The sequence below is a fragment of the Fulvivirga sp. genome, from assembly GCF_040220315.1.
Taxonomy (GTDB): Bacteria; Bacteroidota; Bacteroidia; order Cytophagales; family Cyclobacteriaceae; genus Fulvivirga.
On sequence record NZ_JAVJUY010000244.1, the window covers coordinates 1 to 40,992 of the forward strand.

33 protein-coding genes are annotated in these 40,992 nt (G+C 37.7%); 19 read left to right on the forward strand and 14 right to left on the reverse strand.

What is annotated here, in order from left to right; all coding sequences use genetic code 11:
* Both RLO81_RS11680 and rocD read right to left on the reverse strand, forming a co-directional pair.
* Window positions 1–541, reverse strand: a 541-nt coding sequence (locus tag RLO81_RS11680) for a hypothetical protein (protein WP_350111685.1), incomplete at its 3' end; no start/stop codon positions are given.
* A 3-nt stretch (window positions 542–544) separates the two neighbouring features.
* Window positions 545–1,828 carry an ornithine--oxo-acid transaminase gene (gene rocD, locus RLO81_RS11685; RefSeq protein WP_350111687.1) on the reverse strand — a complete coding sequence of 428 codons (1,284 nt, stop codon included), beginning with the start codon at window positions 1,826–1,828 and terminating at the stop codon, window positions 545–547.
* A gap of 265 nt (window positions 1,829–2,093) precedes the next feature.
* On the opposite strand from rocD, the gene rpmB reads away from it, so the two are divergent.
* The 5 genes from rpmB (at window position 2,094) to RLO81_RS11710 (ending at window position 4,670) form a co-directional block, all read left to right on the forward strand.
* Window positions 2,094–2,333, forward strand: a complete 240-nt coding sequence (gene rpmB, locus RLO81_RS11690) for a 50S ribosomal protein L28 (protein ID WP_205722418.1) — start codon at window positions 2,094–2,096, stop codon at window positions 2,331–2,333.
* Between the two features lie 20 nt (window positions 2,334–2,353).
* Window positions 2,354–2,536 carry a 50S ribosomal protein L33 gene (gene rpmG, locus RLO81_RS11695; protein WP_350111689.1) on the forward strand — a complete coding sequence of 61 codons (183 nt, stop codon included), beginning with the start codon at window positions 2,354–2,356 and terminating at the stop codon, window positions 2,534–2,536.
* A 2-nt stretch (window positions 2,537–2,538) separates the two neighbouring features.
* A complete protein-coding gene (locus tag RLO81_RS11700) occupies window positions 2,539–2,694 on the forward strand; it encodes a DUF4295 domain-containing protein (RefSeq protein ID WP_350111691.1) in 156 nt (51 codons plus the stop codon).
* A gap of 84 nt (window positions 2,695–2,778) precedes the next feature.
* Window positions 2,779–3,735 carry a signal recognition particle-docking protein FtsY gene (gene ftsY, locus RLO81_RS11705; protein ID WP_350111693.1) on the forward strand — a complete coding sequence of 319 codons (957 nt, stop codon included), beginning with the start codon at window positions 2,779–2,781 and terminating at the stop codon, window positions 3,733–3,735.
* Between the two features lie 68 nt (window positions 3,736–3,803).
* Window positions 3,804–4,670: a hypothetical protein gene (locus RLO81_RS11710; protein ID WP_350111695.1), complete on the forward strand. Its 867-nt coding sequence runs from the start codon at window positions 3,804–3,806 to the stop codon at window positions 4,668–4,670.
* A 175-nt stretch (window positions 4,671–4,845) separates the two neighbouring features.
* Here the strand turns inward: RLO81_RS11710 and RLO81_RS11715 are convergent, their stop codons facing one another.
* Together RLO81_RS11715 and RLO81_RS11720 are read right to left on the reverse strand one after the other, a co-directional pair.
* Window positions 4,846–5,580, reverse strand: a complete 735-nt coding sequence (locus RLO81_RS11715) for a DUF6048 family protein (protein ID WP_350111697.1) — start codon at window positions 5,578–5,580, stop codon at window positions 4,846–4,848.
* Complete coding sequence (locus tag RLO81_RS11720) at window positions 5,555–6,016, reverse strand: DUF6452 family protein (RefSeq protein ID WP_350111699.1); 462 nt, start codon at window positions 6,014–6,016, stop codon at window positions 5,555–5,557. Before RLO81_RS11720 ends, RLO81_RS11715 begins: the two co-directional genes overlap by 26 nt.
* Before the next feature lie 84 nt (window positions 6,017–6,100).
* Between RLO81_RS11720 and rimO the strand changes: the two genes are divergently transcribed.
* From rimO to RLO81_RS11735, 3 genes are read left to right on the forward strand one after another with little or no spacing between them, the layout of a single operon-like run.
* The gene (rimO, locus tag RLO81_RS11725; RefSeq protein ID WP_350111701.1) at window positions 6,101–7,408 is read left to right on the forward strand and encodes a 30S ribosomal protein S12 methylthiotransferase RimO; all 1,308 of its coding nucleotides are present in this window, start codon (window positions 6,101–6,103) and stop codon (window positions 7,406–7,408) included.
* A 15-nt stretch (window positions 7,409–7,423) separates the two neighbouring features.
* Entirely contained in the window at window positions 7,424–8,989 is a 1,566-nt protein-coding gene (gene bshC, locus RLO81_RS11730) for a bacillithiol biosynthesis cysteine-adding enzyme BshC (protein WP_350111703.1), read from the forward strand.
* Window positions 8,979–9,536 carry a 5-formyltetrahydrofolate cyclo-ligase gene (locus RLO81_RS11735; protein ID WP_350111705.1) on the forward strand — a complete coding sequence of 186 codons (558 nt, stop codon included), beginning with the start codon at window positions 8,979–8,981 and terminating at the stop codon, window positions 9,534–9,536. The genes bshC and RLO81_RS11735 overlap by 11 nt, the downstream gene beginning before the upstream one ends.
* On the opposite strand, the gene RLO81_RS11740 is transcribed toward RLO81_RS11735, so the two are convergent.
* From RLO81_RS11740 to RLO81_RS11775, 8 genes are read right to left on the reverse strand one after another with little or no spacing between them, the layout of a single operon-like run.
* Window positions 9,505–11,766 carry a hypothetical protein gene (locus tag RLO81_RS11740; protein WP_350111707.1) on the reverse strand — a complete coding sequence of 754 codons (2,262 nt, stop codon included), beginning with the start codon at window positions 11,764–11,766 and terminating at the stop codon, window positions 9,505–9,507. The two genes, RLO81_RS11735 and RLO81_RS11740, sit on opposite strands and share 32 nt — an antisense overlap.
* A 1-nt stretch (window position 11,767) precedes the next feature.
* Window positions 11,768–12,862: a DUF4249 domain-containing protein gene (locus tag RLO81_RS11745; protein WP_350111709.1), complete on the reverse strand. Its 1,095-nt coding sequence runs from the start codon at window positions 12,860–12,862 to the stop codon at window positions 11,768–11,770.
* A 2-nt stretch (window positions 12,863–12,864) separates the two neighbouring features.
* Entirely contained in the window at window positions 12,865–13,929 is a 1,065-nt protein-coding gene (locus RLO81_RS11750) for a DUF4249 domain-containing protein (protein WP_350111711.1), read from the reverse strand.
* Window positions 13,926–15,002 (reverse strand): DUF4249 domain-containing protein, encoded by a 1,077-nt coding sequence (locus RLO81_RS11755; RefSeq protein WP_350111713.1) that lies wholly within the window; start codon window positions 15,000–15,002, stop codon window positions 13,926–13,928. Before RLO81_RS11755 ends, RLO81_RS11750 begins: the two co-directional genes overlap by 4 nt.
* The gene (locus RLO81_RS11760) at window positions 15,002–17,686 is read right to left on the reverse strand and encodes a TonB-dependent receptor (protein WP_350111715.1); all 2,685 of its coding nucleotides are present in this window, start codon (window positions 17,684–17,686) and stop codon (window positions 15,002–15,004) included. Before RLO81_RS11760 ends, RLO81_RS11755 begins: the two co-directional genes overlap by 1 nt.
* Before the next feature lie 60 nt (window positions 17,687–17,746).
* On the reverse strand, window positions 17,747–18,433 hold the full coding sequence (gene mnmC2, locus RLO81_RS11765) for a tRNA (5-methylaminomethyl-2-thiouridine)(34)-methyltransferase MnmC2 (RefSeq protein ID WP_350111717.1): 687 nt from the start codon (window positions 18,431–18,433) through the stop codon (window positions 17,747–17,749).
* Window positions 18,430–18,906, reverse strand: a complete 477-nt coding sequence (gene ispF / locus RLO81_RS11770; protein ID WP_350111719.1) for a 2-C-methyl-D-erythritol 2,4-cyclodiphosphate synthase — start codon at window positions 18,904–18,906, stop codon at window positions 18,430–18,432. Before ispF ends, mnmC2 begins: the two co-directional genes overlap by 4 nt.
* Window positions 18,907–18,910: 4 nt before the next feature.
* Entirely contained in the window at window positions 18,911–20,146 is a 1,236-nt protein-coding gene (locus tag RLO81_RS11775; protein ID WP_350111721.1) for a M16 family metallopeptidase, read from the reverse strand.
* Window positions 20,147–20,225: 79 nt separating this feature from the next.
* Here RLO81_RS11775 and RLO81_RS11780 point away from each other — a divergent pair, with 79 nt between their 5' ends.
* From RLO81_RS11780 to ytxJ, 3 genes are read left to right on the forward strand one after another with little or no spacing between them, the layout of a single operon-like run.
* Complete coding sequence (locus tag RLO81_RS11780; protein WP_350111723.1) at window positions 20,226–22,205, forward strand: alpha-ketoacid dehydrogenase subunit alpha/beta; 1,980 nt, start codon at window positions 20,226–20,228, stop codon at window positions 22,203–22,205.
* Between the two features lie 52 nt (window positions 22,206–22,257).
* Entirely contained in the window at window positions 22,258–24,765 is a 2,508-nt protein-coding gene (locus tag RLO81_RS11785) for a hypothetical protein (RefSeq protein ID WP_350111725.1), read from the forward strand.
* Between the two features lie 3 nt (window positions 24,766–24,768).
* On the forward strand, window positions 24,769–25,104 hold the full coding sequence (gene ytxJ / locus RLO81_RS11790; protein WP_350111727.1) for a bacillithiol system redox-active protein YtxJ: 336 nt from the start codon (window positions 24,769–24,771) through the stop codon (window positions 25,102–25,104).
* On the opposite strand, the gene RLO81_RS11795 is transcribed toward ytxJ, so the two are convergent.
* A complete protein-coding gene (locus tag RLO81_RS11795; RefSeq protein WP_350111729.1) occupies window positions 25,101–25,496 on the reverse strand; it encodes an OsmC family protein in 396 nt (131 codons plus the stop codon). The genes ytxJ and RLO81_RS11795 overlap by 4 nt on opposite strands.
* 83 nt (window positions 25,497–25,579) lie before the next feature.
* Here RLO81_RS11795 and RLO81_RS11800 point away from each other — a divergent pair, with 83 nt between their 5' ends.
* The 4 genes from RLO81_RS11800 (at window position 25,580) to RLO81_RS11815 (ending at window position 34,279) form a co-directional block, all read left to right on the forward strand.
* The gene (locus tag RLO81_RS11800; RefSeq protein WP_350111731.1) at window positions 25,580–26,308 is read left to right on the forward strand and encodes a hypothetical protein; all 729 of its coding nucleotides are present in this window, start codon (window positions 25,580–25,582) and stop codon (window positions 26,306–26,308) included.
* A 58-nt stretch (window positions 26,309–26,366) separates the two neighbouring features.
* A complete protein-coding gene (gene lipA, locus RLO81_RS11805) occupies window positions 26,367–27,257 on the forward strand; it encodes a lipoyl synthase (RefSeq protein WP_350111733.1) in 891 nt (296 codons plus the stop codon).
* A gap of 113 nt (window positions 27,258–27,370) precedes the next feature.
* On the forward strand, window positions 27,371–30,259 hold the full coding sequence (gene gcvP, locus RLO81_RS11810) for an aminomethyl-transferring glycine dehydrogenase (protein ID WP_350111735.1): 2,889 nt from the start codon (window positions 27,371–27,373) through the stop codon (window positions 30,257–30,259).
* Between the two features lie 246 nt (window positions 30,260–30,505).
* A complete protein-coding gene (locus RLO81_RS11815) occupies window positions 30,506–34,279 on the forward strand; it encodes a S8 family serine peptidase (protein WP_350111737.1) in 3,774 nt (1,257 codons plus the stop codon).
* 73 nt (window positions 34,280–34,352) lie between these two features.
* On the opposite strand, the gene RLO81_RS11820 is transcribed toward RLO81_RS11815, so the two are convergent.
* Window positions 34,353–35,342 (reverse strand): M28 family peptidase, encoded by a 990-nt coding sequence (locus RLO81_RS11820; protein WP_350111739.1) that lies wholly within the window; start codon window positions 35,340–35,342, stop codon window positions 34,353–34,355.
* 143 nt (window positions 35,343–35,485) lie between these two features.
* Here RLO81_RS11820 and rimP point away from each other — a divergent pair, with 143 nt between their 5' ends.
* The 4 genes from rimP (at window position 35,486) to RLO81_RS11840 (ending at window position 40,967) form a co-directional block, all read left to right on the forward strand.
* Window positions 35,486–35,956: a ribosome maturation factor RimP gene (rimP, locus tag RLO81_RS11825; RefSeq protein WP_350111741.1), complete on the forward strand. Its 471-nt coding sequence runs from the start codon at window positions 35,486–35,488 to the stop codon at window positions 35,954–35,956.
* Between the two features lie 17 nt (window positions 35,957–35,973).
* Window positions 35,974–37,215: a transcription termination factor NusA gene (nusA, locus tag RLO81_RS11830; RefSeq protein WP_350111743.1), complete on the forward strand. Its 1,242-nt coding sequence runs from the start codon at window positions 35,974–35,976 to the stop codon at window positions 37,213–37,215.
* Between the two features lie 39 nt (window positions 37,216–37,254).
* Window positions 37,255–39,951 (forward strand): translation initiation factor IF-2, encoded by a 2,697-nt coding sequence (gene infB / locus RLO81_RS11835; RefSeq protein WP_350111744.1) that lies wholly within the window; start codon window positions 37,255–37,257, stop codon window positions 39,949–39,951.
* A gap of 269 nt (window positions 39,952–40,220) precedes the next feature.
* Window positions 40,221–40,967, forward strand: a complete 747-nt coding sequence (locus RLO81_RS11840; protein WP_350111746.1) for a hypothetical protein — start codon at window positions 40,221–40,223, stop codon at window positions 40,965–40,967.
* Window positions 40,968–40,992: the final 25 nt, after the last annotated feature.

Consider the following 40,992-nt stretch of genomic DNA (forward strand, 5'->3'; position numbering starts at 1 on the left):
GTAATAAATTTAAAGGAATGTTACGTGGGTTATAGCCTTTTGGAAATCGTGTAATACAAAATTTTAATCCACATACTGTAACAAAAATACCAACGACAGAAGGCAGTATCAGAATAATGGGATTAATATCGGTATACAAAATACTTGAAATACATCCCGCTAAAATCATTAAAATAATGGCCACTCGTGTGATATAGGCCTTTGGTTGTGTTCCAAATTTAAAGGAAGCTGAAGTATTCGTCCCCAGATGCATGTGAATCACTCTAACAAATGAGTTATAGAAGTTAGATTGTTCAATTACCTCACCTTTTTCATTATAATTCTTACTGGAGATGTAAATAGGTTTTTGATCTATTATATTTAGTGTGCATGAAAACTCACCGGGGCTACAAAAACCACCAGGGTTGTTCAGCCATACATTACTAATATCTTTATAGGGATACTCATACTTTGCTCCATCAAAGCTGATAATCAAACTGGTGTCTCGCAAAAAAATAGTCCTCAAGTGATCTTTCGGACTATTTTTAAAGGTGTATTCCATATATTATTTTGAGAAATTTCTAATAGTTTTTTCAATGATATCACAGCACTCATGAAGTTGTTCCTCAGTCATAACCAAAGGAGGAGCAAATCTAATAATGTTACCATGAGTTGGCTTAGCAAGCAAGCCATTTTCTTTTAGCGCTACGCAAATATCCCATGCCGTAGAACTATTAGGAGAATCATTAATAACAATGGCATTTAATAAGCCTTTGCCTCTCACAAGCTTAATCAAATCATTGGACTGGACGAATTTCTCCATCCGTTCACGGAAAATAGTGCCAAGCTTACGTGCATTTTGAATTAGGTTTTCATCGTAAATCACCTCTAAGGCCGCTATTGCCACTTTTGCACCTAGCGGATTACCACCAAATGTACTGCCATGTTGCCCTGGTTTAATAACTTCCATAATGTGATTATCTGCTAATACAGCAGAAACAGGGAAAACACCACCTGAAATGGCTTTACCTAAAACCAACATGTCTGGCTTGGTATAAGTAGATTGTTGCTCACATTTATGTTCACAAGTACAATCACCACATACTCTTAGCAAACCACCAGTACGTGCGATACCCGTTTGTATTTCATCAGCAATGAATAATACACCAGCCTCTTTGCAGATTTTAGCTGCTTCAGAAACAAAATTTTCATCTGGAACGAATACACCTGCTTCACCCTGAATAGGTTCTACCAAAAATCCGGCAACATTCTCTTCTTTAACAGCTTTTGCAAGTGCATCTAAGTCGTTATATGGTATTTTAATAAACCCGGGAGTGTAAGGACCAAAGTTTTTACGTGCACCCTCATCATTTGAAAAAGAGATGATGGTGGTTGTTCTACCATGGAAATTTCCATCACACACAATTATTTTGGCCTGATTTTCTTGAATTCCTTTTTTCTCATACGCCCACTTTCTACAAATCTTGAGGGCAGTTTCAACAGCCTCAGCACCAGTATTCATTGGTAGTACTTTATCGAACCCAAAATACTCTGTTAGGTATTTTTCAAAAGGGCCTAATACATTATTATAAAATGCTCTTGAAGTTAACGTAAGGGTTTCGGCCTGCTCTTTTAATGCGCCAACAATTTTAGGATGACAATGGCCTTGATTTACTGCACTATAGGACGATAAAAAATCATAATATTTTTTGCCTTCCACATCCCAGACATAAACTCCATCCCCTTTGGCCAATACAACCGGTAGCGGGTGATAGTTGTGCGCACCGTGCTTATCTTCCAGGTTTATTAATTCTTGAGACGATAGTTTTTCTTTTATGATAGCTTCCATACTTGTAAAGGATTAATAATTATACATAACTACATCATCGCGGAGAGCAGCCATCCTTTCCTCATTTATTGATTTTGGAGAGAAATCATCCTATACTCCAAATCTAACGAAATAGAAGTAAATCAATGAATGAAATAGTAAGGATGTTATTGAAATTGTATATTCACAATTTTATTTGTGAGACCCTTTTGGTAATTAAATTTGTTTTTTCGATATTTGCAGACCCAAAATTATAAGAGGATTTAGTTATTAAATTTAGATAAAGATGTCACGAGTTTGTCAGATAACAGGGAAAAGACCTCAGGTAGGTAATAACGTTTCTCACGCAAACAATAAAACGAAGAGAAAATTCTACCCTAATCTTCAGAAAAAGAGATTTTATATCCCTGAGGAGGATGCTTGGGTAACGTTGAAAGTGTCAACTTCTGCGATAAGAACAATTAACAAAAATGGCATCACTGCTGTGTTAAAAAAAGCTAGAGCTAACGGTAATACATTAGTATAACCGATTAAAAATATAGTATTATGGCAAAGAAAGGTAACAGAGTTCAGGTAATATTAGAGTGCACAGAGCATAAAAATAGTGGTATGCACGGTACTTCAAGATATATTACTACAAAAAACAGAAAGAACACCACTGATAGATTGGAGCTTAAGAAGTACAATCCAATCTTAAAGAAAATGACTGTTCACAAAGAAATTAAATAATCATGGCTAAGAAAGTAGTAGCATCACTCCAAAAAAAGGAAGGTAAAAATTTCGCAAAAGTGATCAAAGCAGTAAGGTCTGAAAAGACTGGTGCTTACACTTTTAGAGAAGAGATTGTAACGCTTGACCAAGTTCAAGATACGTTGAAAAAAAACTAAGATATTGAGAAATATCGAAAGGTTAGAAAGTCCCAATTGGGACTTTTTTGCTTTATTTATGGTTGATATTTTAATATAAAACTCATGGCGCTATTCGGAGGTCTGTTTTCAAAGGAAAAGAAGGAATCTTTAGACAAAGGTCTTGAGAAAACAAAAGAAAGCTTTTTCACAAAATTAGGTAAGGCAGTTGCCGGTAAGTCTAAAGTTGACGAGGATGTTTTAGATGAATTGGAAGAAGTGCTTATTACCTCTGATGTGGGAGTTGACACCACAATTAAAATTATCCAGCGTATAGAAGAGCGTGTGGCCAAGGATAAATATTTAGGCGTTGAAGAACTCGATAAAATATTAAAAGAAGAGATCGCAGGCCTGCTATCAGAAAATAATGTCCAAGATTTAAAAGACTTTACACTGCCAGATGTAAAGAAGCCTTATGTGATAATGGTAGTGGGAGTAAATGGCGTAGGCAAAACAACCACCATTGGAAAACTATCAGCACAATACAAGAATGCAGGTTACAATGTTGTACTTGGTGCTGCGGATACGTTTAGAGCTGCCGCAGTAGATCAAATTAAACTCTGGGGTGAGCGCGTTGGAGTACCTGTAATTGCCAAAGGCATGAATACAGATCCTTCGGCTGTCGCATTCGAAGCGGTGGAGTATGGTGTAAAGAACAACTCAGATGTAGTAATCATTGATACCGCTGGTAGACTTCACAATAAAGTGAATTTGATGAACGAGCTGACCAAAATTAAGAGAGTGATGCAAAAATTTGTTCCAGAAGCTCCACACGATGTTATGCTGGTATTAGATGGTAGCACAGGGCAGAATGCCATGCTTCAGGCGCGTGAATTCACGAAAGCCACTGAAGTTACTTCTATGGCAATTACCAAATTGGATGGAACGGCCAAGGGAGGCGTTGTCATTGGTATTTCAGAAGAATTTAAAATTCCCGTTAAATATATTGGTGTGGGTGAGAAAGTAGATGATCTACAGGTATTTAACAAAGCCGAGTTTGTAGATTCTTTGTTTAAGAAGTAACCTTAACTTAACATAGTCTTCGATTCATTCTTTCACATTTTAGTATTTTTGCGCCTCGCTAGTTGGAAATGAAAGCAAGAATATTATTTGGATTAAATTTTCTGATCGTAATTTTTGTGATCTTATCGGCAATTTCATTTTATCAGTTTAAAGAAATTGAAAGAGCTAGAATTTATGATGAGAGCATAGAATCATTACAATTGGAACTGATACGGCTCTTTTCAATGGATAATTACTTTTTTGAGTTTGAAGAGGCCAATGAAATGTTTTATAAGTCTGGCAAAAGCTCAGTTTTGGACGCTCGCAATAAACTAATCCACACCATTAATGAGAAATTCAATCTTATTGGGGAGGAGCAATTTATTAGTGCAAACCTGTTAAGAGGTATTCACGAGGAGTTCCAAAACTATAACAAGCAACACGAGCTGCTCATTGGGTTAATTCTGGAAAGGGGTTTTAAGGACGAAGGTATTATAGGTGATATGAGGAAACATGCCCATCAGATAGAAACAGAGACTACTATCCCTATGAAGCATTACCTAATGCTTAGAAGGCACGAAAAAGACTTTTTGTTAAGGTTGGACGACAGGTATGTACGCCTTTTTAATGAAAAAATGGATGAGTTAAAAAAGGAGCCGGCTCATCAGCGTTACCTTAAATTATTAGACTCTTATCAGCAGGAATTTAACACTATTGCACACAATACGCAGATGATTGGCGACTTTGGTAGTTCAGGTAAAAAATTTGAATTCAGACAAAGTCAATTAACCCTTGAAAAGAACTTTCAAGATTTAAACACATTATCTGAAAATAAAACATTGGCAATGGTTCAAAATGGGCAATATGTATTTTTATTTGGTGTGGCCATAACACTCCTCTTTGTATTAATGCTTATTGTGTTTACCTACAAAAGCTCAAAAGCAGCATTTAATTAATACCTCAGCTATTTTAAAATACCCAGTTTTAGGTATTTACTTTGAAAAAAAACTTTAAGAATTTCGTTTAAATTAAAACGTAGGAAATTTCATTTTGATTGTACTCTTGTCACGGAATGCAATAAAATTGAAGGTTTAGGTTTTATGTAGGTGGAAGGACTAGCCAAAACGTTGGTTAGTCTTTTCTTTTAGGCGCAGGGGTGTATTCTCTAAATGGAATTTTAAAGATTAACCAATACTCAAATCCCCAAAGAGATTCTTCTGTTGCTCGCCCATAGCCTGGAATCCAAAGTGGAGCCAATTCATTGTTCGAGTAATTATCATTCACGCTAAATTTAAATCTGGCTGTATAGCCAGACCAAATAAATTTATAAAGCTTCACTTTTAAACCAGTAGTAAGTTCATACCAACTGCTTCTTAATGCTGGGTTTTGTAAGCTCTCAGTGCCATTGCCCCAAAAGTCGCTGGTATAATCATAGATAAGCCTATCTTCATAGTTGGCTTGAGCGTATCTTATACCAAAAAATAGTGCGCTCTGGTCGGGGTCTCGATGCAAGAAATTTATATCAGCACCTACTTTGAAAAAATTGCCTTTATTCTGGTAAATAGAAGCATCATTTGGCCCGTTCCATTGTCGTTCAAAAATTCCGTATTCAAGGTTTAAAAAATAGCGGTAGAAATCTACATCAGCTGAAATTTTCCATTGTCTTACATCGGCCTGTGTAAGAGCACTTAACCCCTTATCAACTACACCTTGTCCTAGGCTTACTAAGTCCAAGCCAACACGTATTCCCGTAGGTATAAACTTGTTAACAGTACTAGAATCAGTAGCAATGGAATCTACCTGTGCGCTTGCTTTTAATGAGCACACAATTAATAGAAAGCTAATTGTATACTCTAATATTCTCATTTACAGTTGTTGGGTTAAGAAAATTGGTTTCCATACTGGCATTAAAAACTCTTACTGAATCAAAGTCGCTTCTTACAACTTCTATTCCATTATAGATTACTTCAGTACCACAATCTTCAGAAATAAGCCGTGCAGTTTTTTTATAGTTTACTGTAAGGGTATCCGTTCCAAACTCAGTATCGAAATAAATGGTAATCTGATTGTCAGCCGGATCTATTGGGAAAACTACAAATTCAATGTCAATAGTATCTTCAAGAAGTATTTCATCAATACCTTCTACTTGAAGTAGATTAATTCGTAATGGTAGCTCAGACCCATCTAGCACATTATAAAAGCCTATTCGCAGACTTGTTCCACCTTGAAGGATGCAATCAGGTTCATCACAGCTGAAAAATAGAGCAATAAAAAATAATATACTGAGGAAAGTGTTTTTCATTATTAGGCTGCAAATATAACCGAACCCTATTCAATCAAGAAGCAATTTAAATTTTCTTAATTTTGCCATCTAAAAACCAAGGATTTGAAAACAAAAACGAGACGTAGGGATAAGGTTAATATAGTAACGCTGGGCTGCTCTAAAAATTTAGTTGATTCGGAAGTAATGCTTACTCAGCTGCGTGGCAACAAGATTGACACCACACATGAGGCCGAAAATGATGATGCTAATATTGTAATTGTAAACACTTGTGGGTTTATAGACAATGCCAAACAAGAGTCAATTGATACAATTTTACGATATGCAGATGCCAAAAGTGAAGGCCTGGTAGAAAAGTTGTATGTAACAGGGTGTTTGTCTCAACGATACAAAGACGATCTGGAAAAGGAAATTCCGCAAGTAGATGCTTTTTTTGGAACACGGGATTTACCATTGTTGCTTAAACGTTTTAAGGCAGATTATAAAAAAGAGTTAGTTGGTGAAAGAGTCTTAACCTCAGCTGGGCATTACGCGTACCTAAAAATTGCAGAGGGTTGTGATCGGCCTTGCTCATTTTGTGCCATACCATTAATGCGAGGCAATCATATTTCTAAACCTATTGAGGAGTTAGTATTGGAGGCTAAAAATTTGGCCAAAAATGGCACCAAAGAATTGCTCTTAATTGCTCAGGACTCCACGTATTACGGGTTAGATATTTATAAGAAAAGAAACCTGGCAGAGTTACTTCAGAACCTCGCAGATGTTGAAGGTATAGATTGGGTGCGATTGCATTATGCCTTTCCTACTGGCTTTCCACTCGATATTTTAGATGTAATGGCTGATCATCCAAACATCTGTAACTATTTAGATATGCCCTTGCAGCATGGTTCTACCAACATATTGAAAGCCATGAGACGCGGTACAACGCGTGAAAAACAAGAAGAATTAATTGCCACCATTAGGGAAAAAGTACCCGGAATAGCCCTGAGAACTACATTGATTGCCGGTTATCCAGGAGAAACGGAAAAGGACTTTCAAGAAATGTTTGATTTTGTTGAACGATCTAGATTCGAAAGATTAGGAATTTTTACCTATTCGCACGAAGAAAATACCCATGCATATAATTTTAAGGATGATGTTCCTGATAAAGTGAAACAAGAGCGTGCCAATGCCGTAATGGAGTTACAGGAAAAAATTTCTTATGATATCAATCAGGAGAAGATTGATAAGACTTTTAAAGTGCTGATAGATAGAGCTGAAGGTGGAAGTTTTATTGGAAGAACGGAGTTTGATTCTCCTGAAGTAGACAATGAAGTGATCATTGATGGAGCAAGTCATGTGAGGTTAGGAGATTTCTGTAATGTAAAAATCAATGATGCCACTGAGTTCGATTTATACGGAGAGGTGGTTTAGGGTAAATTGGCTTAAATGAAATTAGCAACTATAGAACTTAGTGAAACAAATCGATTTTCAGACTTATTTTTAGACTATATAAATGGATCTGAAAAGATAAGAGAGTTCTATAATCGTTACCCGAATATTTCATTCTTTAAGAAACAGATTGAGGAGAAGAAATTTAGTGCCGAAAATAGAAAAATACTTTGTAGTGTTTTAGCCGACCAATATAAAAATAGTACTCCTAAAGAAGCAGTAAACACCTCGCTTCAAAAACTAGCATCTGAAAAAACTTTCACTATTACTACGGGCCATCAATTAAACATTTTTACGGGCCCATTATATTTCATTTATAAAATAGCATCTGTCATTAAAACATGTCAGTTGCTAAAGGCTGAATATCCCGAATACGACTTTGTGCCGGTTTATTGGATGGCTTCTGAGGATCATGATTACGATGAGATAAAATACTTCTGGCTAAATAATAAAAAACACGTTTGGGAAACTACCCAAGCTGGCGCAGTAGGTGAGTTTGAAATAGTTGAGCTGAAGAAATTAAGTGATTCTGTACCAGGTATTCCTAAGTTTTTTAAGGAGGCGTACTCAAAAGGTAAGACACTAGCCGAAGCCGTTCGTTTATATGTCCACGAATTGTTTGGCGATGAAGGATTAGTAGTTGTGGATGGTAATTCGAGCCAGTTAAAATCATTATTTTCTAACGTCGCAAAGGATGATTTGATTAATCATACTGTAGGGAAATTAGTGGCTGAGACATCAGCAAAAATTGATGAATTAGGCTATAAGACTCAAATTTATGCACGAGACATTAATCTGTTTTATCTGGATAAAGGCGTAAGAGAACGCATCGAGAAAGATGACCAAGGTAATTATCATGTTCTAAATACCGAGTTGAGTTTTTCAAAAGGTGAAATACTCAAAGTTTTGGATAAAGCTCCTGAAAAGTTTAGCCCGAACGTTGTTCTTAGACCTTTATATCAGGAAGTAGTATTACCTAATCTGGCTTACATTGGAGGGCCTGCTGAGGTGGTTTATTGGTTTCAATTGAAGGATATGTTTGAACACTATCGGGTACCTTTACCTATTCTAATGCCTAGAAATTTTGCTGCCATACTACCCAAACATATCAATGATAAAATAGCCAAAACGGGATTAAATTATTCTGAATTGTTTAAACCTAAACATGAACTACATAAACAAATAACGCTATCGAACACTTCTGAGAAGGTATTGCTAAATGGGCAAAAAGACGAATTGATTAGTTTGTTTAACAAGATAAAACAACAGGCAGCATCTATTGATCAAACCTTGGTAGATCATGTTGATGCACAAAGCACAATCACTAAGGCCAAGTTGGATACAATCGAAAAGAAGTTTATCAGAGCTGAGAAGCGCAAACAAGCAGAGAAAATAGGACAGGTAGATTCAGTTTTAGAAGTGCTTTTTCCAAATGGTTCACTACAAGAACGAAGAGATAATTTCTTGAACTTTTACCTTTTAAATCCGCAGTTGATTAAGCAATTAATTTCTGAATTCGACCCGTTCGAATTTAAGTTTTACATACTTTCAAATGGCGAGTAAGCAGGTTTTACGAGAAGTATATCTTGCCAAGCGATTAACACTTACAAATAAGGAGTATGACCTGAGGAACAACCTAGTTGTTGGCGCTGCGTCAGTATTAATCGATAAAATCAAACCAGAAACCGTACACATTTTTGTACCAATCAAAAGTAAACGGGAAATTGATTTAACCGGATTAGTAGAAAAGTATGCGGCAAAGAAATTTGCTGTTCCTAAGACTGAAAAAAATGGTGAATTGAAGCACTTTATTTTTAATTCAGAAACAAAAATGCTTCAAAATAAATGGGGAATAATGGAGCCTCATAATGGCCAAGAGGTTGACCCTACGCAGGTTGATCTCGTTTTCGTTCCTTTAATTATTGCCGATAAATTGGGGCATAGAATTGGATATGGCAAAGGTTACTACGACAGGTTTTTGGCTCAAACTAGTGCCATAAAAATAGGTGTTTCACTTCAGCCACTGCTTGATAAAATTGATTATATGCAAATAACGGATGTTAAACTGGATGGGGTGATTACTCCTTACGAGCAGATGAAAGGTTTTTAGGTTTGAAAACTGTCTTTATTTCTTTCATAGCAAAACCAAGTTGGCCATTCTCATCTATATACTTGATTAAAATAGTATAATTTCCGGGTCTGTCAGAAGTCTGAAATGGTATTATAACATTTCCATCAGGAAAAGATAGGTTGCTTTCCCAAAGTAATGTAGATCTCATATCCGGTAGGTTATTTCCCTTCGCCAATTTTTCTGCTGGTTGAGTTATTGGTTTTGTTACACCAGTAGCTTCAAAGTAATTGCCACTTTGTGTAATATCATTTGTTCTGGCGGACTCTTTTAAGTTAATAACTACTAAGCCGCCATCGCCAAAAGGACCCAGGTTTACCAACTTTTGTTGTCTGTTAAATATTTGAATACGCAGAATATCCTCTGGATCAATGGCTAAAATCTCATCGATGTCTTTGGTTGGCCTATTGTCGATAAACACAAACGGAGCTTCTTTGTACACCTTTAATTGATCTTCAGAAAACATTCTCAGCGTATATTCTCCCTTTCTTTTACGAAGCATCAGGCCATTTAATACTTCTTTAATCACATCAGTCATCGTTGGGAATACTTTATACTTTGTCATGTCATAATCAGAATCAGGATCCCGAATTAATTCATTAATGTTAAATTCAAGGCTTTTTTCAACAGCAATTTCTTCAGGTTGATAAAAGTTGTAAATACTTTGAATCTCATTATTTTGAATGATGTTTTTAAGTTCGGAATCATGAGCTACTGTCCAAGGCACTTCATCAGTTAAACGAAGTAATATCGAAGGGACCTTTTCATCTAATTCTATAAGAGGCTCATCAAACTTATGATCTTCTGAAAAAGCATAAAACGGAATTTTTTGTTTGCCGTAAAATTCAACCAGTAATGGGAACTCAAAATAACCAGTGCTGTCTAAATCTGCCTGATAAACTACGTTCACTCCTGGAATAAACAGATAAAGTTGAGATGAATCCGGCAGGGGTTTTGAGTCTTTTAAGACACCTCGCAAGTATAAGTATTCTTCTGGAGTTCTTTGGGTCTTAGTCGTTGGATTGTTATCAATTGATTTTGACATACTAATTGCATAGTTATCAAGTGATTGTTTCAATTCATTATTGCTTGATAGCAAATTCAGTGGTAGATTTTTTAAGTAAAATATATTTTCCTCACTTGCAGTTAGCCATTCAGAGGGTAAGATTTCAGCATTCAGATACTTGATATTTTTATTCGCTTTAAATGATATATCATGGCTCGTTGAGGTAGGTAAAATGCTATCAATAGGAAGTGGCGTCATATTCACATTTATATTATTGTAAATAGATCTGTTTGCAACAGAGGTTTCATTATAAAAAACATGAAATGATAAATGGTCCTCAGGCATCGAGTTTTTATCAATTTTGATGGCCAACCCTTTTCTTTTGTATTCAGCTTTGGATTCATAAACCATATTTTTTTGAGAATAACCTCGTACAGTTAAACTGTCATTATGATAAATGTTACCCGTGCTTTGTATTATTAAGAGATAATAATCTTGCCGATCATCTATTCTCAGAGAGATACCTTCATCGATTACTTTGGGGATGGTACTTGCGATGTTTTTAACTGAGTCACATGTATGTTTTACCAGATATGTCCGGCCACTTTCTGGCTTAAAGAAGAAGCTGCCGAAACCGGACATTTTTAATAATTCTAGTTCTGCTACTACCTTTTCACGATCATCAATAATGCTTGCCAAAGGTTGCTCGCAATTATGGGTGTAGGAATAAGCCAACCTCGTAGGGATATTATCGATTAGCTGCCCACCTTCAGGATAAAATTTAATATAATTCTGTTTATCTACTTCATTGAATGTAAAGTTCTCTTTTGTATCATAAATAGGGATTCTTCTTCTGCTTAGTTGGTCTTCGCTAAAGCCTAAAATATGGTTTGTGTAAACGATTAACTCATAATAGCCTGTTGCCAGGCTGCTTGACAGTAATATTTTGGATTCGCCCTTGCCATTTTTAGCGAAGTTCTTTTGCAGTTCTACTACATCATTGAATTTATTTTTAAGAAGTATATAAACTAACTCTTTAGATTGAGTAGGCTTATTTTCATAATCTAATAGCTGATAGCTGATTTCTATCTCCTGATTATTGAAATAAAATGGCTTATCCACATCAAAAGTAATTTTTGATGCAGGGTTTTGAGCTACTGCAATGTTGGTTAGTACGAACAATAATATGGTTAGAAGTTTTTTCATATTACCAGAATGGTGGTCTTTGATTGGTAGAATTCGGAAGTTTTGTACAGTCATCTTGAATAATGTCACCTGTTGAAACATTTATTGGGAACAACGCTGAAGTTATAAATCCAGAGACTTTTTTAACTGAAGAAGCACTAAAATAACCAAGCACAATTTCATTAGGATCATCTATTGATTGAATATTGGATTTAATTCTACCCGTTGGTTGATCGAATAAAGATCCTTGATTTTGTTGTTGTTCTACTTGTGACCAAAATTCATGCGCACCTTTCGATAAGGACAATTGCTCAACCTCAATATAATATTTGAACCCAAAGCGTCCTTTTTCGTCTCTAATGAAACCAATATTAAAATTTTGTATTTGTCCTGAAATAAATTCGGGCTTGGATACTATAACTTTCTGAGAGAATTCATCAACCCAACATCTGCAACAAGTACAAGGTGCCACTTGCATTAGTGTTTCGGTTAATGCGTCATAAATGTATCCGCTACAAGCCGGGGGATCTGGGATGGTCTGCAGCTCCACTTTTATTGTTTTTTGTTCTGGGAATGTCAGTATTTCGTAAGTAGCGGAGTATCTCCACCTATAAAATGGACTCGCAGATACATCGCCTGTGGTTAATAATACATTGATGCCATCATAATCTGTAACTACATTTTCTTTACTTACTTCATTTTTCACTTCATAACTAAAAGCTAATGTATCTATTCCCGCATTGGCTGAAAGAGTTTCTGGCAAAGATCGATACGATTTACCATTAGAAAGAGTAATATTCAAAACATAAGAAGTACCTACTTGGCCTTTAAACGAGGTTGGTGTAGTATATAATCCTGCTGACGATTCGTTTAATTGAATAATTGAACCATTTCCAGCCAATATAAACACATCTGCTCCTGATGCAGGGTTACTTCGACTATTATCAAAATATCCTGTAGAGTAAAACAATTTAACACTATATGGCCCTTCTTCATCTGTTATTAGGGCATCTACAACTAAATTCCCCGCTTCAGATTCAACATCAACATTAACAGGGTCTATGCAGCTAAAAAGCATAAATAATAGTAAGGACGATATTTGAAGAGAATTTTTCATATTTACCAGAATGATGGCCTAACGTTGGTTGAGTTTTTATACAATCGACAATCTTCTTTAATGGAATCTAATTGTATTGATCTTACAGGCAAATCCTTAGGAAGTATAAATCGATCCTTTTTCGTTATAGAAACCACCCCAAAATGACCAAAAATAGGCTCGTTTTCGTCACTTAGGGCGTACATATTCACCGGCATTTTCCCTGAGGGCTGATCGAATAATGATCCTTGATTCTGTTGCCTTTCTACTAAATCCCAAAATGTATGACCGCTTTTTGTTAGTGCCAGTTGTTCTACTTCAATATAATATTTAAATGTAAATCTGCTGTTTTCATTAACAATGAAATCAATGATGTCAGTTAAATCATCAGTTACTAATTCTGGATCAGACACAACTACCTTAGAAGATGATTCGGTCGTCCAGCAAAAACAGCAAGTGCATACAATGCCAGCAGCACAGGGTGGTGGGTTTATTGTACCTGGTGGCCTTTCTCTCAACTCAGGGAATGTTCTAAACTCATAAATGCTGTTGTAACGCCATCTGTAAAACCCATCTGTATCATTAAGTGGATTTGTTTTAATACGTATTTCAAAGCCTGTTAAATCTAAAGGAACATTGTTTTTATTAACCTTTGTTTTTACTTTGTATTCAGCTATTAATGAATCGATGCCAACATTAACGGGCATTCTTTCGGGATTAGATTTATAAACCGATCCATCATTTAATTCGATAGTTAGAATATAGCTCCTACCAACTTCACCTTGAAATCCGCTATGTGTATAATATGCCCCTGGCCTTCTTTCCTCCAGTTCTATCGCACTTCCCAAATCGTCTTCTATAGTAATTTTGGCTCCGGGCACTGGGTCGGGTACTTCTTCTAAATAATTAAAATAACCTAAAGACCTGTACAGCAGTATCTCATATGGCCCTTCCTGATCAGTAATTTGACCATTTACTACAAGGCTGCCTGATTTTGATTCTACATCTACATTAATTTTATCAATACAGCTGAATTGTAATACGACTGTTACATATAGAATAAAGTAATATGTCTTTAATTTTATCATTCCCAAAATGGTGGTTTAATATTAGTCGCACCATCAAATCCAAGACAAGTTCCAATGAGCGTGGGTAATACAGAAATTCTCTCTGGTACGTCTGCAGCAGTAAGATAACCACTTGTGGATGTGATAGACGCTACGCTAAAATAGCCCAGCACATTACCTTGTTCAGAACCTACTTCATTAATATTTGATGGTATTTTACCAACTTGTTGGGCAAATAATGAACCTTGCTCTTTTTGTGTTTTTATTGCCCTCCAAAATTCATATTCTTCTTGACTTATAGCTATCTGGTCAATGGCATAATGATATTTCTTCTCAAACCTACCTTCGCTATTTTCAATAAAGGCTATTGGTACATTTTTAATTTGGCCATCTCTAAAAGAAGGATCTGAAAGAATAAGGTTCTCGGATTCTGTAACCCAGCATATACAACAAGTACAGATACCCGTCCCTTCGTCAATACCTGTTTCAGGGTTTATATCAATACCACTGCAAGTAGGCGGAACAGGGGTCACAAGTTCGGGTTTGGATTCTATCTGATAAGTACCTGTAAATTGCCACCTGTAATATTTATTGTCATCCAATATTTTGGTATCTAATAAAAGTTCTACACCACCTTTACTAACCTCAACATTATTTTTACTCAAGGTTGTTCTAAAGGTATAATCTTTACGCACCGTTTCTATATCAGCATTATTAGTGAGTCTGTTTACGTCACTTTCATACCTTTTGCCGTCTTCTAATTCTATTGTTAACTTATATTCTAACCCATCAATCGCTTTAAAATCTGCTGGTGGTATATATGTACCAGGCTCGAATTCTCTAAATATCAATTCATTAGAACCCACGCTCAATACCACATGAGCGTTTCTCATTTTACTTAATGTTGTATTAGAAACATATTCAGAATATGGAACTGATTTAGAGATTATTACCCTGCTCGACTCTTCTTTATCAGTAATAAGCGCATCGATTACTATATTTCCGTCAGCATTTGAATCAGTTTCAAAATCAATAGGATCTATACACGCAGTAACTAGAATGAAACTAAGAGATATGGTTGTTAAACTTCTCATCAAAACTTAAAGTTGTAGGTGATAGATGGAAAGATTGACCCTAAAACAGAAAGCTTATAAGCGGTTGGCCTGCCACTTTCACTTTCCTGAAAGAAAACTGAATAGGCGTTTCTTCTTGAATAGACATTGTACAAAGTAAACGACCAGCTTCCTTCCCATTTTTTATCTTTCTTATGGTTAGTTCTAATTAGAAGGGACACATCCAACCTATGATAAGTAGGAATTCTGTACTGATTTCTCTCTGTATAATTCGCTACCAAAACACCGTCAATTTCAAAGCGCTCTACCGGTGCGGTTATTGGTCTGCCCGAGGCTAAGTTGAAATTAAATGATAACACATGTCTTCTGGAGATATCATAGTTTGCATTAATTTTTATATTATGCGGCTGGTCATAGTTCGCAGGGAAGAACTCGTTATTATTCACTTGCAAGCTCTCAAACTGCGAGAAAGTCCTTCTTCTCGAAGAAGTGTAGGTGTAATTAAATTCTCCAGACAATCGGCCATCTTTTTGAATAGAAAATTCAAGTCCCCTTATATCGGCTTCACTATTTACTAATTCGGTTTCAATGTTCTGTTTTAATGCTAACTGTGCTCCATCTTTGTATTCCGGAACATTGTCAATCTGCTTGTAGAACACTTCTACTGATGCAGTTAATTTCTTTACTGGCATTCTTTTGAAATAACCAATAGAATATTGATTACCAATTTGTGGTTTGATATATTCTGAACTAGGCACCCACGAATCAATAGGAGTAATGGCTGTTGTATTAGACAGTAAATGGATATACTGATATGACCTGCTAAATCCTGCTTTAATAAAGTTGTTGGCATCTAGACTATATTTAGCTGATAAGCGTGGTTCTAAACCGGAGTAGCTAGCTGCTACTTCGCCATTATCATAGTTCACGGTGTCAATTATTTCAAAATCATCCCTTGGTAGTTCTGGGTTGTACTTAAACAATTGATGGTCACCAAATAGTCGATAGAAAGAATACCTTAAGCCTGGTGTAATAATGAGGTTATTTCCGACCTGCATCTCGTCACTAATAAAAACTCCGGCTTCCAGAGATCTATCATTGTTCAACTCAATATTCCGCACATTGGATGAGCTTGATAGTGGCTTAAGGTCGCCTCTAGCAAAGTCATAACCTTTCACATCAACACCGGCTGTCAAAAGATGCTTTTCGAATGCATAATTTATATAAGACTTGAACTGAAAATTATCGATGCTGTATTTCCATGAAAATGACTCATCCACATCTTCATCCCGTACCTCGTAATTGTAGTTACCCACAGAAAAGTTGTTGAATAGCGAAAGTTTTTGGTTGACATAGCTTTCATGAGTGATAGAGGCACTATGATTTTGCCAATAGTAGGCCGTATCATTGGAAAACTTAAACTTGTCATTACTTAAATAGTAGCTGGCAGCGATTTTGTTTTTCTTATTAATATACGCAGTCACTTTTCCAGTTACATCGTAAAAGAAAGCCTCGCTGTTTCTTACATCATCATTCTTAACTTGTTTAAGAAGCCAATCGGAATAGGACGTTCTGCCTGCGAAAAGAAAGCTTACCTTGTCTTTAGCAATAGGTCCCTCAACCATTAAACGGCTGGTTACTATACCCAATCCGCCAGATCCATGATATTCATTTCTATCACCGTCTTTCTGTCGCACATCTAATACCGATGAGATTCTTCCACCATATTGTGCAGGAATTGCACCTCTGTAAAAGGTTACTTCTTTAAGTGCGTCAGGGTGGAAAGCTGAGAAAAACCCAAAAAGGTGGTTGGGGTTAAAGATGATGCCTTCATCTAATAATATTAAGTTTTGATCTACACTACCGCCTCGCACATTGAATCCTGCACTGCCCTCTCCAACACTGTTTACACCTGGCAATAATTGAATGCTTTTAATTACATCAATTTCCCCTAAAAATGCTGGGATGGTTTGCAATTCTGCTGCCGTGATTCTGGTTCGGCCGACAACATTACTTTCAAAATTTTCTTTTTCAGCGTTGTCTTTCACTACAATTTCATCAAGTGTGATGGGCTTTTCTTCCATAATCACATCATACTTACCCGATTCATAAAGAGAAAAAGCGATATTTTTATCTTGGTAATTTAGTCCGGCATAAGTGATGATATGTTTACCAACAGGCAGGGTTAAAGAGTAACTTCCGTCTGCCCCAGTTGCGGTTCCTTTTTGCACTTCGTTGGCGTAAATTGTTATTCCAACGAGGGGCTCGTTAAATTTTTCGTCTTTAATGATGCCTCTTATTCGAACATTACTTCCCCAATTGGCATTTACCGAGTCACCAATGGTATATCTGATTAAATCACCATCAATGTTATCCAGAATTTCTTGTCGGATGATATCGGCTGTTGGATCCTTAATTAAAGCAATCCCGTAATCATATATGTATTCGATATTTATTGATCTTCCTGCCAGAATGCTTTGAAGGGCAGTAGCAATTGGCTGATCCTTGTAACTGGTAGATACTGTAATTTGAGCTGTCCATTCAGGCAGAAAGAAGAATTTTACATACTCTTTCTCCTCAATTTCATTTAAGAATTCTGTAAGTGAAACACCTATTTTGTGTTCTGGAACTCGAAAATCTACATTCTGACCTTTGGCTGTGCTTACAAAAAACAATAAAGCGATGCCTGTAATGATTCCTCGCATAGAAATCAAATGTAGCCCTTTATTGTATTATACTGAATCACGTAAATTAAGGGATATTGCCTACTTTATGGCTAAGACCATTTCTTTCTTACCTGGTGGGCCTGGCAAAGTATTTACTTCTAAGCCTAGCGTTTTAAGGTTTCTTTTTAGCTGACCCTGAGCACAATAGGTGACAAATACGCTTCCCTGGGATAAAGATTTAACAACTTTCTCAATTTGGGGTATCTCCCATAATTGTGGTTGTTTGCTCGGAGCAAAAGCATCATAATAAATGATATCATAACTATGACTACTAACGTCTAGTATTTCAATTTGGCTATGGATTTTCTTTAACTGAAATTTATCATGAATTGAAACAAAAGTATCCCACTCAGCCTCGTGTAAATGTGTGAAATAGCTACTTAAGCTCCCTTCAGCAATTAATTGTGAATAATTTAATGATTCATATTGAGTTTTATTCAACGGATAAGCCTCAATTGATTCATACTCAATGTCAATATTCTGGCTGATGGCGTAGTCTAATGTAAGTAAGGCATTTAAACCTGTTCCAAACCCTAATTCAAAGATTCTAACCTTACCTCTATTTTGATTGTTGGTATGCCAAAACCTTAAGCCATTTTCAATAAAAACATGCCTGGATTCTTGAAGAGCCCCATGAAATGAGTGGTATGTCTCATTTAATTCTTTGTTGTATAAAGAATGAGAGCCATCTTCCGTGGTAATTATTTTTAGATGATCATTACTCATTTAGTAATCAGTACAGTTGCAAAAGCAGCTACACCTTCTTCCTTACCAACAAAACCAAGTTTTTCGGTAGTGGTAGCTTTTATGGATATATCTTCCTCATCGATACCCATAACTTGAGCCAGGCATTTTTTCATCTCTGGTATGTAAGGATTTATTTTGGGTCTTTGCAAGCAGATGGTAGAATCAATGTTGCCAATTTTCCAGCCCTCATTTCCAATTAATTTCATAACATCCTTTAAAAGTATTTTACTATCAATGCCTTTAAATGCCGGGTCTGTATCAGAAAAATGGTAACCGATATCGCGCATATTGGCAGCGCCTAACAACGCATCACAGATTACATGGATTAAAACATCGGCATCTGAATGGCCTACAGCTCCTTTACTATGTTCAACTTTAATTCCACCAAGCCAAAAATCTTTGCCATCCACTAATTGATGAACATCATAACCTAAACCCGTTCTAATTTTCATTTGCCTAATTTGATTTATAATGTAGCACAGAGCAGTTTTTTTCTATCAGAAGTTCATTCACCATTTTCATGATATCTGATTCTTCAACAGCTCGAATCCTATTTATTTCTTCATTGCAGTGGTTAACATCACCTGAAAGTGCTGAATAAGCCAACGTCATGGCTCTGTTCAATACCTCCACCTCACCAAAAGCCAATGTAGATTCAGCTTGATTTCTTACTTTGTCAAGTTCTTGTTTCTCTAACCCTGAATTTTGCAGTAAATTAATTACATTCCAAATTTCTTTCTCGCCTTGCTCAGTGGATACTCCAGACGAAAGTTTTCCGCTTATAACCAATAAACCAGGATCTAACGAACCCATAACATAAGCATTGATGCTTTTAAATATTTCAGAATCCCTTACCAATGCATTGTACAACCTGCTCGATTTTTCCCTGCCTAAAATGTCGCTTACCAAATCAGCTGTATGATAACCTTCAGCAAATCGTGCGGGCATATGAAAGGCCATTGTAAGCATATCAGCTGGCACATTTGCAGTAATTACCAATTCTCGTTTTTGGTTTTGCAAAGGCTCGCTCTTATAATTTCTTTCAATTGGTTGGCCTGAAGGAATATCACTAAACCATTTTTCTGATAGTTTTTTAACCTGGCTCACAGTAACATTACCTGCTACCACTAATACTGCATTGTTTGGGGTATAATATTTATTATAAAAAGCCTTTACATCATCCTGAGTTGCATTTTCGATATGACTAATCTCCTTGCCAATAGTTGCCCACCTGTAGGAATGTTTTTGATAAGCCAATGGCCTCATTTTTAACCATAAATCGCCATAAGGCTGGTTCAGATACCGCTGCTTGAACTCTTCAATTACTACATTTTTTTGCACCTCCAGCACTTTATCACTAAAAGGTAAGCCGAGCATTCGGTCAGATTCCAGCCAAAAAGCACATTCAATATTTTGATGTGGCACTGTGATGTAATAGTTGGTAATGTCGGGGCTAGTAAATGCATTATTGTCACCGCCAACCTTTTGAAGCTCGCTATCAAAATTTTCTACATTAATCGAACCTCCAAACATAAGGTGTTCAAATAAGTGTGCAAAGCCCGTTTTTGTTGGATCTTCATCCCGGGAGCCTACTTTATATAGTAAATTGAGAACGGCTATCTGAACACTTGGATCTTCATGTACAATTACCTGCAGCCCGTTATTAAGCCAAAATTCTTTGAAATGGATCATATTAGATGTCCAAAAATAAATATAACCCTTCACTTTGAGGGCAATACCAATGCCTTAATTTTGCGGCAAAATTTTAGTTATGAATTTCGATAGGAAGAAATACTCAAACAAATTGCTACTTGATCTTTATGAAGGCTTATTAAGGCCTAGGATGATCGAGGAGAAGATGCTTATTCTTTTAAGACAAGGGAAAATAAGCAAATGGTTTTCAGGCATAGGGCAAGAAGCAATATCTGTAGGTGCAACCAAAGCATTAACAGATGAAGAATATATACTTCCAATGCATCGAAACCTCGGTGTATTTACATCCAGAAATGTTCCATACGATAGATTATTCGCTCAATTTCAAGGTAAAATCCATGGATTTACTAAAGGGAGAGATCGTTCTTTTCACTTCGGCACGAATGACTATAATATCGTTGGCATGATCTCGCATTTGGGACCGCAGTTGGCTGTAGCCGATGGCATTGCTTTAGCTAATCAATTAGGCAAAGAGTCTAAGGCCACATTGGTATTTACTGGAGACGGTGGTGCCAGTGAGGGAGACTTTCACGAAGCACTGAACGTTGCAGCTGTGTGGAATTTGCCAGTAATCTTTGTGGTGGAGAATAATGGTTATGGGCTTTCAACACCCAGTTCAGAGCAATTCAAATTCAAAAATTTCATAGATAAGGGACCAGGTTATGGCATTGAAGCGGTTAAAATTGATGGCAACAATGTGCTGGAAGTATATGACACTATTGACAAGTTGTCGAAAAAATTAAGAAAAAATGGTGGTGGTCCTGTGCTTGTTGAAGCTATGACTTTTAGAATGCGCGGACATGAGGAGGCTTCAGGTACTAAATATGTGCCTAAAGAGTTAATGGATTACTGGGCTAAAAAGGATCCATTGGAAAATTTTGAGCAATATCTTTTAAATGAGAAGGTTCTTACAAAAAAGCATATAGAAAAGCTCAGAGCAAGTATTCTGGCAGATATCGATTCAGGCTTAGAAAAGGCCTATTCCGAAGCACTTCCGGTGGCAAGCACACAAGTGGAAGTGGAGGATATGTATTACCCATTTGAACAAAAAGCTGTAGAAGAATCTGACAGTTTTTCTGAGAAAAGGTATGTAGATGCCATTTCTGATGGATTAAAACAAAGTTTGGAAAAATACCCTGAACTGGTAATAATGGGGCAGGATGTTGCTGATTATGGTGGCGTGTTTAAGATTACAGAAGGGTTTGTAGATAAATTCGGTAGAGATAGGATTAGAAACACCCCTTTGTGTGAATCAGCAATTATTGGTATTGGACTTGGAATGTCTATCAAGAAACGAAAGTCATTAGTTGAAATGCAGTTTGCTGACTTTGTTACTTGTGGTTTCAACCAGATTGTAAATAACCTGGCCAAATCTCACTACAGATGGCAGCAAAATGCTGATGTTGTGGTTCGAATGCCTACCGGGGCAGGTGTAGCAGCAGGGCCGTTTCATAGTCAATCAAACGAGGCTTGGTTTTTTCATACACCCGGGTTAAAGGTGGTATATCCTTCAAACCCAAGGGACGCCAAGGGCTTGTTATGTGCAGCTATCGAAGACCCAAATCCTGTAATTTACTTTGAGCATAAAATGCTTTATCGTTCTTTAACTGACGAGGTTTGTGACGATTATTATACTACTGAAATTGGGAAAGCTAATTTAGTGACAGAGGGCTCTGATATTTCAATTATTACTTATGGGATGGGTGTTCACTGGGCGAAAGAAATAATGAAAAGTAATCCTGAGGTTTCTGCCGATATTCTGGATTTAAGATCATTATTGCCGTGGGATAAAGAAGCGGTGAGAAAAACGGTAGAAAAAACAGGCCGTGTCCTCATTTTACATGAAGACTGCTTAACGGGAGGTATTGGTGGTGAGATTTCAGCCTGGATTGGTGAACACTGTTTTGAATATTTGGATGCACCCATTTTAAGAGAGGCGAGTTTAGACACAGCTGTGCCATTTTCACCGCCATTAGAGCAAAACTTTTTACCAAAGGGTAGGTTAGCTCAAAAAATTAAAGATTTAGTCGAATTTTAGTTAACTTGATGCGTTCTAAGCTAACGTAGCTCATTTTTTACGCATAATTATTTTGTCTTTTCATTACCATAGCGCGAGCATTTCTAAGCCCCTAAAGTGGACAATACTTGTTCTTGTAATTGTTTGTGGTTCCTGTTTTCAGGGTGCCAATATAGCGCAGGCTCAGGAAAAGAATAAATTCGAACGCCTAAATGAACGAAAAAATAAGGATAATAGAAGGCTAAAACGAAGAGGTGACCGAGCTAGATCAAACAAAAGTAAGTTAAGGCAAGCCCGCTTTAAATCCAGAACAAGGCAAGGAGAAAAAGCCTATAAAGGAGACATCACAGGCCGAAAAGTTACCAGGATAAAATCTTCTAGACTTCGTTCAAATGCCAACTACGCACAGCCTAACCCGTATGCTGGAAGAAAGAGAAAAACAGAAGCAAGTGTAGCTAAAAAAGCCTTATCGAAAGCTCGATTTACGCAGCGTCCTTCTGAATCGGCTAAAAGAGCTTCAGGCCCACCTCGGACAACAAACCGGCCAAGAGAAAAAGCATGGAAAGGCGGTATTAACGGCAGGGCTCTAAATAAAAGAACCAAGAAAGTAACGTTCACTGGTAAAAGTAGTTATCAGGGTGGCTCTGTACGTTCGGCAACACGATCTTCTGAGCAAAAGGCTACTTCAGGAAGAGTTGTGCCTAGATCAGCTTCCGGAGCCTATCGTGTGAGAAAGCGTAAAACACCTTACAGTTCATTCAGGCCAAAAAAGAAATGGGAGAAAGCCTTTAAAGGTGATATTACTGGAAGAACATTCCAAACCAAGCGAACAACAGGAAGGCCGGGCGTTCAAAAACCACCAAAAACACGATACACCAGTCCGGGAAGAAAAGGAGATAAAGCCTATACCGGGGGATTTGGAGGTGGATATAAATCTGCCACAAGAAGACCAGAAAGAGCCTGGAAAAAAGATATATCTGGGAATAAACTGAGGATACGGACGAGCACTGGACCAAAATTTACGGGGCCACAGTTTACTCCTTATCCAACAAATAAAAGTAGAAGAGGCGATCGAGCCTATAAAGGTAAAATTAAAGGGAGTGGTTATAAATCTGTATCTAGTAGAAAGGAAAGTGCAGGCAAGAAATTGGGTGGCAGTAATCCTCCAGGATCAGGCACAAGTAAAGGGTTGAGCTTTCAGGGAAATATAAAAGCCGGTAAACCTTTAAAAGGCGGAGGTAGCATCTCAGGTAGGAGATGGAATAATTCTGGTAAATCCGTTACACGCGCCAACAATGCCGAACAAAATCAACGAATTAGGTCCTTTCAAGGTAATATAAAAGCTGGCAAACCATTGAAAGGTGGTGGTAGCATTTCAGGAATTAGATGGAATAATAATGGTAGGTCAGTTACAAAGGCAAATAACTCTGAGCAAAGTCAGCGAGTAAGATCGTTTCAGGGAAATATAAAAGCTGGTAAGCCATTAAAAGGCGGAGGAAGTGTAGCCAGAAACAATTGGAATAACAATGGAAAATCTACAACCAAAGCGCAAGAATCATCAAGCACATTAAAAGCAACCAGCTTCACCGGAAATATAAAACAGGGTAGGTTTAAAGGTGGTGATTTTGATGCTTTATCTAGTACTTATCAGGGTGGGCAGAAAAGAAGGTTCGATTATAAACGTCATCCAAGCGCTGATAAAAAAGCCATCAAAGTAAGACTATCAAAGAGTAAAGATGACATATCAGGTTATCAGGGTACGTTAAAACAATCAAGGTATCAGGGAGGAAACTTTGATGCATTGGCAGGTACTTACAAGGGCAATCTTAAAAGAAAATATGATTACCGGAAAAACCCAAATGCCGCAAAAGAATCTTTAAAAGTAAAACAGGCACTTAAAAACGATAGGCTTGCTGGCAATTATCAGGGAACAGTTAAAGACAGGAGAAGGTACAAAAAGAACCCTGCGGCCGCTGATGAAGCTCTGAAAAAACATGCACCTAATAAGAACTACTTCCAGGGAGGAGAGTTTACGGGTAGAACTAAAGTAACCTTGAAATATAAACAGAATCCTAGTGCTTCCGATGAGTCTCTAAAAAATCTACCGCCAGGGTCAGGAGCACAAAAAGGAATAGGTTTTGAAGGTAGAACAAAAGTTACTTGGTCTGTCAGAAAAAACCCAAGTACGGCTAAAGAGTCACTACCGGGCATTGCACCATCTAAAGAAACAGCCAGGGGCACATCCTTTAAAGGGCGAACCAAGTTGGCATTTAATTATAAGCGTAACCCTAGCTCGGTGAATGAGGCTTTAAAAAGCAGAGCCCCATCGAAAGCAGCAATTAGTGCCTCTAATTATCAGGGTAATATAAAAATGAGTAAAAAGCGTTTGGAAGACCGGCACCCTAGTTTTAATTATGCGAGAGGAAAAAATAGTGCTACCCAGGAAAAAGAGAAACTTTTTAGCTTGAAATTATTGTTTGCTAAAATATTTAAGAAGAATGAGGGCCAGCCAGATAATCTGAAAGAAAAAGAAAGGGCTCCCCGTTTTGATAAACGCGAACGTGACATTTGGTATGATTAATATATGAACTGGAATCACCTAACTTCAGCAGATCAGCTTAATTCAATTATTGAAGAATCCGAAATCTCACCAGTGCTAATTTTTAAGCATAGCACGCGGTGCTCAATTAGTAGTATGGCTTTAAATAGATTAGAACGTTCATGGGATGAATCGGATGGGATAAAGCCTTACTACCTGGATTTAATTCAATACAGACCATTATCCAATCAAATTGAAGAGCAGCTCAACGTTCAGCACCAATCACCCCAGGCTATTTTAATTCGAAACAAAGAAGTGGTACACCACAACTCTCATATGGGTATTTCGTATGCTGATTTCATAAAATTCGTTACGGCCTAGAAATTAAAACTGATTGTTTGTTTTAGTTCAGCTGATAGGCTCAGTGAAACAGGGCAGGTTAATGCTGCATGCTTCAATCCTTTTATCTGTGCATCAGTAGCATTTATTTTAGGAATAGAAAAGTTAATAATTACTTCTTTAACCTTGCGTGGATTTGCTGCCATTACTTTAGTGATATCTGCACTTAACCCTTCAAGGCTTATTGATTCGATATTGGCATAAATCCCCATAAGTGACATCATGCAAGAACATAATGAAGAGCAGAGTAGATCTGTTGGGGAATATGCCTCACCCTTACCATTATTGTCTGTCGGTGCATCTGTAATAATTTTACTGCCAGATTTAAGATGAGTTCCCTCAGTCCTTAACGAACCAAGGTAATTTACTTTCATTTGTATCATTATTTAGATTGGGTTAAACTATCTTCAAAGGTTTTCCGTTTTAATTTTACTAAATTTAAATATTCTTTTGTAGAGTGAATAAAAAGTTTCTAATACTGCCGCTTCTTCTTCTCATTGGGCTCACGTCTTTTGCTCAGGAAGATAATGAAGATTATAATTCGGAATTTGTTTGGGGAATAAACAAAAATACTTCAGGGGGGCTGATTGGTGGGTTTACTTTTCGTAAGTCAAGAAAAATTGGTGATGATTTATTTGAGAGTGTAGGCTTGGAACTAATGAATGTTAAGCACAACCAGGAAACCCAGCTTAGAACACAGGCCGGTAGCAGTTTCATTTTTGGTAAGGTTAATTACCTCTATGCACTTAGATTCCAATATGGTAGAGAACTAATTTTATTCAGAAAGGCACCGCAGCAAGGTGTAGAAATTAAAGCAATTACTGCAATTGGCCCATCCATAGGCGTTCTAGCACCTTATTACATTGAATATAGCCCAGATGGCAATTCAACGATTGGTGGCAATACAGAAAGAGTACCATACGATCCGGCTATACATTCAATAGAAAGAATTATTGGTACCGGATATCTCTTTCAGGGCATTCAAGAATCCAATCTACGCATTGGGGCTAACTTAAAGGCTGGGTTAAGTTTTGAAATGGGAACATTGAAAAGCAGCGTCACTGGTGTTGAAATAGGCGCTTTACTGGATGCCTACACCCAAAAAATTGACCTGATGGCCGGTGTAGAAAATAGAGCCATATTTCCAACAGCTTATATTACCATATTCTACGGAACCAGAAGGTAGTCTTACTGGTTAATTCTATAGTTAAAATGTACCTTTGCATTTCGATAATTACTAGCGCATGATAGAACTTCCAGTAGTTTCAAAAGAAGATAAGAAAAGCAAAATCAGAAAGCCTGACTGGCTACGTGTAAAACTTCCTGTAGGAGAAGAGTATGCGAAAGTCAGAAAGCTTGTTGATAATTATAAACTTCATACCATTTGTGAAAGCGGCAATTGCCCTAATATGGGAGAATGTTGGGGAGCCGGTACAGCCACATTTATGATTTTAGGCAATGTGTGTACAAGAAGCTGTACATTTTGTGCCGTGGCTACAGGTCGCCCGCCTGAATACGATGAGGAGGAACCCAAACGTGTTGCTGAAGCAATTAAATTAATGGGCGTAAAACACGCTGTTATCACGTCTGTTAACAGAGATGAGCTGAAAGATCGTGGAGCAGAAATTTGGTATCAAACAGTAATTGAAACCAAGAAACTTTCGCCTGAAACAACCATAGAAACATTAATACCCGATGTAAAGGGTAATTGGGACGCCTTGTATAGGATGATTGAAGGTGGTCAGGAAGTAGTTTCTCATAATGTGGAAACGGTAGAAAGTTTATACAGAAGGGTAAGGCCACAGGCTAAATATGCCAGAAGCCTTGAACAAATAAAGCTTACCAAAGAAGCAGGTAAGCGTACTAAGTCAGGTATTATGTTAGGGGTAGGTGAAAAGCCTGAAGAAGTACATAAGGCAATGGATGACCTGGTAGCAAACGGACTAGACATTTTGACTTTAGGCCAATATTTACAACCAACTAAAATGCATTTAGAGGTTGCAGAGTTTATTCACCCAGATCAGTTTGATGCTTACAGAGAAGAGGGGTTAAAAAGAGGATTAAAATATGTTGAATCAGGTCCTTTGGTAAGATCATCCTACCATGCAGAAAGACATGTAAATGTTCCTATTTAATTGAAGATTTATGGAACAATAGTAGGCCTCATTTTGTAATAAAGTGAGGCCTCTTTTTTACCCAAAATAATATTAACTTTGCAGTCTCATTTGAAGGCCACTACTTAACAAATATGAAATTAGATATTAACTACCGAGAAAGATTTGATACCCGCCACAACGGACCTGATGAAAACCAGGTAAATCAAATGCTTGAGTTCATTAAAGCTGATTCATTAGAAGACTTAATAGATCAGACTATTCCTAAGGCAATCCAGTTGGAAAAGACAATGGATTTACCTTCAGCAAAGAGCGAATACCAGTTCTTGAGTGACTTTAAAGTATTGGCTTCAAAAAATAAAATATTCAAATCATATATAGGCACTGGCTATTATGATACCATTACGCCACCGGTAATTTTGAGAAATATTCTTGAAAACCCGGGGTGGTATACAGCCTATACTCCTTACCAGGCAGAAATCGCGCAAGGCAGACTTGAAGCGCTAATTAATTTCCAAACCACAATTATTGAATTGACCGGAATGGAAATAGCCAATGCCTCTCTTCTTGACGAAGGAACAGCAGCAGCAGAAGCAATGACGATGTTAATGGGTCTTAGGAAGGGAAATAAGAAAAATTCGAACAAATTTTTTGTAGATAAAAACGTATTCCCTCAAACACTTGATTTGCTTAAAACCCGAGCAATTCCCGTAGGCATAGATTTAGTGATTGATGATTTGTCTAAATTGGATTTAACGGATGAATCACTTTATGGCATTTATATTCAGTACCCTAATAACGATGGAGAAGTAATAGACCATTCTGATTTAATTGCATCGGCAAAGGAGAATGAGGTTTTTGTTTCTGTTGGATCGGATTTGCTTAGTCTCGTCATGTTGAAATCACCAGGCGAAATGGGCGCAGATGTAGTAGTTGGCTCAAGCCAGAGGTTTGGAGTACCAATGGGATTTGGCGGCCCTCACGCAGCTTTTTTTGCCACAAAAGAGGATTATAAGAGACAAATACCGGGAAGAATAATAGGAGCTTCAATAGATGCCCAAGGAAATAGTGCGTACAGAATGGCTCTTCAAACGAGAGAGCAGCATATCAGACGTGAAAAGGCTACTTCGAACATCTGTACTGCTCAGGTCCTGCTGGCAGTAATTTCAGGTATGTATGCCGTATATCACGGACCTGAAGGCCTTAAAAAGATCGCACAAAGAACACATGGCCTAACTAAATTGCTTGCTAACGGAATCGAAGAAGCCGGTTTTCAACAAGTGAATAAAAATTATTTCGATACACTAAAGGTTAAAGTTTCAGACTTGGAAGGAATCAAAGCCAAGTCAGAAGAGAAACATATGAACTTTAGATATTTTGATGATGGTCATATCGGAATTTCATTAGACGAGACTACCAGAATAGAAGATATTGTTGAGATTATCTCAGTTTTTGACACGAAAACAACATTCGACATCCAGTCAGAAGCAGACAATATTTCCCTTGACTGGCCAAACAACTTACAAAGAACAAGTAAATTTTTGGAGCATATGGTGTTCAATAAATTTCATTCTGAGCACGAAATGCTGAGATATATCAAAAGGCTCGAGAATAAAGATTTATCGCTTGTTCATAGCATGATTTCTCTGGGCTCTTGTACAATGAAGTTGAATGCAACAACGGAAATGATTCCGGTTACGTGGCCCGAATTTGGCAAGATCCATCCTTTTGCCCCTGCTTCACAAACCAAAGGGTATCAGGAATTATTTACTGATTTGGAGGCATGGTTATGCGAAATCACTGGTTTTGATGCCGTATCACTTCAGCCAAATAGTGGTGCGCAGGGCGAATATGCAGGTTTGATGGTGATCAGGGCTTATCATGAAAGCAGAGGCGACCATCACAGAATTGTTACTTTAATTCCATCTTCTGCACATGGTACCAACCCAGCGAGTGCAGTGATGGCAGGTATGAAAGTAGTAATCGTTAAATGCGATGAACAAGGAAATATTGATGTGGATGATCTTAAATCTAAAGCAGAGGCCAATAGGGATAACTTATCTGCCTTAATGGTTACATACCCATCTACACACGGAGTTTTTGAAGAAAGCATCAAAGAGATTTGCCAGATCATTCACGATTTTGGTGGACAGGTGTACATGGATGGTGCAAACATGAATGCTCAGGTTGGCTTAACCAGTCCTGCTAATATCGGGGCAGATGTTTGTCATCTTAATTTGCACAAAACATTTTGCATACCTCATGGTGGTGGTGGCCCGGGAATGGGCCCAATCGGTGTTGCTAGTCAGTTGAAACCATTTTTACCTGGCAATCCAGTAATTAAAACAGGGGGTGATCAGGCAATTACCGCCATTTCTGCTGCACCTTATGGTAGCGCCAGTATACTTACTATTTCGTATGCTTACATTGCCATGATGGGAAGAAACGGCCTAACGAAGGCAACACAAATTGCCATTCTTAATGCCAATTACATCAAAGAAAAGTTAACAGGCCATTACGATGTGCTCTATACAGGCAAAAACGGTAGGGCTGCACACGAAATGATTATTGATTGTCGTGATTTTAAAAAAGCAGGAGTTGAAGTAGAGGATATTGCCAAGCGATTGATGGATTATGGTTTCCATGCTCCTACAGTTTCATTCCCAGTTGCAGGCACCATGATGATTGAGCCTACTGAAAGTGAAACATTAGAGGAGTTAGATCGTTTTTGCGAAGCTCTTATAGAAATCAGAAAAGAGATCAGCGAAATTGAATCAGGAATTGCCGATAAAGAGAATAATGTATTGAAAAATGCACCACATACTGCTGCTGTTATAACAGCCTCTGAATGGGATAAACCTTATTCAAGGGAAAAGGCGGCATACCCACTGGCTTATGTTAAAGAATTTAAGTTCTGGCCATCTGTTGGAAGAATAGATAGTGCTTATGGAGATAGAAATCTAATGTGCAGCTGCTTGCCACTTGAGGAATATAATGAGGATTCTCATGCTCTAGAAGTATGAACTTAGTAAGAAAATAATTCAATATTGAAGGGTCGTTTTTCGACCCTTTTTTTATTCCCTCTTACTTGAGAAAAAAAATTTAAATTTTATTCGCAAACGATTGCGAACGTAATTTGTTGTGATTGAAAGACTTACAAACTTAAATTCTGACTAATCCGACAAAGTCAGTTTAGTCGTCTGAAAATTCTCTTGCATCCATAATATTATTTGGCATATTTGTGCCTTTTCAACCTAAACCAAATTTGTATGATTAGAAGTTTTACTCTAAGGGGTATTCTATTGCCCTTACTTTTTGTGTCCACCACCATATCACTGGCACAAAACAAGGCTCAAAGAGAGCAAATTCAAGAAAAATCAAATATTACTAAGTTAAATCAGCTAGAAGTTGAGTTTAGACAGAAAGCTGAAAGTGAAAAGCGTGCTGCTATTGAACAAGCAGAAAGAAATGGATGGCCAATAAGAACTTCTTTATCTGATGGAAGACTCATTGAACTCCAGAAAGTTGTTGATGGGCAACCAATCTACTATACCACTTTTAATGTAGATGCGGCTCGTTCTACCAGAACTGACCACCTCAATTCAGGAGGCTCGTTGGGGTTATCTTTAAATGGCCAAAACATGACTGCCTATGTTTGGGACGGTGGCTTGGCAAGAAGCACTCACCAGGAGTATGATGGTGCAGGTGGTTCTAACCGATTTTCAATTGGTGATGGAACCAGCACATTGAACTTCCACGCAGCTCACGTAACCGGGACCATTATCGCCTCTGGCTTTCAGGCAGCTGCAAAAGGTATGGCTCCACATGCATATGCCATTGGGCATGACTGGAATAACGATAAAACGGAAGCTACTGCGGCAGCAGCTAGCGGAATGTTAGTTTCAAACCATTCTTATGGCTATGCAACCAGAAACCAATTTGGACAGGTACAACTTCCACAATATTTCTTCGGAGGTTATATCGATGAGTCTGCTGCATGGGATCAAATTCTTTACGATGCACCTTACTATCTAATGGTAGTGGCTGCCGGTAATGACGGTAATGATAACACTGCTAATACGAACCCTACAGGGGGCAGTGGTTTTGATAAATTAACAGGTCATTCTACTTCTAAAAATAACCTGGTTGTTGCCAATGCTCAAGATGCGAATGTTGATAGTAACGGTAATTTAATATCAGTTGCAATCAATAGCAGTAGCAGTGAAGGTCCTACAGATGATTTTAGAATTAAACCAGATATTACTGGAAATGGTACAGGTGTTTATTCTACTTATGAAAGTAGCAACTCTGCATACAACTCTATTTCTGGTACCTCAATGGCATCTCCTAATGTTGCTGGTTCATTGTTATTATTGCAACAGCACTATAATAACGTAAACGGTTCTTTTATGAGATCTGCAACGTTAAAAGGTCTTGCTCTTCATACGGCAGATGATGCTGGAGTTTCAGGCCCGGATGCTGTTTTCGGATGGGGACTTTTGAACGCTAAAGCTGCTGCTGAAGCAATCACAGAGAATGGAAATAATTCAAGAATTGAGGAATTAACATTGTCTGCAGGCCAGTCTTACAGTATCACTGTTGATGCCAATGGACTTGAGCCATTATTAGCTTCAATTTCTTGGACAGATCTTCCTGGTGCTGAAAACACCGGAACTGTTAACCTAACAACGCCAGTTTTGGTAAATGATTTGGATATAAGAGTAACTAAGTCGAGTACCACATATTTTCCATACAGGCTTACAGGTCCTACATCAAGTTCAAAATCTGATAATAATGTAGACCCTTACGAAAGAGTAGATATTACTGGAGCGAGTGGTAGTTATACAATAACCGTAACCCACAAAGGTACTTTAACAAGTGGCAGCCAAGATTTTACTTTAATAGTAACCGGTGTAAGTGGCGCACCTGTAGTTTGCAATGCAATAACACCTACGGGTCTTTCTGTAGGCAGCATTGGCTCATCAACCGCGTCTGCAAGTTGGGATGCTGTTTCAGGAGCAACTTTTGATTTAAGATATAGAGTAGCAGGTACTAGTACTTGGACTGTTGAAGCAGTGAGTGGTACATCTTACGATTTTTCCGGCCTTTCTGCTTCTACAAACTACGAAGTTCAGGTAAGAAGTAAATGTTCAGATGGAAGCAACTCAAGCTATACTTTGTCTACAAATTTTGCCACAACAGAAGTACAATTAAACTACTGTGCTGCCAATGGAAACAGTGTCTCTGACGAATACATTAGCAGAGTACAAGTTGGCGGAATTAACAACGCATCAAGTGCTGGTGCAGGAGGATATCAGGATTTTACTTCGGTATCTACAAGCCTGGCAAAAGGAGAATCTCATACTATTACTATCACACCAACATGGACAGGCTCATTATACAATGAGGCTTACGGAGTATGGATAGATTATAATAAAGATGGTGATTTCACAGATGCTGGAGAGCAGGTGTTTGCACAATCTCCTACTCAAACATCTCCTGTTAGTGGAAACTTTACAATTCCTTCAAGCGCAGTTGAAACAAGCACAAGAATGCGTGTGATTATGAGATATAATGCAGCGCCATCATCTTGTGGTTCGTTTAACTATGGAGAAGTGGAAGATTATACGATTATCATTGGAGCAGCAGCAGGTGATACTCAGGCGCCAATAGCACCTACGAATCTAGCTGCATCTAACATTACCCAAACATCCTTAACGTTAACTTGGACTGCTTCTACAGATAATGTTGGAGTTGTTGGTTACGATGTTTATCAAGCAGCCTCATTATTAGGAACTGTTACGGGTACTTCTGCAAATGTTACGGCATTAACTGCAGGTACTAACTACTCTTTCAGTGTTAGAGCTAAAGATGCAGCAGGCAATGTTTCAGCGGCAGCTAACGTGTCAGCAACTACTCAAAGTGCTGGAATCACTTGTTCATCGACAGTAAACTTACCTTACTCTGATGGTTTCGAATCTGGCTTAGGTGGTTGGAGTCAAGTTGCAGGCGATGATTTCAATTGGGCGAGAAGATCTGGCTCGACTCCTTCGGGAAGCACGGGTCCTTCTGCTGCAACAGAAGGTTCTTTCTACTTATATGTGGAGGCATCTTCACCTAACTATCCAAGTAAAACAACGATTATTGAAAGCCCATGCTTTGATCTTGATGGTGAAACTACAGTAAACTTTAGCTTCAAGTATCACATGTACGGAAGTGCAATGGGATCATTAAATCTGCAAGCATCAACTGATGGTACTTCTTGGACTAGTGTTTGGAGTGAGTCTGGTAATCAAGGAAACTCTTGGCTCACGGCCAATGTAGATTTATCATCCTATGCTGGAGATGTTGTTAAGTTAAGATTCGTGGGCACAACTGGATCTAACTATACAGGCGATATTGCTATTGATGATCTAACGATGGGTGCCGGAACTTCTGGCCCGGGTTCTACAGATGTTACTTTAACTTTAGTTTTTGATAATTACCCTGAAGAAACTAGCTGGCAAATTGTAGATGGTAGCACTGTAGTTGCTTCTGGTGGGACATATGCTTCTCAAGCAGATGGATCTACGTTGAATATTGATGTAACGCTACCTGACGGATGCTATGACTTTATAATTTCTGACCAGTATGGTGACGGAATGTGCTGCTCTTATGGTAATGGTTCATATTCTCTAAGAGATGGAGCAACTGTATTAGCTTCAGGCGGATCATTTGCTTCTAGCCAGACTACTAACTTCTGTGTTGGAGGGGCTACATTCAGTACATTCTCCGATTTAGGAAAAACTGTTCAGTCTGATGGTATACGACCAAATGGTTTCAGCTTCTATCCTAATCCCGTTGAAAGTCATTTGAATGTATTTACAGGTAAAATGAAAGCGACAAGCTATAAAATTTATAATGCTACAGGAAAAATTTGGCAGCAAGGCAATCTTTCAGGAACAGATAATGTAATTGGAGTTCAGTCTCTAAAAGCAGGGTTCTACTTCCTGGAAGTGACAGACGGTGAGAATGTTTTAATCAATAAGATTATTAAGAATTAATTTCAACCGTAAACCAGATGAATGGGGGTCTTCAAAAGAGGCCCCTTTTCTATTTTAGAAATGAAAGTAAAGCTCATTCGTTATACAAAACGTGAAGGACTGTTTCTCCAACAGCCTTTAGTGTTAGTTTGCTAATGATATCCATGTTATCGTCATGGGTATGATGGAAGGCACCAAAAGAGCCGTCAGTCGGGTCCATAGGTATTATGTCTATCATTGGAATTTTAGCATACTTATTCACAAAGTAATGATCGTCAGTAATTTGTCCACCTGGCTGATTAATAAAAAAACTAGAATGGCCAATTTCAGCACCTTTGCTCCAAACCTTATTCACAATAGAAGGAGCAAAACTCATACTATAACCTTCTTTATAAAATTTCGCATTTTCACCACCCACCATATCTAGTAATATGCCGTAATAAGCGGAGTACTTGGGCTCATGTTTATTTTTCGACCAGTATTGCGATCCAAGACACCACCAGCTTTCAAGGCCATTAGTAGGTTGGATGTATTCATTGGGTCTTTCACCCCAATCTTCGCCATCAAAGAAAATGATATCAACCCCCAGATTTAAAGAATCATAGGTATTAATTACACGAGCAATTTCTAATAATACGCCAACGCCACTCGCACCGTCATTGGCACCTAATATTGGCTCTTCTATTCTGTCATTATCTTTATCTGCGAAAGGCCTCGTGTCCCAATGGGCTGCAAGTAAAATTCTCTTTGATTTTTTTGGGTTATAGCTGGCAATGATATTCCTCAAATACAGAAGTTGATTGTCAAAAGTAGTGGCTTCAAAATTTTGTTCCTGAACTTCCCAATTGAATGATTTGAGCTTTTCTATCAAATAATTACCTGTTTCAGTATGGTTTTTACTATTTGGTACTCTTGGCCCAAACTCAACTTGTTTTTTTACATAAGCATAAGCTGAATCAGAATTAAATTGGGGTACAAAAACTTCTTTGGGTTGCTCCTTAGATTCTTGCTTCGATTTGTTATTACCGCAGGAAGTGAATAGGGCGATAAAGGCAATTGATGCCAAAAAGTATAAATTTTTCAATGGAATCAGTTTTGAAACGGATAAAGAATAAATAATGTGTTTTAGAACTCTTTGTAAAGCAAATAAAATTGATTTACATTTGCAGGCGTAAATATAATAAGTTTCTGAGGGGACAACGAGTCCCCTCTTTTTATATTATCAATTTGGAGAATTTAAAGTCGATAGTAACGAAGCTTGCCGAGGCAAACCTCACTAAAAAGGAGCACTTTTTAGTGGAGGTTATTGTTTCGGCAGACAAGGGGCCAACAAAAATTACTATTCTATTAGATGGTGATGATGGCGTAACTATCGATGATTGTGCCGAAATGAGCAGGGCTGTTGGGTTCGCTTTAGAGGAAGATGAAATTGTTGATTCTAAGTACACATTAGAAGTCACTTCACCCGGAGTGGATTATCCATTAGACACATTAAGGCAATACAAGAAAAATATTGGGCGGAAACTCAAAATCACAACCTCTGAAGGAAAAGATGTAAAAGGCATCCTCAAGGAAGTAAATGAAAAGGGGGTTTTGCTTGATAAAGAAGTTAAAAAAGGGAAGAAAATTGATCATGTTCCATTAGAAATGGCATTTGATCAAATTAAAAGAACAATAGTTCAGGTATCGTTTAAATAATAATTAATAGATAAAAAATGAATGCTTCTGTATTAATTGAATCATTCGCTGATTTTGCGAAACAGAAAAACATAGACAGGCCAACTATGATCAGAATTCTGGAAGATGTTTTCAGAACGATGATCAGAAAGAAGTTTGAAACAGATGAGAACTTCGACATTATTATTAATGCCGATAAAGGTGACTTGGAGATTTGGAGGTTTAGAGAGATTGTAGACGATAACTCTGAGGATATCTGGGATCATGATAAAATCAGCCTGACAGATGCCAGAAAGATTGAGCCTGACTTTGAAATTGGTGAAGAAGTAGCAGAAGAAATCACACTAGAGGATTTCGGAAGAAGAGCTGTAATGACTGCAAGACAGACATTAATTCAAAGAGTGAAGGATCTTGAAAAAGATATCCTTTATGAAAAGTATAAAGATCTTGTTGGTGAGATTATCACCGGAGAGGTTTACCAAATACTAAGCAGAGAAATTTTATTGATCGATGCTGAAGGAAATGAAATATCAATTCCAAGATCAGAGCAGATTCACAAAGATCGTTTTAGAAAGGGCGATCAGGTAAGAGCTATTGTTGATCGTGTTGAAATGTACAACGGTAGCCCCAAAATTATCTTGTCTAGAACAAGCCCAGTATTCTTAGAAAGACTATTCGAGAATGAGGTTCCTGAAGTGTATGACGGACTTATTACTATCAAGAAGGTGGTGCGTGAGCCAGGTGAAAGAGCAAAAGTAGCTGTTGAATCTTACGATGATAGAATTGATCCTGTAGGCGCTTGTGTGGGTATGAAAGGATCAAGAATACATAGCATCGTGCGTGAACTTCAGAATGAGAATATCGATGTGATCAATTTTACCGATAACATGGATTTATACATTACAAGAGCGTTGAGTCCCGCTAAGATTACAAGTATTAAAATGTCTGAAGATGATGACAGAGTTTCAGTATTCCTGAAACCAGATCAGGTGTCTTTGGCTATTGGTAAGGGTGGTCAAAACATCAAATTGGCCAGTAGACTTGTAGGAAAGGAGATTGACGTATTCAGGGAATTAGGTGAGTATGATGAAGAGGATGTTGATCTTGATGAATTTGGAGATGAAATCGAAGACTGGGTAATTGACGAATTGAAAAGAATCGGTTTGGATACTGCAAAAAGTGTATTAGCATTAAATGCTGAGGAGCTTGCCAGAAGAACTGATTTAGAAGAAGAGACTATCGAAGATATTCTGAAAATATTAAAGCAGGAGTTCGAATAAGTCATTTTTTAAACTTATAAAAAAAGGAGATATTTGAATATGGCAGATGAAAAAACCATGAGGTTAAGCCAGGTAGCCAGAAAACTCAACGTGGGATTGTCCACTATTGTAGATTTTCTTGCTGATAAAGGCTTTGAAGTTGAGAGCAGTCCTAACGCTAAAGTTACGGGTGAGCAATTCTCTATGCTCTCTCGTGAATTTGCAGATTCTGCTCATGAGAAAGAGGAAGCCTCAGGTCTTTCAATAGGCACCAAGCATCATGACGTTGCTATCGAATCTGGTAGCTCAAAGCCAACCAATAAATCGGATGACGAAGAGGTATTAATTAAAAATCTTTCTGCCGATAAGGTAAGCTCAGAGCAAAAAGAGGAGAAGAAACCAGAAAGGGTAGAGCCAGAAAGAACAAAATTACAAGGCTTTAAGGTACTGGGTAAAATAGATCTTGATAAGAAAAAGCAAGAAGAGAAAGCGAAGGAAGAGCCAGTAAAAGAAGAGCCTAAAGTTGAAGAAAAACCAGCGGTAAAAGAGGAGAAGAAAGAAGAAATAGTAGAGAAGAAAGAAGAGCCGAAAAAAGAAGAAACACCGAAACCTGAAGAGAAGAAAGAGGAAGAAAAAGGTGTGATCTCGGCCAAAGCTGATAAGCTCCAAGGGTTAAAAGTGGTTGGTAAAATTGACCTTCCTAAAGAAAAAGATAGAAGAAGTAAACCTGTAGCCTCTTCAGACGACCGTAAGGAGGAGAAGAAAAAAAGACCGAGAAAACGCGTTGCCAGAAACGATGACAGAAGAAGACCTGATCAGCGTGGCGGTGGTAAGCGAATAGAGAAAGAAGAGCCGTCTGATAAGGAAATTCAGGATAAAATTAAGGCAACGCTTGCAAAATTAAGTGGAAATAAATCCAAAAAAGGCGGAGCAAAATATAGGAGAGAGAAGCGTTCAGCTATAGCAGATGCGAAAGAAGAGCAAATGCTACAAGAGCAGGAGCAGTCTAAAACACTAAAAGTTACAGAATTTATTTCTGCGAATGATCTAGCTTCTTTAATGAACGTGTCCGTTAATGACGTAATTTCAGTTTGCATGAACCTGGGCATGTTCGTTTCGATCAACCAGAGGTTAGATGCAGAATCTATCACCGTAATTGCTGATGAATTCGATTTTAACGTTGAATTCACATCGGCTGATGATGAGGTAGAAGTAGAAGAAGTAGAGGATGCAGCAGAAGATTTAGAAGAAAGGGCACCTATTGTTACAATCATGGGTCACGTTGATCATGGTAAAACATCGCTGCTTGACTATATAAGAAGCTCAAAAGTTACTGCCGGTGAGGCCGGAGGTATAACACAGCACATTGGTGCATACGATGTAATGACAGAGAGCGGCAATAAAATTGCCTTCCTTGATACACCGGGTCACGAAGCATTTACCGCTATGCGTGCCAGAGGTGCTAAAGTAACAGACATAGTTATTATTGTGGTGGCAGCTGATGATGACGTGATGCCTCAAACGAAAGAGGCGATTAACCACGCCCAAGTTGCTGGCGTGCCAATTGTTATTGCTATCAACAAAGTAGATAAACCAGGTGCAAATCCTGAGAAAGTAAAAGAATCACTTTCTAAAATAAACATCTTGGTGGAAGACTGGGGTGGTAAATACCAGTGCCAGGAAATATCCGCCAAAACAGGACAAGGTATCGATGACTTACTGGAAAAAGTACTTCTTGAAGCTGAGCTTTTAGAATTAAAAGCAAATCATAAGAAAAAAGCTTCTGGTACTGTTGTTGAGGCATCTTTGGATAAAGGAAGAGGTTATGTGGCTACTGTTTTAGTACAAAACGGATCACTTGAAGTTGGAGATATTATGTTGGCAGGAGCCTATTACGGTAGAGTTAAAGCCATGTTTGATCATACCGGTTCACAGGTTAAAAAGGCCGGTCCTTCTACCCCCGTATTAATGTTAGGTTTGGATGGCGCACCTCAGGCTGGTGACAAGTTTAATGTGATGGAGTCTGACAGAGAGGCACGCGAAATAGCTACAAAACGTGAGCAAATTTTACGAGAGCAGTCCATTAGAACTAAGAAACATATTACACTGGATGAAATTGGTAGACGACTTGCCATCGGTTCTTTTAAAGAATTGAATGTTATCATTAAAGGTGATGTGGATGGTTCTATTGAAGCACTTTCTGATTCACTATTGAAGTTAAGCACAGAGGAAATTCAGGTAAATATCATTCACAAAGGTGTTGGTCAGATTTCTGAGTCGGACGTATTACTGGCTTCAGCATCTGATGCAGTTATCGTTGGTTTCCAGGTGAGACCTTCAGCAGCAGCCAAGAAAGTTGCCGAGAACGAAGAAATTGAAATCAGACTTTATTCTGTCATATATGATGCCATCAATGATGTGAAAGATGCCATGGAAGGCATGCTTGATCCTGAAGTAGAAGAAGTTATTGTAGGTAATGTGGAAGTAAGAGAGATCTTTAAAATCACTAAAATTGGCACAGTAGCTGGTTGTATGGTAACTGACGGATATATCAAGAAAGCTAATCCAATTCGATTAATCAGAGATGGTATTGTAATCTACTCGGGAGAAATGGGGCAGTTGAAGCGATTTAAAGATGACGTTACCGAAGTGAAGAATGGCTACGAATGTGGCTTGAGTATAAAAGGGTTCAACGACATTAAAGTAGGTGACGTAGTGGAGAGTTATGAAGAGCGGGAAACAAAACGTACTTTGTAAATAGGGCATATTATATAAACAAAAAGAGGCTAAATGGCCTCTTTTTTTTGATCTGATATTTTTAAAATTGAATTAAATAGATATTAATTAGAATAAAATAACTTGATAAGCACAATTAGTGGGCTAAAAGTTTGTAACATTATTACTTAGTATTGTATATTTCTTTTTTCTTTTTTTGGAAAACAATATTAAAATTGAAGACTTATTTTTAAATTGTACTTCAAATAACTTTATTTGTCTATCAAACTTACATAAACAAACAATAGGCCATGAACAACACTTCGACTCAATCCTTTGAAGCTTGGAACATGTGGGCACAATACATTACCTACGGACTAGCGGGATTATCTGTGCTCATTTTAATTGGGCATATTTTAAAATTAGCAGCAACCAGCGATTCAAAGACAAAGTACGATTATATCAACCGTTCAGAAATCAACATATTAATGACATGTAGTGTGTTGTTGATAATTGCAGGTGGTTTCTACGCTAATTCTTACATAGTTGAATTAGGAATATTATGGTTGTTTGTTCGATTATTTGTTACAGTTTCAATGGGATTAATCATTGGAGTAATTGTTCAAAACCTGCTAAAATTTTACTACCCGTTCTATATCGAGAAAAGATTAAAAAAATTAAGATACAAGCCAAGAATTTCTCCTAAATCTGGTAAACCAATGAAACTCCTTAGCGAAGAAGAAGAAGATGTTTACTTAGATGAAGGTATGCAGGCTGAAGAGGAAATCTTCTCTATTGACTACGATGTATGGGTAGACGAAGAAACAGGTTATACTAAAATTGAGAAGTATTCGGGTCACTTGCACGCGCTACAGTGTCCTGAGTGTAACTACCAAACATTCAGAGTTACTAAAGAAGAAATAATGAAGTCACCTTCAGCTACTGAAGAAGGAGAGTTACTTAAACATTTTGAGTGTGGTTATTGCGGACACAAAGCCAAGAAGAACTTTAAGATTGCAATGCTCAAAAACCTGGAAGGAGAAGGAGCTGAAGCATAAACCAATACAAAATTATATATAAAAA

Bases quoted from the DNA above. Each gene is read 5' to 3' on its own strand.
- ispF (WP_350111719.1), bottom strand. From the start codon at position 18,906: ATGAAAATTAGAACGGGTTTAGGTTATGATGTTCATCAATTAGTGGAT.
- RLO81_RS11795 (WP_350111729.1), bottom strand. From the start codon at position 25,496: ATGAAAGTAAATTACCTTGGTTCGTTAAGGACTGAGGGAACTCATCTT.
- RLO81_RS11700 (WP_350111691.1), top strand. From the start codon at position 2,539: ATGGCTAAGAAAGTAGTAGCATCACTCCAAAAAAAGGAAGGTAAAAAT.
- lipA (WP_350111733.1), top strand. From the start codon at position 26,367: ATGATAGAACTTCCAGTAGTTTCAAAAGAAGATAAGAAAAGCAAAATC.
- RLO81_RS11840 (WP_350111746.1), top strand. From the start codon at position 40,221: ATGAACAACACTTCGACTCAATCCTTTGAAGCTTGGAACATGTGGGCA.
- ytxJ (WP_350111727.1), top strand. From the start codon at position 24,769: ATGAACTGGAATCACCTAACTTCAGCAGATCAGCTTAATTCAATTATT.
- RLO81_RS11780 (WP_350111723.1), top strand. From the start codon at position 20,226: ATGAATTTCGATAGGAAGAAATACTCAAACAAATTGCTACTTGATCTT.
- RLO81_RS11715 (WP_350111697.1), bottom strand. From the start codon at position 5,580: ATGAGAATATTAGAGTATACAATTAGCTTTCTATTAATTGTGTGCTCA.
- gcvP (WP_350111735.1), top strand. From the start codon at position 27,371: ATGAAATTAGATATTAACTACCGAGAAAGATTTGATACCCGCCACAAC.
- RLO81_RS11775 (WP_350111721.1), bottom strand. From the start codon at position 20,146: ATGATCCATTTCAAAGAATTTTGGCTTAATAACGGGCTGCAGGTAATT.
- ftsY (WP_350111693.1), top strand. From the start codon at position 2,779: ATGGCGCTATTCGGAGGTCTGTTTTCAAAGGAAAAGAAGGAATCTTTA.
- rpmB (WP_205722418.1), top strand. From the start codon at position 2,094: ATGTCACGAGTTTGTCAGATAACAGGGAAAAGACCTCAGGTAGGTAAT.
- nusA (WP_350111743.1), top strand. From the start codon at position 35,974: ATGAATGCTTCTGTATTAATTGAATCATTCGCTGATTTTGCGAAACAG.
- rpmG (WP_350111689.1), top strand. From the start codon at position 2,354: ATGGCAAAGAAAGGTAACAGAGTTCAGGTAATATTAGAGTGCACAGAG.
- RLO81_RS11710 (WP_350111695.1), top strand. From the start codon at position 3,804: ATGAAAGCAAGAATATTATTTGGATTAAATTTTCTGATCGTAATTTTT.
- RLO81_RS11755 (WP_350111713.1), bottom strand. From the start codon at position 15,002: ATGAGAAGTTTAACAACCATATCTCTTAGTTTCATTCTAGTTACTGCG.
- bshC (WP_350111703.1), top strand. From the start codon at position 7,424: ATGAAATTAGCAACTATAGAACTTAGTGAAACAAATCGATTTTCAGAC.
- RLO81_RS11745 (WP_350111709.1), bottom strand. From the start codon at position 12,862: ATGAAAAATTCTCTTCAAATATCGTCCTTACTATTATTTATGCTTTTT.
- RLO81_RS11720 (WP_350111699.1), bottom strand. From the start codon at position 6,016: ATGAAAAACACTTTCCTCAGTATATTATTTTTTATTGCTCTATTTTTC.
- rocD (WP_350111687.1), bottom strand. From the start codon at position 1,828: ATGGAAGCTATCATAAAAGAAAAACTATCGTCTCAAGAATTAATAAAC.
- mnmC2 (WP_350111717.1), bottom strand. From the start codon at position 18,433: ATGAGTAATGATCATCTAAAAATAATTACCACGGAAGATGGCTCTCAT.
- RLO81_RS11735 (WP_350111705.1), top strand. From the start codon at position 8,979: ATGGCGAGTAAGCAGGTTTTACGAGAAGTATATCTTGCCAAGCGATTA.
- RLO81_RS11760 (WP_350111715.1), bottom strand. From the start codon at position 17,686: ATGCGAGGAATCATTACAGGCATCGCTTTATTGTTTTTTGTAAGCACA.
- RLO81_RS11740 (WP_350111707.1), bottom strand. From the start codon at position 11,766: ATGAAAAAACTTCTAACCATATTATTGTTCGTACTAACCAACATTGCA.
- RLO81_RS11815 (WP_350111737.1), top strand. From the start codon at position 30,506: ATGATTAGAAGTTTTACTCTAAGGGGTATTCTATTGCCCTTACTTTTT.
- RLO81_RS11750 (WP_350111711.1), bottom strand. From the start codon at position 13,929: ATGATAAAATTAAAGACATATTACTTTATTCTATATGTAACAGTCGTA.
- infB (WP_350111744.1), top strand. From the start codon at position 37,255: ATGGCAGATGAAAAAACCATGAGGTTAAGCCAGGTAGCCAGAAAACTC.